The sequence below is a fragment of the Crocosphaera chwakensis CCY0110 genome, from assembly GCF_000169335.1.
Taxonomy (GTDB): Bacteria; Cyanobacteriota; Cyanobacteriia; order Cyanobacteriales; family Microcystaceae; genus Crocosphaera; species Crocosphaera chwakensis.
In genome coordinates, this window is sequence record NZ_AAXW01000005.1 from 57,672 (window position 1) to 115,342 (window position 57,671).

General features: G+C 37.3%; 48 protein-coding genes (2 of these 48 cut by a window edge). 23 read left to right on the forward strand and 25 right to left on the reverse strand.

Going from position 1 to position 57,671, the window contains the following annotated elements:
• Both purL and purF read left to right on the forward strand, forming a co-directional pair.
• Positions 1-598, forward strand: the 3' end of a protein-coding gene (purL, locus tag CY0110_RS04775; protein WP_008274179.1) for a phosphoribosylformylglycinamidine synthase subunit PurL. It extends 1,709 nt beyond the left edge of the window; 598 of the gene's 2,307 nt are visible here — the last part of the coding sequence; its start codon lies off the left edge, out of view; it ends in the stop codon at positions 596-598.
• Between the two features lie 381 nt (positions 599-979).
• Positions 980-2,473 (forward strand): amidophosphoribosyltransferase, encoded by a 1,494-nt coding sequence (purF, locus tag CY0110_RS04780; RefSeq protein WP_008274180.1) that lies wholly within the window; start codon positions 980-982, stop codon positions 2,471-2,473.
• A 60-nt stretch (positions 2,474-2,533) separates the two neighbouring features.
• Here the strand turns inward: purF and CY0110_RS04785 are convergent, their stop codons facing one another.
• The 5 genes from CY0110_RS04785 to CY0110_RS04805 form a co-directional block, all read right to left on the reverse strand.
• Positions 2,534-3,556: a D-alanine--D-alanine ligase family protein gene (locus CY0110_RS04785; RefSeq protein WP_008274182.1), complete on the reverse strand. Its 1,023-nt coding sequence runs from the start codon at positions 3,554-3,556 to the stop codon at positions 2,534-2,536.
• 37 nt (positions 3,557-3,593) lie between these two features.
• Positions 3,594-5,012, reverse strand: a complete 1,419-nt coding sequence (locus CY0110_RS04790) for a sodium/proline symporter (protein ID WP_008274183.1) — start codon at positions 5,010-5,012, stop codon at positions 3,594-3,596.
• 90 nt (positions 5,013-5,102) lie between these two features.
• Positions 5,103-6,428: an ATP-grasp domain-containing protein gene (locus tag CY0110_RS04795; protein ID WP_008274184.1), complete on the reverse strand. Its 1,326-nt coding sequence runs from the start codon at positions 6,426-6,428 to the stop codon at positions 5,103-5,105.
• A 136-nt stretch (positions 6,429-6,564) separates the two neighbouring features.
• On the reverse strand, positions 6,565-7,398 hold the full coding sequence (locus CY0110_RS04800) for an O-methyltransferase (RefSeq protein ID WP_008274185.1): 834 nt from the start codon (positions 7,396-7,398) through the stop codon (positions 6,565-6,567).
• Between the two features lie 12 nt (positions 7,399-7,410).
• Positions 7,411-8,733 carry a sedoheptulose 7-phosphate cyclase gene (locus tag CY0110_RS04805; RefSeq protein WP_008274186.1) on the reverse strand — a complete coding sequence of 441 codons (1,323 nt, stop codon included), beginning with the start codon at positions 8,731-8,733 and terminating at the stop codon, positions 7,411-7,413.
• A gap of 446 nt (positions 8,734-9,179) precedes the next feature.
• Between CY0110_RS04805 and gntT the strand changes: the two genes are divergently transcribed.
• Entirely contained in the window at positions 9,180-10,547 is a 1,368-nt protein-coding gene (gene gntT, locus CY0110_RS04810) for a guanitoxin biosynthesis MATE family efflux transporter GntT (protein ID WP_008274187.1), read from the forward strand.
• Positions 10,548-10,720: 173 nt separating this feature from the next.
• On the opposite strand, the gene mddA is transcribed toward gntT, so the two are convergent.
• From mddA to CY0110_RS30760, 6 genes are all read right to left on the reverse strand, one after another.
• Entirely contained in the window at positions 10,721-11,488 is a 768-nt protein-coding gene (mddA, locus tag CY0110_RS04815; RefSeq protein ID WP_008274188.1) for a methanethiol S-methyltransferase, read from the reverse strand.
• Positions 11,489-11,556: 68 nt separating this feature from the next.
• Positions 11,557-12,417 carry a NifU family protein gene (locus tag CY0110_RS04820; RefSeq protein WP_008274189.1) on the reverse strand — a complete coding sequence of 287 codons (861 nt, stop codon included), beginning with the start codon at positions 12,415-12,417 and terminating at the stop codon, positions 11,557-11,559.
• A gap of 173 nt (positions 12,418-12,590) precedes the next feature.
• Complete coding sequence (locus CY0110_RS04825; protein ID WP_008274190.1) at positions 12,591-12,815, reverse strand: hypothetical protein; 225 nt, start codon at positions 12,813-12,815, stop codon at positions 12,591-12,593.
• A 12-nt stretch (positions 12,816-12,827) separates the two neighbouring features.
• Positions 12,828-13,097: a hypothetical protein gene (locus tag CY0110_RS04830; protein ID WP_008274191.1), complete on the reverse strand. Its 270-nt coding sequence runs from the start codon at positions 13,095-13,097 to the stop codon at positions 12,828-12,830.
• A 61-nt stretch (positions 13,098-13,158) separates the two neighbouring features.
• Positions 13,159-14,136: a hypothetical protein gene (locus tag CY0110_RS04835; RefSeq protein ID WP_008274192.1), complete on the reverse strand. Its 978-nt coding sequence runs from the start codon at positions 14,134-14,136 to the stop codon at positions 13,159-13,161.
• A gap of 308 nt (positions 14,137-14,444) precedes the next feature.
• A complete protein-coding gene (locus CY0110_RS30760) occupies positions 14,445-14,582 on the reverse strand; it encodes a hypothetical protein (protein ID WP_008274193.1) in 138 nt (45 codons plus the stop codon).
• A gap of 425 nt (positions 14,583-15,007) precedes the next feature.
• On the opposite strand from CY0110_RS30760, the gene CY0110_RS04850 reads away from it, so the two are divergent.
• Positions 15,008-15,778 (forward strand): DUF3887 domain-containing protein, encoded by a 771-nt coding sequence (locus CY0110_RS04850; protein ID WP_008274194.1) that lies wholly within the window; start codon positions 15,008-15,010, stop codon positions 15,776-15,778.
• 33 nt (positions 15,779-15,811) lie between these two features.
• Positions 15,812-17,101, forward strand: a complete 1,290-nt coding sequence (gene eno / locus CY0110_RS04855) for a phosphopyruvate hydratase (RefSeq protein WP_008274195.1) — start codon at positions 15,812-15,814, stop codon at positions 17,099-17,101.
• A gap of 36 nt (positions 17,102-17,137) precedes the next feature.
• On the opposite strand, the gene CY0110_RS04860 is transcribed toward eno, so the two are convergent.
• From CY0110_RS04860 to CY0110_RS04870, 3 genes are read right to left on the reverse strand one after another with little or no spacing between them, the layout of a single operon-like run.
• The gene (locus tag CY0110_RS04860) at positions 17,138-17,887 is read right to left on the reverse strand and encodes a HEPN domain-containing protein (protein ID WP_008274196.1); all 750 of its coding nucleotides are present in this window, start codon (positions 17,885-17,887) and stop codon (positions 17,138-17,140) included.
• On the reverse strand, positions 17,871-18,932 hold the full coding sequence (locus tag CY0110_RS04865) for a ParA family protein (protein WP_008274197.1): 1,062 nt from the start codon (positions 18,930-18,932) through the stop codon (positions 17,871-17,873). The genes CY0110_RS04860 and CY0110_RS04865 overlap by 17 nt, the downstream gene beginning before the upstream one ends.
• A gap of 26 nt (positions 18,933-18,958) precedes the next feature.
• Positions 18,959-19,177, reverse strand: coding sequence for a toxin-antitoxin system HicB family antitoxin (locus CY0110_RS04870; protein ID WP_035798556.1), 219 nt, complete (start codon positions 19,175-19,177; stop codon positions 18,959-18,961).
• 217 nt (positions 19,178-19,394) lie between these two features.
• Between CY0110_RS04870 and mutS the strand changes: the two genes are divergently transcribed.
• The 8 genes from mutS to gyrA all read left to right on the forward strand — a co-directional run bounded on the left by mutS (position 19,395) and on the right by gyrA (position 30,283).
• On the forward strand, positions 19,395-22,049 hold the full coding sequence (gene mutS / locus CY0110_RS04875) for a DNA mismatch repair protein MutS (RefSeq protein ID WP_008274199.1): 2,655 nt from the start codon (positions 19,395-19,397) through the stop codon (positions 22,047-22,049).
• A 6-nt stretch (positions 22,050-22,055) separates the two neighbouring features.
• On the forward strand, positions 22,056-22,688 hold the full coding sequence (locus CY0110_RS04880; RefSeq protein WP_008274200.1) for a class I SAM-dependent methyltransferase: 633 nt from the start codon (positions 22,056-22,058) through the stop codon (positions 22,686-22,688).
• Positions 22,689-22,869: 181 nt separating this feature from the next.
• Positions 22,870-24,108, forward strand: a complete 1,239-nt coding sequence (locus CY0110_RS04885) for a permease (RefSeq protein WP_008274201.1) — start codon at positions 22,870-22,872, stop codon at positions 24,106-24,108.
• A gap of 382 nt (positions 24,109-24,490) precedes the next feature.
• Positions 24,491-25,687 carry a hybrid sensor histidine kinase/response regulator gene (locus CY0110_RS04890; protein ID WP_008274202.1) on the forward strand — a complete coding sequence of 399 codons (1,197 nt, stop codon included), beginning with the start codon at positions 24,491-24,493 and terminating at the stop codon, positions 25,685-25,687.
• 17 nt (positions 25,688-25,704) lie between these two features.
• Positions 25,705-26,064 (forward strand): phosphomannose isomerase type II C-terminal cupin domain, encoded by a 360-nt coding sequence (locus CY0110_RS04895; protein WP_035798558.1) that lies wholly within the window; start codon positions 25,705-25,707, stop codon positions 26,062-26,064.
• Between the two features lie 208 nt (positions 26,065-26,272).
• Entirely contained in the window at positions 26,273-27,094 is an 822-nt protein-coding gene (locus CY0110_RS04900) for a pentapeptide repeat-containing protein (RefSeq protein ID WP_035798528.1), read from the forward strand.
• Entirely contained in the window at positions 27,036-27,509 is a 474-nt protein-coding gene (locus CY0110_RS04905) for a TspO/MBR family protein (protein ID WP_008274205.1), read from the forward strand. Before CY0110_RS04900 ends, CY0110_RS04905 begins: the two co-directional genes overlap by 59 nt.
• Positions 27,510-27,694: 185 nt before the next feature.
• Entirely contained in the window at positions 27,695-30,283 is a 2,589-nt protein-coding gene (gene gyrA, locus CY0110_RS04910; RefSeq protein ID WP_008274206.1) for a DNA topoisomerase (ATP-hydrolyzing) subunit A, read from the forward strand.
• 311 nt (positions 30,284-30,594) lie between these two features.
• Here the strand turns inward: gyrA and CY0110_RS04915 are convergent, their stop codons facing one another.
• From CY0110_RS04915 to CY0110_RS30765, 4 genes are all read right to left on the reverse strand, one after another.
• Complete coding sequence (locus CY0110_RS04915; protein ID WP_157464532.1) at positions 30,595-31,203, reverse strand: WD40 repeat domain-containing protein; 609 nt, start codon at positions 31,201-31,203, stop codon at positions 30,595-30,597.
• Between the two features lie 157 nt (positions 31,204-31,360).
• A complete protein-coding gene (locus tag CY0110_RS04920; protein ID WP_008272619.1) occupies positions 31,361-32,812 on the reverse strand; it encodes an IS66-like element ISCysp3 family transposase in 1,452 nt (483 codons plus the stop codon).
• The gene (locus CY0110_RS27875) at positions 32,809-36,027 is read right to left on the reverse strand and encodes an NACHT and WD repeat domain-containing protein (RefSeq protein ID WP_008274208.1); all 3,219 of its coding nucleotides are present in this window, start codon (positions 36,025-36,027) and stop codon (positions 32,809-32,811) included. Before CY0110_RS27875 ends, CY0110_RS04920 begins: the two co-directional genes overlap by 4 nt.
• A 19-nt stretch (positions 36,028-36,046) precedes the next feature.
• The gene (locus tag CY0110_RS30765; protein WP_008274209.1) at positions 36,047-36,475 is read right to left on the reverse strand and encodes a hypothetical protein; all 429 of its coding nucleotides are present in this window, start codon (positions 36,473-36,475) and stop codon (positions 36,047-36,049) included.
• Positions 36,476-36,650: 175 nt separating this feature from the next.
• Between CY0110_RS30765 and CY0110_RS04935 the strand changes: the two genes are divergently transcribed.
• The 4 genes from CY0110_RS04935 to CY0110_RS04950 all read left to right on the forward strand — a co-directional run bounded on the left by CY0110_RS04935 (position 36,651) and on the right by CY0110_RS04950 (position 39,200).
• A complete protein-coding gene (locus tag CY0110_RS04935; RefSeq protein WP_157464533.1) occupies positions 36,651-37,103 on the forward strand; it encodes a COP23 domain-containing protein in 453 nt (150 codons plus the stop codon).
• Positions 37,104-37,132: 29 nt separating this feature from the next.
• Entirely contained in the window at positions 37,133-37,573 is a 441-nt protein-coding gene (locus tag CY0110_RS04940; RefSeq protein WP_008274211.1) for an S-layer homology domain-containing protein, read from the forward strand.
• A 5-nt stretch (positions 37,574-37,578) separates the two neighbouring features.
• The gene (locus CY0110_RS04945; protein WP_008274212.1) at positions 37,579-37,962 is read left to right on the forward strand and encodes a hypothetical protein; all 384 of its coding nucleotides are present in this window, start codon (positions 37,579-37,581) and stop codon (positions 37,960-37,962) included.
• Between the two features lie 110 nt (positions 37,963-38,072).
• A complete protein-coding gene (locus tag CY0110_RS04950; RefSeq protein ID WP_198139102.1) occupies positions 38,073-39,200 on the forward strand; it encodes a S1 family peptidase in 1,128 nt (375 codons plus the stop codon).
• 77 nt (positions 39,201-39,277) lie between these two features.
• Here CY0110_RS04950 and CY0110_RS04955 read toward each other — a convergent pair whose 3' ends face one another.
• Together CY0110_RS04955 and CY0110_RS04960 are read right to left on the reverse strand one after the other, a co-directional pair.
• Entirely contained in the window at positions 39,278-40,270 is a 993-nt protein-coding gene (locus CY0110_RS04955) for a pentapeptide repeat-containing protein (RefSeq protein ID WP_008274214.1), read from the reverse strand.
• A 21-nt stretch (positions 40,271-40,291) separates the two neighbouring features.
• Positions 40,292-41,440 carry a hypothetical protein gene (locus tag CY0110_RS04960; protein WP_008274215.1) on the reverse strand — a complete coding sequence of 383 codons (1,149 nt, stop codon included), beginning with the start codon at positions 41,438-41,440 and terminating at the stop codon, positions 40,292-40,294.
• Positions 41,441-41,913: 473 nt separating this feature from the next.
• On the opposite strand from CY0110_RS04960, the gene CY0110_RS04965 reads away from it, so the two are divergent.
• Positions 41,914-43,104 carry a hypothetical protein gene (locus CY0110_RS04965; RefSeq protein WP_008274216.1) on the forward strand — a complete coding sequence of 397 codons (1,191 nt, stop codon included), beginning with the start codon at positions 41,914-41,916 and terminating at the stop codon, positions 43,102-43,104.
• 53 nt (positions 43,105-43,157) lie between these two features.
• Here CY0110_RS04965 and CY0110_RS04970 read toward each other — a convergent pair whose 3' ends face one another.
• The gene (locus CY0110_RS04970) at positions 43,158-44,309 is read right to left on the reverse strand and encodes a pyridoxal-phosphate-dependent aminotransferase family protein (protein ID WP_008274218.1); all 1,152 of its coding nucleotides are present in this window, start codon (positions 44,307-44,309) and stop codon (positions 43,158-43,160) included.
• A gap of 293 nt (positions 44,310-44,602) precedes the next feature.
• Between CY0110_RS04970 and thyX the strand changes: the two genes are divergently transcribed.
• Positions 44,603-45,253: an FAD-dependent thymidylate synthase gene (gene thyX / locus CY0110_RS04975; protein ID WP_008274219.1), complete on the forward strand. Its 651-nt coding sequence runs from the start codon at positions 44,603-44,605 to the stop codon at positions 45,251-45,253.
• A gap of 33 nt (positions 45,254-45,286) precedes the next feature.
• Complete coding sequence (gene dut / locus CY0110_RS04980) at positions 45,287-45,715, forward strand: dUTP diphosphatase (protein ID WP_008274220.1); 429 nt, start codon at positions 45,287-45,289, stop codon at positions 45,713-45,715.
• Between the two features lie 200 nt (positions 45,716-45,915).
• Here dut and CY0110_RS04985 read toward each other — a convergent pair whose 3' ends face one another.
• The 4 genes from CY0110_RS04985 to CY0110_RS05000 form a co-directional block, all read right to left on the reverse strand.
• Entirely contained in the window at positions 45,916-49,824 is a 3,909-nt protein-coding gene (locus tag CY0110_RS04985) for a PAS domain S-box protein (RefSeq protein ID WP_008274221.1), read from the reverse strand.
• A 291-nt stretch (positions 49,825-50,115) separates the two neighbouring features.
• Entirely contained in the window at positions 50,116-51,324 is a 1,209-nt protein-coding gene (locus tag CY0110_RS04990) for a class I SAM-dependent methyltransferase (protein ID WP_008274222.1), read from the reverse strand.
• 42 nt (positions 51,325-51,366) lie between these two features.
• On the reverse strand, positions 51,367-52,368 hold the full coding sequence (locus CY0110_RS04995) for a glycosyltransferase family 2 protein (RefSeq protein ID WP_008274223.1): 1,002 nt from the start codon (positions 52,366-52,368) through the stop codon (positions 51,367-51,369).
• An 82-nt stretch (positions 52,369-52,450) separates the two neighbouring features.
• Positions 52,451-53,326 carry an FkbM family methyltransferase gene (locus CY0110_RS05000; RefSeq protein WP_008274224.1) on the reverse strand — a complete coding sequence of 292 codons (876 nt, stop codon included), beginning with the start codon at positions 53,324-53,326 and terminating at the stop codon, positions 52,451-52,453.
• 241 nt (positions 53,327-53,567) lie between these two features.
• Here CY0110_RS05000 and CY0110_RS05005 point away from each other — a divergent pair, with 241 nt between their 5' ends.
• The 3 genes from CY0110_RS05005 to CY0110_RS05015 all read left to right on the forward strand — a co-directional run.
• Positions 53,568-55,337 carry a hypothetical protein gene (locus tag CY0110_RS05005; RefSeq protein ID WP_008274225.1) on the forward strand — a complete coding sequence of 590 codons (1,770 nt, stop codon included), beginning with the start codon at positions 53,568-53,570 and terminating at the stop codon, positions 55,335-55,337.
• Between the two features lie 13 nt (positions 55,338-55,350).
• The gene (locus tag CY0110_RS05010; RefSeq protein ID WP_035798532.1) at positions 55,351-57,498 is read left to right on the forward strand and encodes a 6-pyruvoyl-tetrahydropterin synthase-related protein; all 2,148 of its coding nucleotides are present in this window, start codon (positions 55,351-55,353) and stop codon (positions 57,496-57,498) included.
• 76 nt (positions 57,499-57,574) lie between these two features.
• On the forward strand, positions 57,575-57,671 hold the start of the coding sequence (locus tag CY0110_RS05015) for a WecB/TagA/CpsF family glycosyltransferase (protein ID WP_008274227.1). 632 nt of this gene lie beyond the right edge of the window; the window shows 97 of its 729 coding nt (coding positions 1-97); it begins with the start codon at positions 57,575-57,577; its stop codon lies beyond the right edge, outside the window.

Here is a 57,671-nt window from a genome sequence, read left to right on the forward strand (position 1 = left end):
TCCGACACCAGTTATAGGAATGGTGGGATTAATAGAAGATATTACAAAAGTTTGTGGACAAGGTTGGCAAAAAGAAGGGGATATTATTTACTTATTAGGGGTTGAGCAAAAACCCACTTTAGGTGGATCTGAGTATTTAGCAAGTCTTCATGATATGGTATCAGGAAAGCCTCCCAAAGTTGATTTTGAAAGAGAACGTTTAGTACAGAAAACTTGTCGAGATGGGATTGGTCAAGGTTGGATAAAATCAGCCCATGATTGTGCAGAAGGTGGCTTAATTATTGCTTTAGCTGAATGTTGTATTAGTGGAAATTTAGGAGCAGAAATAAGCCTTAATTCTGCTCATGAAATTCGCTTAGATACTTTACTATTTGGGGAAGTTTGTGGACAAATTATCGTATCTGTTAGTCCCGAAAATCAACAAGAATGGGAAAGTTATCTACAGCAAAATTTAGGAAATAATTGGCAAAAATTGGGTAAAGTAACATCTAATAAACTCGATGTTATGTTATCGGATAAAGCTTCAATTATTAGTGTAGAAGTTAAGACGATGATTAATGATTGGTCAAATGCTATTGAAAGAAGATTAAAAAGTTAACCTATTTAAACATACTAAATATAGTAGAAAAAAACTCAATTGAAGCTGGAAATTCCAGAGAAACTGTTTTTTCCAAAGTTTAAGATGCCTTTCTGGCTAAAGACTAACTATTAATCGTATCCCCGTTAAAAACCCTAATGCTAGGTATTTTTGTACTAAAATTTAAAGCCAAGATATTTGTTAGGATCACAGTGGTTGAAAGTGGGTTAATTCTTTAAAATAGAAGGCGATCGCTGAACCTGATTAAATGTTTTATTATGGTCTATTTTTAGCAATACCCTGCTAAGATAAAGTTAAACATTTGTTAAGAATTCTTTATTATTTTTACAGAAGTTGCCCTACAATTCTCCCTAACACTGTTTTCAGGAGTTCACCCCTAACATGAGTGCCAAAAAAAAACCTTCCCCCACCTATCAGTTATTAGATTCATCTTTTGATGGTGATGAGTGTCCCTTAGATAAACCGGAAGAAGCTTGTGGCGTTCTTGGGGTATTAGCCCCGGAAAGAGAAGTAGCGAAACTTGCTTATTTTGGTTTATACGCTTTGCAACACCGTGGTCAAGAATCAGCCGGCATTGCCACTTTAGAAGATGATGTGATTCACGTCCATAAAGATATGGGGTTAGTGTCTCAAGTTTTTAAAGAAGAAACCTTAAAGAAACTAATCGGAACGTTAGCAGTGGGTCATACTCGATACTCTACCACTGGCTCAAGCCATAAAGCTAACGCTCAACCTGCCGTTCTCACTACCCGTCTCGGTAATTTGGCCTTAGCACATAATGGTAATCTTGTCAATACCTTAGAATTACGTCGAACCTTAGAACAACGGGGTTGTAATTTTAATACCACCACAGACTCAGAAATGATTGCTGTAGCCATTGCCCAGGCAGTAGACCAAGGAAAAGACTGGTTAGACGCTGCTGCTAGTGCTTTTCAACTGTGTTCTGGTGCTTATAGTTTAGTGATTGGAACCCCTAAAGGATTAATGGGAGTTAGAGATCCTAATGGTGTTCGTCCCTTGGTTATTGGTCTTTTAGAAGGGGAAACTAACCGTTATGTTCTTGCTTCTGAAACTTGCGCGTTAGATATTATTGGGGCCGACTATTTAAGAGATGTCGAACCGGGTGAACTGGTGTGGATCACAGAAGAAGGTTTATCTTCGTTTCATTGGGCAAAACAACCCCAACGAAAATTATGTATTTTTGAGATGATCTATTTTGCTCGTCCTGATAGCTTGATGCACGATGAAACCTTGTATAGTTATCGGGTACGGTTAGGGCAGCAACTAGCCAGAGAATCCTGTGTTAAAGCAGATTTAGTTATGGGGGTTCCTGACTCTGGTATTCCAGCAGCCATTGGCTTTTCTCAAGTGTCTGGTATTCCATACGGGGAAGGATTAATTAAAAATCGTTATGTAGGACGTACTTTTATCCAACCCACCCAACACATGAGAGAGTCGGGAATCAAAATGAAGTTAAACCCCCTCAAAGACGTTTTAAATGGTAAACGGGTGATTATGGTGGATGATTCGATTGTCAGAGGAACTACCAGCCGAAAAATTGTCAAAGCGTTGCGAGATGCGGGGGCTAAAGAGGTTCATATGAGGATTTCGTCTCCTCCAGTTACCCATCCTTGTTTTTATGGTATTGATACGGATAACCAAAGTCAATTAATTGCAGCCACCAACTCCGTTGCTGATATTTGCGAGCAAATAGGGGTCGACTCTTTGGCCTATTTGAGTTGGAAAGGAATGTTAGAGGTGACGGGAGAAGATCCCAATAGTTTTTGTTCGGCTTGTTTTACTGGGGATTATCCCATTAATATTCCTGATGATATCAAGCGATCTAAATTGATTTTAGAACAGGTTAACGCTTAATCAATGAATAATGAATAATTAATGATTATTGAACTCTAGTCATCCTAATATACTAGGGTTTTATTTGATGGCTTCTTTTATGACTATTTCTAATAATTCATTCAGAGAAATACCCTTTGCTTGTGCCATCATAGGAATAACACTTTTAGGGGAAAAAGAACAGTATAAACCAGCTTCTAAAAACCAGGGTTGTCCTTGGGGATCAATACGAAAATCAAACAAACTATAATGACGACAACCTAAAGCTTGATGACACTGTTTAGCTATTTCTTGAACTCGTCGAGTTACAGGATTATTACTATCAACGATCCAGGCTTTTTTCTTATCTTTAGCTGCATAAGTTAACTCTCCTGAGTCATCTTTTTTTAGTTTGTCCTCATGGTTACGAATGGGATTATTTTCGGTATTAACAGCGTATTCTTCTAAGGGTAAACTAATTAATTCACCTTCTTTAACAATGGTTCCACATCTCACTTCTCGTCCCAGTTCGATATATTCTTCTACTAATACTTGATCTGCATATTCAAAGGCTTTTTCTAATGCTGTGTCACATTCGTCCATTGTTTTAACCAATGTTACCCCTAAAGAGTTATCGGAGTTATCAGGTTTAATAACTACCGGTGGCCGCAAGTTTGGAGTGTCACCCTTATGCAATAGTTCCCCATAAGGGACTTTAACCCCCATTGAACGTACGATCGCTTTAGCTTTGGCTTTATTTGCGGTTAAGGCCATTAACTCGGCGGTATTGCCCAAATAAGGGATATTGAGAAGGTCAAATAAACTGCGATACTGAGTCATTCCAGGGATACAAAACATTTGGGGCAATACTAAGTCAATATTTTGTTCTGTGATCCACTGGATAGCTTGAGAGGGGGATAAAGGTTTAGCTACACTAATGTCTTGGCGACTTAACGATGCAGGAAAACGCCACAAGCGATCGGGGGTAATATACGCAATAAAAAATCTATAGCGCGAGGGTTTTGCAGTGGCTGCCATGCAGTCTTTAGCATAAAGACGAGATAAGTCGCAATAAAACTGATTTTCTGCTGAACCGACTAAATGAAGAATATTAAGAACTGACATAGTTAAATCTCCTGATTAATAGTTAAAAATGAAATAATTAAGTTACTTTTTTCTGTTCCCTCACAAACCAATACACGGCATAAACAGCCATTCCTGCAACCATACCGGGTAATACTTCGTAAACGATATCGGAGAGATTAAAGACTAAATTCCAGATCAAGGCGGTGGCGATACCGATAACCATCATGGCGATCGCAGTTACCGTACTAATAGGTTGTTGCCATACTTTCACCAGTAACAAAGGACCTAACCCAGAGGCTAAGGCTGACCAAGCAAAGGTGACTAAAGCAAAGACATTATTATCTCCTACTAAGGCCATAACCAAAATCACCGCAGTAACAGTTAATGTGCCGATTTTGGCGAAATTGTAAGATTGAGACATCCCAGGAAAAACGTCTTGAGTTAAGGCTGCTGAACAAGATAAAATTTGTGAGTCTGCAGTGGACATGGTTGCAGAAAATAGTCCGGCTAGGATCAAACCGACTAAAACAACCGGTAACAACTCCAAAGAAAGATAGGGTAAGGCCAACTCTGGATCGCCAGAAGTCAATAACTCAGGTAATAACACCCTCGCAGTTAAACCAATACCCAACGCAGAGAAAGAGTTAGTTAACCCTAAACTCAATTTTAAGTTTCTGGCAAACGCAATATTTTTAGATGAGTTAATAGCCATGGCCCGAACCATAATATGAGGTTGACCAACGACGCCAAAACCGGCTACGATCCAACCAATAAGGAAAGGTATGAAGCCTAACGGCAGAGACTGGGGACTAAAATTGGTTAAATTAGGATCAATTTGGTTCAATGATGCCCAAAGGGTAGAAAAACCACCACATTTTATAATTGCGATCGCCAATAATATCAATAGGGACCCGAACATTAATATCCCTTGTAAAGCATCGGTCCAGATAGACGCGCGAATGCCCCCAGAAAAGCAGTAAATGACCACAATAATCGCACCGACGATAATGCCTAAGTTATAGTTCCAACCAAACACCGCATTAAGGGCTTTGCTACCGGCTACCAGTTGGGCTGCTGCGTAGGAACCGAGAAAAATAATGGTGATAATGGCAGAAAATAGCGCAATTAGGCGATATCCTTTGATATTTTTGCTTAAAAAGCTCGAAACCGTATCCGATGCTGTGGCTTCAGACTGTTCTCGTAAAGGTTGAAAAACAAACAACCAAGCGAGATAATCGCCGATCGCCCAACCAATAATTAGCCACATGGCGGAAATGCCGATATTATAGGCAAAACCCACCTGTCCGATAAATAATAGGCCACTTTGCCCGGTTGCCATAGCTGAAAGGGCTGTTAACCAAGGGTTAACCTGACGACTGGCTAATAAATAATCAGTTGTGGTAGCTTTTTTCTGAGTAGCTGAATAGGTTCCTACCCCTGTAAACAACAGCAGAAAAAAGATAAAAGTTATGATGATGCCAATTTGATCAACCATTATTTTTTAGAGTTAGGATAATACCTTAACTTCTGACTTCTGACTTCTGTGCGATAGCGCCGAAACGTAGTGAGGAACTTCTGACTTAATTTAATCTCCACCAATTTCAACTAATTTACCAATATTAAAGTCAATTTTTACCCAATTTTTGAACTGGACTAAATTTTGCAGTAATAATAAGGTAATTTGCCAGTGAGGATTCATTAAAAATGGCAGAGGATCATTTAATTGAAAAATTGCATCGGTTCCTGTTGTAATATTCTTGATCCAAGCTTGAAAATCCGATAAAGAACGGATCCCCGTTAACCGCCAAATCTCATGATAAAGCCAATAAGTGGGCTTACTATCAGCTAAAGGAGTAATAGATTTTTCATTATTTTTAGCATCATTCAGATAAGCATTCGCTACTCCTGGATGATTATAAAACATGGTAATAGCAGAGTGAGTTCGAGGGTTACATTCGATGGGATATATCGTACCATCTTCTGACTGAATAAAGTCAAAAGAAATTTGTCCAGTTAAGTTTAATTCCTTAACAAATGTTTCTACCCATGTATAAATTTCTGGTTTATCGATATGTTCATAATTTACCTGAAAATGAGAGGATTCTGAACAGCAATGAAGTCTAATTTTCCCTTTTCTAACTGTGCTGTGAGTGCAGTATTCTTTCCCTGTAATAAATTCTTGCATTGTCCAGGGATTATCTTTAGTAATAGGCAAACTTTTAACATAGTCTTCCATTCCTTCAAAAGGAAGTTTTGTCATATCCAAGCGAGAAACAGAGTCATATTTAATGCTTTTTAAAAGATACTTTTTGCCTTGATTCTTTTCAAAGTCAAAATTTAGAATTTCTTGAGTATCAGTTATGAGAAAAGCTTGGGGTGCAGATAACCCTAATACCTGTGCTTGTTTACATAATTCAAACTTATCGTCTAACATTCTAGTCATGTTAGGTTCAAAGTGCATGATTTCACAATAAGGAGTTAATAAAGTACCAGCTACTGAATCATAATAACTAGCAACGGGACTCGACACGGGAATAAAAATATCGATGTTTTCTTTTTGAACAATATTTAATAGTCCCTGATAATAGCTGGCTGGATCTTTTTCAGGTGCATCAACCGTATAAAACCCTTTAACAGCATTAGAAAAACGATGTCCTGATAACCAATATTTATGGGTTTCAACTAAATAAACCTCATGACCAGCTTCATGAAAGCAACGGGCAAGTTGCAACGCTTTGGTCATTTTGCCCCCAGTTAAAAGGACTTTTTTAGGAGTTTCATTAACCTGTCTTTGAGAAAAAGGAGAGGTGATCCAACTAATAATAAGAGACAGAAAAACAATAGTTAGATTAATGGGAAAAGCAACTAAAAGTAATCCCAATGTACCGATAGTTTTTAAGAAAGCAGTCATTGTTTTTTTCTAAAATTCTATTATGAAGAGTATTGTAGATGCAATTTATCAATTACATCTACAGGGACGATGGATAATAATATTTCAACGAAAGAATAATGAATAAAGCAACAATTATTCATTATTCATTATTTAACTATTTCCGTCGAATCAGGGTTAAACCATCGCGCAATGGTAATAATACCTGTTCAACACGGTCATCATCCGCTACAAAACGGTTAAATTGAGCGATCGCTTCTCCGTTAGCTGTCCGTTGTTGCGAAGGTAAATAAGGCTGGCCTTGCAACAAGGTATTATCCACACAGATAACCGCTCCAGAAGCCACTAAGTTGCGCTCTAACAGCAGTTTAAAGTAGTCAATGTACTCGGTCTTATCGGCATCAATGAACACTAAATCAAAGCATTCTTTAGCATCTGCTAAGGCTTTCATCGTTTCTAATGCAGGAGCCACTTTGATGTCAATTTTGTTGCCATGAGGCGACTCATTGAAACAAGCGCGAGCAAAGTCAGCCACATATTGATCCACTTCGCAAGCGATAACGCAACCATCTTCTGGTAACGCTTCGGCCATGGCTAAAGCAGAATAACCAGTGAACATTCCCACTTCGAGGATACGCTTTGCACCCATCATAGAAACAAACAATTTTAAGGTTTGTCCCTCAATGTGACCTGATAACATTTCCTGTTCTAACTGACGAACCGTTGCACCGTCAGAAAACTGCTTACTCCAGTCTTCTTGTGCCGTTTTTTGGGCTAAATTAGCTAAAGCTGCTGATTCCGCTGTAGTACAGTCATCTAGATAGGGATCTATCCCTCCTGCTAAGGCTTCTACTTCTTGTAAGGCAGTTAATAGAGAAGCAGATACTTGCTCATTTTCGGCTAATTTACGGACATTTTCTAATTTTTCGACTAGAATGCCTAAAGGCGTGACAGGTCTAGCCGTCGGTGGAGTGGTTAATAATTGACTCATGTTTAATCCCTCCTATGCTAAACCAAGATCGCTAAGATACATTTCCTTGCCTTCTCCCCCAGATGGCAAGGAAACACACAAAGTTTTATGCTTATCGACTGCTTGTTGTAATAAACCGGATGAAACTTCTTGAGCAAAATCACATTCTCCGATACCAGTCGGTAATGGGGCCCAAAGTCCGCCTTCTCCACGCTTACGGCGCATATTTTTCTGACCTTCTAGCATGATATCCATATCTTCCAGAATAGGATGGAATACAGATAAGCCAATGGAACTACATAAAGCAATAATGCGATCGCGATCTTCTGTTGATAACCAACCCATTTCTGTGGCTAAACTTGCACCGAAAGCCATTCCAATAGAAACCGCATGACCGTGCATTAACTTGGCTGCTGGTTCAAAGCGAGGACTCCAGGTGTGTCCGTAAGCGTGGGGACGATCTTGATAGGTTTCAAACATATTTGTCCCTTCATGCTTCATATAGGAGAATAAAGCTCGATAAATCACTTCATCAGCAATCTCTGCTAGTTCCTCATCTCCTTCTAAAGTAGCAAAATGAGTCTCTAATAAACGACTCCCGTATTCTTCCATCAATTCAAATAAAACAGGGTCATCTGTTACCGCCATTTTAATAATTTCAGCCATTCCGTTACGAATATGACCAGTGTCTAAGGTACGGAAGAAGGTACGATCCACTAAAGTTAGAACAGGAGGATGATAAACTCCCATACTATTCTTAAATTGACTACCATTGGTACAAGTACGAGGAGAAGGACCTGCATCAATTGCAGCAACTACGGTGGTTCCGATCATAATATAAGGGGTACGACGGTGTTGCAATGCACAAGCTAAGCCGGCGACATCACTTAATACGCCACCACCAATAACTAAGACGGGTTCATTACGGGAAACATCGCAGCCATCTTTACCGAGGAAAGCGAGTAAATTATTAACGGTTTGGGGGGTTTTATCAGATTCCCAAGCGCGACAAGGCATTATCTCTAGGTTAATTTCATGATGCTCAAAATAATAGCGTATTGCTTCCCCATACAATTCGTCAACGGTGAGATCAACAATAGCAACACAACGACCACGACGACTATAAATCTCGGCTAAGGTTGGGTTATCTGGGTTTAAGATTTCGTTAACTAACTTAACAGTAGCTTTTAAGTTATAACTAGCAGATACTTCAAAAGAACGATTATCTCCACTAGCAACAATTTCACCATGTCCTGTGTACCATTCCGAAGTACGGTATTTTACAGGGTGATTGAACTGAATAATCTGATTAGACTTAGAAATAGTCTTCTCAGTCAAGGTTTTTGCTTGAACCATGTTTATCCTTGCGTATTTGCCTATTATGTATGTGAAATTTATGAAAAATTGCGTTTCCTGAGATCAGGAATTACAAGCTTGTTTTAAGCATTGTCACACAGGCATTGTAACAAGATGTTAAGCAAAAGTAAACTTTTCTAAAGAAATAGGTTTTTTTTCTCATAAAACAGTACAAGTAAATTTAAGTATATATCACCAAAATTTAGCGATAACTATAATCTACTGTCTTAAGAAATCTAAATAAGCTATGACCCCTTAAGGTGCGCTCTCCCTGCTCCGGTCTCCCGACTCCCCTGCTCACTTTACCGTAACGTTGATTGTTGTTTGGGTACTTAGTGCTATAGTTGAATAATTAAGCAAAAATTAATTATCATTATTATCAACCCATAGAATAAATATAACTATGGATTTTTTAATTTACATAAAAGTTTACTAATAAGGAATATATGGAATCTTCTTTTAAGATACTTCATCTAGAAGCCTATAAGAATCGTTTTTTAGAATTTTTAAATTTACCTTCTTTTTCCTGGCGTTTTCTCCGTTTAGCCTCTATTAATATCCTATCTAATTTAATGGTTCCTATTGCTGGTTTACTCAGTATTACCTTTTTAGGACATTTACAGGATATTCATCATTTAGCAGGGGTAACTTTAGCCACTATTATTTTCAATTATCTTTATCGTGCTTTGGGGTTTTTACGCACCAGTACAACAGGAATAACCGCACAAGGAATGGGACGAAAAGACTCCCAGGAAGTCTTATTAGTGTTGCTAAAAAATGGACTATTAGCCTTAAGTTTAGGATTAATTATTTTAGTCTTACAGTATCCTTTACGATGGATAGGGTTTAATTTAGTGAGTGCTGCACCTTTGGTAAAAGCATCTGCTCAAGCTTATTATGATACTCGTATTCTTGGCGCGCCGGCTGTTCTACTCAATTTTGTTCTCATTGGTTGGTTTCTGGGAAAAGAACAAAGTAGTAAGGTGTTATGGCTTTCTATTATTGGTAATGGTGCTAATGTTATCCTCGATTATTTATTAATTATTCGTTGGGGTTTAGACAGTGGAGGTGCTGGTTTAGCCACATCTTTAAGTCAGATTATCATGTGTTTATGTGGGGTTCTTTTAGTTAGCCTTGATATCAACTGGAAAGAGGTTAAGCAAGTGATTAAAAAGCTTTCCTTTGAACAGTGGAAAGGAAATTTAATGTTAAACCGAGATTTATTTATTCGTACATTAATTTTATTATCTGCTTTTTCTTTATTTACTAATGTTAGTTCGGCGATGGGAACTTTAGTATTAGCAGAAAACTCTGTTTTATTACAAGTCTTTTCTTTAGTGGTTTATTTCATTGATGGTTTAGCTTTTGCTACTGAATCTTTAGCTGGTAATTTTAAAGGACAAGGGATTAAAAAACAGTTAATTCCTTTACTTAAGTTTTCGGCGAGTCTTAGTTTTATCTTAGCGTTAATGTCAGTTTCCCTTTTAGTTTTATTCCCTAAAACTTTATTTAGTTTATTAACGAACCACACCGAAATTTATCCTTATCTAACCTCCCATGTTATTTGGTTATTACCGGTGCTAGGTTTTGGTTCTATTGCTTTTATTTTAGATGGTTATTTTATTGGTTTAGCTGAAGGTGTTATGTTAAGAAACACAGCATTAGGGTCAACATTTCTCGGTTTTGTTCCTGTAGCTATCATCGCTTGGCATTACAATAGTAGTAACTTATTGTGGTTAGCTTTATCTTTGTTTATGGCGACAAGGGTTCTCTTATTAGGTTTAAAAGTGCCTAAAACATTAGAAAATGTATAAAATAAGTCCTGACAATTTATAAGTGCTAGTGCAAAATTAATTACCTAATTTTGTAAGGCAGGAGTTAATTTAAAATGTACAGATAATTATGCTTAAGTCCTTATTACCAATGTAAACTTTCTTTGGTTAGATTTAGGTTGAAATCTCTATCTGTATCCACCTCCTGCCTTTTTTTAAGACTTTTTTCCAATAAAAGGAATTAACATAGGAACTTCACGACGATAATTTTTATACTTTTCCCCATGAATATCAACTAAATCTTTTTCCTCTAATTGAATAGCGACTAAAATATAAATAGTAGTCACTAAAGCAAAGACAAGATGAGCGACTGTCATCAGAGGAGTCATCCAAATTGCCAGTAACCAACCTACATATAAAGGATGACGAACATATTGATAAAATGCAGGGGTTTCAAACTTTAATGGAGTGTATTCTTTTTCCTCGAAATAAAGATAAACCTGTCGCAGTCCAAATAAATCAAAATGATTGATTAAAAAAGTAGAAACCAATACAATTATCCAGCCTAAAGTAAAAAGAGAATAGAAGATAATTTGTGCTACTAAATTATCAAACTGCCAAATCGTAATACCAATCGGTCGCCATTGCCAAAATACAAGTATTAAAGCTAAGCTAGAGAATAAAACATAGGTGCTTCTTTCTATCGGTTTAGGAATCAACTGTGTCCACCAATCTTTAAATTGTTGACGGGCCATCAGACTATGTTGTAAGGCAAAAATTCCTAACAAACCAACATCAATTAATAAAGCGGTGACTAATGATTCTTGACCATTAGAATCAAGAGATTTCGGTAAGAAAATATTACCAATAAAACCCACAGCATAAGCGCAAGTCAAAAGGAAAGCAAAATAACAAAATACACCATAAAGCAGAACAAAAACTCTACCTAAGAAACTATTGTCAAAAGTTTGTTGTTGTTGCATGATTCATTCCAACTCATCAATTTTTAATATTCAATAAAAACTGCTCACTGTTCACTGATAACTGACAATTAAGCAATTTTAACTAACACCTTTTCTCCCCTTCTTTTAACGGGATAAGTTTCTAGGAATATACCTGGAGAGGTGAGACATTCACCCGTTTCTAAGTGATACTGAAACCCATGATGTAAACAGGTTAAAATACCATTTTCTATCTCTCCTGTATCTAATGACATAGCTAAGTGCATACAACTGTTACGATAACCTTTAACTATCTCATCCTTCCTAACTAAAATTAACTTTAACCCTTCAATTTCTAAGGGTAAGATTCCCCCGTTAGGAATTTCATCAACCCTCGCTAAAGCTACCCAACCAGCGTCTTGAGATGTTGCAAAAGGACTCTCTATTTTATCCCCTGTATAAGTAACCGTATTATTGACAGAAATTACATTTTTAATTTCAGGACAGTAGGTTTTTATGGCTTGTTCAACTCCTTGTTTCATGGTTAAGGTAGAAGCTGGACAATTGCTACAAGTTCCTACTAATTGAACTTCTACCGTATCCGGTAATTTGATAGCTACTAATTCTACATCACCGTGATGACTTTTTAACCCTGGCCGAACTGTTTCCAAGGCTTGTTGGATACGTTTTTCTAGGGGGGGAGTTGGGGGTTTAAGTAAGTCGTGGTATCGCAGAAGTCCATAAACTAATTCATCTTGTATCGCCTCTCTTAATGCAGGTAATGCTTCTTTTTTCAGGGTTTTAATGAGACGGGTTAAGGCTTCTTTGTGTAAGTTTTCAATCGCTTCTTTTAACCGTTCGACTGCAACTTGTTGATTTTTATCCCATTGATTAACGATTTGTTCATAACGACTAATTTCTTCAATTAATTTTTCTAATGTTTGTTGTTTTTCTGTTGTTAATTGTGTCATATCTATACTTTAATTACTGAATACTTTAGTTTTTATAGAATTAACTATGATGATTAGGAAATTGATGAGATTCCTCGTTCCTCGGAATGACAATTAAATAGAATGGGCAAAGTTTAACAAGTTTATAATTAAGTAAATATCTTTATTTTGCCCACCTAAAAATTAGTAATTATTTACTTCATTTTCACATCTTTCAGTAAAAACGGCATCATCATTCCCGTTACTAAACTAGAAATAGTAATTACAAAAGCGAGATTTAATCCTGTCTCACCTAATCCTACTAATAACAAAGAACCAATTAAAACCCCTAAAGTTACTTGACGATAAAAATAACCAGGATTGCGGAATAATTTACCTTTAAAAAATAACTTTGCTGAGTACCAAGCTAAATCTAACATAATTAAAAACTCCTAAACTAATTTGAGAACAACTAAACCAATAGCAGCCACAGGAATAACTCCAGCAGGACCAAATAAACTCCCTAAAATAGCTGCTAATTCATAGCCTAAATCTTTTCCTGCTAAAATAATGCCACCAATAGCACCGGCAATCATGGAAACAATAGCAGCAAAGAACAACCAGAAAATTCCTGTAATTAAGGTAATTTCTCCACTCATTAAATTAGCAAAAAATTCTTGAATCCCTGGGTTACTACTCACATATCCGATTAAGTCAGTCATAGAGAAAAGTCTCCTAAAATGAACGAAAGTACAAACTTTTGTGTCTCAATTATTTGTAGGTTTATTGAGATAATGCTGATAATTCTTTTTCGATATCTTCTAACATTTCTGTGACTAAATTAGCTCGTTCCCATTGTCCATAGTCACTAAATATTTGTTTCGCTTCTTGATAGTAAGCTTGAGATTGTTTTAAATTATTAGGGTTGCCGACTTCTGGCTGTTCAATATTATCGGGTAAATTAAACAAAACATTGGCTTTATTGGCAATAGTATTGGCATATTCTATGGGGGTATCTTGCAGGGTTCTTACTTTTAACGCCTCATCATAAGCTGCTAATGCCTTCAAATTGTTCTCAATGGGATGGGATGTATTAAGATACTGTAGGGCGTTAGCTAAATTGTTTTGTAGCATTGCGTATTCACTCGGATGATCGATCAATGTCACCCATTTCAATGCTGCTTCAAAAGACTGTACCGCCATCCCTTGACGCATTTTTTCCTTATCCGGACTCAGGGGTAAAGATAAATAAGCGATCGCAATATTATTCTGTAAAATAGCAAATTCTTGGGGATAATTTTCCCCGGTGAACACTTTAGCTGCTTTTTGATAAGCTTGTATTGCGTCTTGCATAGTGGCTTCGTGGAAGTTAACCAACCCCTGCAACACTACTCCTAAATTCATCTGAGTTTCAGCTACTTCTTCGGGAGAAGCGTGTTCTTGTAAAATGGGTAAAGCCTTCTCGTAGGAGGTTTTCGCTTCTAATAATAAATTTGCTCCTTCACTGGGAATGGTTCGTAAAGCAGTTCCCATCCCCGATAAACATCTCGCCTGTAACATAGGCATTTCAGGGGTACACAGTTCTAACCCTCTACGGTAAAGTAAAACAGCATCTTCGAGTTGTTGGCTGGTTTTGGGTTTATTTTGTAATCCTGCGGCCATTTCTATCAACATTTCCACTTTTTCGGCTAAAGTGGCGGTTTCCGATTCAATGGCAGTTAAAGCAGCCTTTACATTGGCATCGCTGATGGTGGGTGTCACGGCATTCAATAGATAAATAAGTGTTCACAAAAACAGGTAACAAACTCTTCTATATCGGTTTATTCATTAGAAAATATTAAGGTTGCTACCGCTATTTGACTGTTGTTAAAATTAAACCTGTTGAAAGATAATCAGATGACAGACAAAATTATTAGTGTTTTTTGGTATTTAGCCAAAATCATCAACCTATTTCTAGGCTGATAAGATAAGGATACTCACTCTATTTAATCAACGACTTTTTAAATTGTTTCTATTTCTTGCTATTTTTTTAAGATTAGTGTAAAAAATCTCTAAGAAAACTCTGAAGTTCATCCAACCATCGCCACAGAGCAAGCAAAGCAAAAAACAGCTTCAAACGCTCGTGCTTTACCTCCAAACATCCCAGTGCCAATAATACAGCCGATATTATTAGCCACTGAAATAACGATAACGTAAACTGGTATCATCAGCAGATAAGCGACAAAACTAAGTTTTGCTCCTACTAAAGCTGAATCATAGCTGCAATCGAACCAACAATACTTGACCAAAATCCGATTAAAGTGTGCCTCTTGACGGCTGCCTTCATACTAAAAATAATATAACAATTCTATTTAAAGGATAGTTTAGATTTGGCAAAGACAAATATATTGTTTGCTAAATCTTTATGTAATTATTAATACCATTGATAGCTCATTTCTAAAAATATCAAAACCTTGCAGTTTAAACTGAAACCAAGGAAAGATTAAGATTTTGGGATCAAATTGATGTTTGTTAAGGAACCTAGATAAAGTAGTTTTCGTTCTAGAACTTAAGGACAATTCCCCGTAAAATAGACAGGGGGTTTCCACACCAGCAAATATCAAACTGAATGGTTGAGGAGTAAACACATTACATGAACTGGTCTTTAACATCCCTAAAACAGAATAGACTGCCTTTATTAGTCGTCACCCTAGTCACAAGTGTGAGTCAATTACCAGCGATCGCACAAGTCAAGTTAACCCCTCCTCCCCCTGTTAAGTTGGTTCAATCTGCTGATCAAGTGGATGAAGAAGGGTTAAAAGAGAAAGCTGAACAGATGATTCAGCTATTAATCCAAGAAGACTACAATCAGGTGAGAACCCTATTAAACCGTGATCTAGCTGTTCAATTAACCAGCGATCAAATTGGGGAAATTTGGAGTAATTTAATTGAATTAACAGGACCAGTTAAAGACATTGCAGGCTATCGGGTTATTCCTAGTGTTAACGCTAATATTGTTGTGGTAGAAGCCACTTTTGAAGATAAAACCGATGAGTTTGTTGTTACCTTTAACAAACAAGAGGAAATAGTCGGCGTTGACTTTCCTAATGTAGCCTCCATTGAAGAAATTGCTGAAATAATGGTTAATTCTGTTGCGATCAATGATTTTGCACGGGCTAGAGGCTATTTACATCCTTCCCTAAAAAGTGAAATTTTACCCAATCGCCTACAAAGTTCTTGGCAGAATATTCAACGGGAAAATGGACTTTATGAACGCATAGAGACGATTACCGTTAGGCCAGGGTCGGGTGTTGATTCCGTTGATTTAGTGGTAGTGGAAGCCAAATTCGAGAAAGGAATTAGAAAGTTTTTTTTCATATTTGATGATAACCGTCGTATTGTCGGCATCAATCTCGCAGAATAGACAAATTTCTCTCACTTGGAGTTAATTGAATCCATGCTAAATAAACCCGTCGTTTCCATTGAAGAAATTACCGCTAGAGAAATTTTAGACTCTCGTGGCCGTCCTACCATTGAAGCAGAAGTCTTACTGGAAACAGGGGCTTTCGGTATTGCCCAGGTTCCCAGTGGCGCGTCAACTGGTAGCTTCGAGGCCCACGAATTACGGGATGATGACCCCAACCGCTACGGTGGTAAAGGCGTTCTCAAAGCGGTTAGTAACGTTATAGACGAAATTGCCCCTAAAATTATCGGAATGGATGGGTTAGATCAAACTGCGATCGATCACACCATGATTGAGTTAGACGGTTCTACTAATAAAAAAGAATTAGGGGCCAATGCTATCCTTGCCGTTTCCTTAGCCACTGCAAAAGCTGCCGCCGATGAATTAGCCCTTCCCCTGTACCGTTATTTAGGGGGTCCCTTGGCCAATGTCTTACCCGTCCCCATGATGAACGTGATTAACGGGGGTTCTCACGCGGATAATAACGTAGACTTCCAGGAGTTTATGATTATGCCAGTGGGTGCGGACTCTTTTAAAGAAGCTTTGAGGTGGGGGGCCGAAGTGTTTGCTTCCCTCAGTAAAGTTCTAAAAGAGCGTAAATTGCTCTCTGGGGTAGGAGACGAGGGGGGATACGCCCCGAACCTGGGATCGAACCAGGAAGCCTTAGATTTGCTCATAGAAGCCATTGAAAAGGCGGGGTATAAGCCAGGGGAACAGGTGGCTTTAGCGATGGATGTGGCTTCAAGTGAGTTTTATAAGGATGGCGAATATATTTATGATGGTTCTCCCCATTCCCCTCAAGAATTTATCGATTATTTAGGTAAATTAGTGGATCAATATCCTATTATTTCCATTGAAGATGGCTTACAAGAAGATGACTGGGATAGCTGGAAAAGTTTGACCGATACGTTAGGATCTCGCATTCAGTTAGTTGGGGACGATCTTTTTGTCACGAACCCCACTCGTCTGCAAAAAGGCATTGATATGGGTGTGGGTAATAGTATTCTCATTAAACTCAATCAAATTGGTAGTTTAACGGAAACGTTAGATACGATTGCTTTAGCGACTCGTCATCAATATAGTTCCGTTATTTCCCATCGTTCCGGAGAAACCGAAGACACTACCATTGCAGACTTAGCCGTAGCTACACGCGCTGGACAAATCAAAACCGGTTCTCTGTGTCGTAGTGAACGGGTAGCCAAATATAACCGACTATTACGTATTGAAGAAGAATTAGGCGATCGCGCAGTTTATGCTGCAAAAGTGGGTTTAGGCCCTCAATAATGTTAATGTAGGGGTCAACGGTTGTTGACCCTTTATTTATAGAATTTGATGAATATTTTCAACCACATCCTCGATAAAATCAATGGTTTCACTCACTAAAATTTCATCAATGGGCCAACGATTTCCTATATTATAAGTTGGATCGATATCTGCTTCGTGAGCAATTTTATTTCTACGATCAACAATTAAAGTGAGTTGTTGTTTAATATCTTTTGCTGGTTTATTCATATTATTTCCTACTTCGTCCCATAACTTTTTATCAGAAATTAATCGAATCGCATCAGCAATTTTATCAGGTTGCTGATAACTTTGATATCCTAACGCTTCTCTAATTTCAGCCTCTAACCAACTGGTATTATTAAGTTGATTAATCATACTATTAGATATCATAGGTAATAACTGAGAAAGATTATAAGATTGTTGGAGAAATTCAGAGCCATAGTTTTGTTGAATTTCTATTTCTAACCAATTTGCGATATCTAAGGCTATTTGTCTTTCTTTACTTGCTCCACCTAAAGACACTTTGAAGCGAGAAAAGGCTGATTTAAAAGTATTACGAGAGGGGTTAGGTTCACTCCGTTGTCCTTGATAAATTTCTAACATTCCTAATACAACCACTTCATGAATATAGTAATCTAATGCACTTACTATTAATACTAAAGCTGATCTTAGTATATCTGATAAATCTAGTGCAGAGGTTGATTGAACTTTAATCGAATTATGCAATGCAATGAGATCCCGAACTCTCTTGATACTAACTCTAAATTGCTCAATTGCTGACTGCATAAGCTGAGGTTAAATTAATTACTTTATCTGCTAAGTCTGAGAAAGTTTTTTTATTTTCTTCTCTTGAATTTTTAATTAAATCTACTTGTAATTTCTCTATATCTAAGTCTTTATCACTTAAATCATAAAGCGGTTTTTGATATTCTCTAAAACAAATGCTTAACATTTCAAAATTGGTAATTTTTTGTAAAAAATAACTTTCGCTTATTCCTAATTTGGTATAATCGTTTAACGGTAACATCATATTGTTTTTAACTAAGTTAGGAATTAATTGATTAGAAACATCTTCTTCAATTTTTCTAAAATGTTTATCAGAAAAATCTGCTTTTTTGCCTATCAAAGCAGCATCATCGTAAATAACAATCCCTAAAAATTTGAGTTCAATATTAGGGAAAGGGTAGGTTGCAGTTTTGAAAATTGGTAATGAACTAGCTTGCTTTGCCCAATGATACCATTTCGGTAAAACCCTAGATAACGAATCAATTGACATTGCAGAAAATAAGTCTGGTTGTGCAGGAATAATAAAAAAATCACTCGTCATTAATAAATTTTGATTGATGGCTCCTAATGTATCGCCCATATTAATTAAAATATAATCAGCATTAAATTTACTAGCTGTTTTATTTAATAAATCAGTAATAGAACCTGGTAAATCTTTGAGGCTTTGAACTGGATTTCTTAAATCTTGAGCAATATTTAATGTAGCTTCATATTCAAAAAGACCTCTATGACCAGGTAACAAAAATAACCCTTTAGGCTCACCAATGGGAATACAATCTATTGCTTTGATAACTCTGGGTTGGGATTCAAATGCAGGAGCTAACCCTATTTTTATATCTGACTTTTTGTTATAGATTTTTTCAATTCTATCTCGTTCTTGTTGGGTTTTATCTCCTAAAGCACTTGCTGTTAAACTACAAGTAGGATTAGCATCTACTAAAATAACTTTGTATCCTTTAGTTGCCAGTATCCAACCTAAATAAAATGTTGTAATTTCTTGGCTAAACCCAAATTCATAATTGAATATAGCAATTTTTTTAACCATTTCACTCTCCTTTTTTTATAATTATATCAAATGTTAATTTCATCAAGTTTATCTAATATTTTTAATTTTTCTTCTACATTTCCCTTAGCAGCGATCGCTTTAAACCTATTTTCAGCATCAAACTCAGCTAAAGCAATAGTTGCCAGTTCTTCAATCAACTTATTAACACTAATACCTCTAGCTTTTGCCAGTTCTTTTAATCGATAGTGTTTGTCATCAGGTAAACGAATCGTTAAAGTCTCCATTTTTCTCATTGTATCTCATCCTCTAAGATAGTTTATAATGTATTGACTTTAAACATCAAGAAAATGAACTATCTTAAGAAATGTAAATAAATTATATAGATATTTTCACAGGAATAAACTACTTATTTAAAAGTTGATCCCTGCCTTTTGCCTCTTGCCTTTTGACTCTTGCCTTATCTAACCTGTAACATTATTGTTTTCCAACCACTGATTATCAATGTCCAGTTATTCAGAATCAAACTCTACTCCTAGCATTGCTACCAGTAAATCTCCTCATACTGATTATCGTCCCCTGGAGGTTAAGAAATTAACCCCAATGTATCAACATTATGTCAAAGTTAAACAACAGTATCCTAACGCTTTATTACTGTATAGGGTTGGAGATTTCTTTGAATGTTTTTTTCAAGATGCTGTTACCATCTCTCAAGAATTAGAGTTAATGTTAACCAGCAAAGAAGGGGGAAAAGAAATCGGTAGAGTTGCCATGACTGGGGTTCCTCATCATGCTTTAGATCGCTATAGTCGTTTATTAGTAGAAAAAGGCTATGCTGTGGCTATTTGTGACCAAGTAGAAGACTCCGCCCAAGCAGCAGCCCAAGGGCGAATGGTAGAGCGACAAATCACTAAACTTTTGACTCCAGGAACCCTAACCGATGAGGGAATGTTATCAGCGAAACACAACAATTATTTAGCTGCGGTTATCATTGCAGGGGAACATTGGGGACTCGCTTACGCTGACATCTCTACGGGGGAATTTTTTACGACTCAATCGAAAGAATTAACTAATCTGAATTTAGAGTTATTAAGGCTACAACCAGCAGAGATTTTAATCCCAACCAATGCCCCTGATATTAACAGTTTATTGCGCCCTGGAGAAAAGTCTCAATATTTAGCGGATGTGTTGCCTGATTGTTTTTGTTATTCCCTGCGATCGCAAACCCCTTTTACTTTAAATGAAGCAAAAAGTAAGCTATTAATTAACTTTCGAGTCCGGTCTTTAGAAGGGTTTGGCTGTGAACATTTACCCCTGGCGATTCGAGCAGCAGGAGGACTATTAGAATACATAGAAGATACTCAAAAAGCTCATCAAGTTCCCCTACAATTATTACGCACTTATAACCAAGTTGACTTTCTTATTTTAGATTATCAAACCCGACGTAATTTAGAAATAACTCAAACTGTGAGAGATGGCAGTTTTCATGGTTCTTTATTATGGGCATTAGACCGCACCTGTACAGCAATGGGGGGTCGTGCTTTACGCCGTTGGTTATTAGAACCTTTAATAAGCATTAAAGGCATTATTGCCAGACAAAACAGCATACAAGAGTTGATTGATAATCCTACGTTACGGCAAGATATTAGACAATTGTTACGCAGTATCTATGACTTAGAAAGAATTAGCGGAAGAGTAGGTGCAGGAACAGCTAACGCACGGGATTTATTATCCTTAGCGGAGTCATTAGTTAAGTTAAAAGAGTTAGCAGAATTAGTATTACAAGGTCAATCTTTATATTTAAAAGCCTTACAAAATATTCCCCCAGATTTAGAAAAACTAGGTCATTACGTTATCGATCATTTAGTCGAATCACCTCCGTTACATCTTAAAGATGGCGGTGTGATTCGGGACGGGATTAATGCTGATTTAGACACCATGCGAAAACGCTTAGAAGATGACCGTCAATGGTTAGCTAATTTAGAAATTACAGAACGAGAAAGAACAGGCGTTTCTAACTTAAAAGTTGGCTATAACAAGACCTTCGGCTACTATTTAAGTATGCCTCGCAGTAAAGCAGAACAAGCCCCTAATAATTACGTTAGAAAACAAACATTAACCAACGAAGAACGCTATATTACCCCAGAATTAAAAGAACGAGAAACCCGTATCTTAACTGCACAGGATGATCTCAATAAATTAGAATACGAGATTTTTGTAGAATTACGTTTAAAAGTAGCAGAAAAAGCCCAAGAAATTCGTAAAATTGCTAAAGCAGTGGCTGCTATTGATGTGTTATCAGGATTCGCAGAAATTGCTGTATTTCAAGGCTATTGTCGCCCTGAAATTTTGGATAGTCGCTTAATAGAAATTAGGGACGGTAGACATCCTGTCGTAGAACAATCTTTAGGGTTTGGTTTATTTGTTCCTAACTCGACTAATATGGGAAATAATGAAAAAGAAACGAACCCTGATTTAATCATTTTAACGGGTCCTAATGCCAGTGGAAAAAGCTGTTATTTAAGACAAGTTGGCCTGATTCAATTAATGGCCCAGACAGGGAGTTTTGTCCCTGCTACAACCGCAAAATTAGGCATTAGCGATCGCATTTTTACCCGTGTGGGTGCAGTGGATGATTTAGCTACTGGACAATCAACCTTTATGGTAGAAATGAATGAAACGGCTAATATTTTGAATCATGCTACCGAAAAATCTTTAATTTTATTAGATGAAATTGGTCGAGGAACGGCTACCTTTGACGGACTTTCTATTGCTTGGTCTGTGGCGGAATATTTAGCAACAGAAGTACAAGGAAGGACTATTTTTGCTACTCATTACCATGAATTAAATGAACTAGCTTCTATTCTTTCTAATGTCGCTAATTATCAAGTAACTGTACAAGAATTACCCCATGAAATTGTCTTTTTACACCAAGTTAGACCTGGTGGGGCTGATAAATCTTATGGCATTGAAGCTGGAAGATTAGCTGGTTTACCTGCTTCAGTTATTAGTCGGGCAAAACAAGTTATGAATCAGATAGAAACCCATAGTAAAATTGCGTTAGGATTGAGAGAAGGAATTAGTCAAGTTAATCCTAAAAACAATAAAAATAATAAAGCAGAATTGATTGAACAATTAGATATTTTTGACGATTTTTAACTTCCTATGAATGAAAATGGTATCCGTTCTCAATATAATAAACTTGCTAATATCTATGATCAACGATGGCATCATTATCATAGTAATAGTTTATCCTTTCTAAAAAACTGGGTTAATATTTCTGCTCAATCTACTGTTTTAGATGTTGCTTGCGGCACAGGAATTTTTGTAGAAATGTTACTTAAAGATTATCCTACTTTACAGATTATTGGTGTTGACATTTCCTCAGAAATGCTAAAAATAGCTAAACAGAAATGTCAGAATTATTCTACTGTTGAATTCTATCAAAATTCCGTTACTTCTTTACCCTTTGAAAATAATAATTTTGACTATGTGATTTGTGCCAATGCCTTTCATTATTTTGATCATCCTATCACTGTTTTAACAGAAATGAAACGATTAGTTAAACCTGATGGTCAAATTATAATATTAGATTGGTGTCGAGATTATTTAACCATGAAAATATGTGATTTTGTTTTAAAATTATTTGATCCCAGTCATCAAAAATGTTACAACCAAGCAGAATTAAGTCAATTTTTAGCCTCTACAGAATTACAAATTATTGACAATACTAAATTTAGTTTTAGTTGGGTTTGGGGTTTAATGGTATTTACAACAACTCCTAAGTTTTCTTATTAGTAGGGTGGACAGTACATCGACTTACAATACTTAATAAACTTTAATTAGTAGGATGGAAACTGGATCAGATTACTAAAAAACAAGCCATATTTTTATAAAAATCACCCTTTAGTTAGATGAGAGCTTACCTTATACTTGTTACGGTTGAGGTTGTATAAACTTAGAAAATCTTATCTAAATCATGAATTATGAACAATTCTTAAACTTGTATAGTGAGGCAGTTTTAACATCTTTAAGTTTTTTCTGGAAAGCATTATGGGCATTTGTTTTAGGTTATGTTGTTAGTAGTGCCATCCAAGTTTTTGTCACCCGTGAACGAATGCAGAAAACCATGGGACAAGCAGGAAAAAAGAGTATTGCGTTAGGTACTTTTTTCGGCTTTATTTCAAGTTCTTGCAGTTTTGCTGCGTTAGCAACCACTAAATCTTTATTTAAAAAAGGTGCAGGGTTTATTCCTTCTTTAGCTTTTTTATTAGCCTCAACTAATTTAGTGATTGAATTAGGATTCATTATTGCGATCTTTTTAGGATGGCAGTTTGTTGTCGGGGAATATTTAGGCGGTATTTTATTAATTCTTTTTACTTGGGAAATTGTCAGATTAACTCGTCCCAAAAAGTTAATTAGAAACGTACGAAGAAAATTAAACTCAACAGAAGGAAAAGAAAAAAGCGATACGGATACACCCAACTGGAAAGAAAAAATACAAAGTAAGCAAGCATGGAAAAAAGTTGCTAAAAAGTATTTTATGGAATGGGGTATGGTATGGAAAGATGTTACCTTTGGTTTTACAATAGCAGGGATAATTTCTGCTTTTGTTCCTCAATCTTTTTTCCAGACGCTATTTATTAATGCTGGTAATAATCCAGGCTTTTTCTCTATTTTAGAACATACTGTTGTTGGTCCAGTAGCTGCCTTTTTTACTTTTATTGGTTCGATGGGAAATATTCCCTTAGCATCTATTTTGTATAGTAACGGTGTCAGTTTTGCTGGTGTAATGGCTTTTATTTTCAGTGATTTAGTGGTTTTTCCTGTGATTCGGGTTAATGCTAAATATTACGGTTGGAAATTATCTTTATATATCGTTGCTGTCTTTTTGGGAGCATTAGTCGCAACTTCAATGGTCATGCACTATGGTTTTGCTCTTTTCAATTTACTGCCTGATAGTAGTAATAGTCAAAGTGTAGCCCAAACCGAAAAATTTGCCATTGATTATACCTTTTGGTTAAATCTCGTCTTTATCGCCATAACAGGATTGTTAGCTTGGTTAAACTTTGGCGGTGAAAGTAAGAAGAAACACGGAGATGATAATCATACACATCATAATCATAGTAATAAAAAAGGAATTATAGAAAAACTAATTTTTTGGTTAGCTATTTTTTCTTATATTTGGTTAATAGGTGGTTTAATTGCGATGGTTTAGTTAAGAAATATGACAAACTATTAAGCCAAGAGTGGTCCATTAGAATAGGGTTCATTACAATGGCATAAAATACCATCACCCGCGGTCTTCTGTAGCAAACATAAAGCGATTTTATAGCAATTCCCATACTTGTTAGGTACAGAGGTGATTGCTTTGAGGCAGGAGGCAGGTGTTAAATGTACCTCATGAGTCCAAGAAACGCTATATATTAAGTCTCTACTCTTAGATAGATGAGATGTCTTGTTTCTTTGAATAACTCTCAATCTTTAATTAATTGTGGATTTATTATGAAAAATTTGCATGAAGACTCCTAAAGGATGATCTTTATTAGGACAAAATCGCGCTACTCTATAAGTAGAAAGCACAGCAGGACAAGATTATTATGGGTCTAACCAATGTTATCAAAGTCTTGTTAATTGAAGACACTATAGCAGAAGCGAGACTGTTGCATGAAGTGCTAAAAGGGGCAACACGGCAAGAATTTCAGTTAGTCCATGAAAAAAGGCTAAAAGACGCTCTGAATCAGCTAGAAACCCAAAATTTTCACATCATACTACTCGATTTGACCTTACCTGATAGTCAAGGCTTAGATTCTTTGTCCCCTATTATTAAGAATAATTCTCATATTCCTATTGTGGTTTTAACTAATATGAATGATGAAGAATTAGCTTTAGAAGCAGTGAGAAGAGGGGCGCAAGATTATCTGGTAAAACGCCATATTACTTTAGATATTTTAGTGCGTTCTATTTGCTATGCTATTGAACGTAAACAGATGGAAAAACAATTAAAAGAAGCAAATCAGGCACTAGAGAAAAGAGTTGAAGAAAGAACCATTCAATTATTAAAGGCGCAAGAATTAAATCAATTAAAATCTGAATTTGTTTCTATACTTTCCCATGATTTTCGTAATCCTCTCAATACAATATTATTATCAACAGGATTATTAGAAGATAGTCATGATCAACTGACCAGAGAACAGCAATTATCCTATTTTCAGATGATTCGTCAGGCTGTTCAAGATATGAATCAATTACTGAGCGAAGTTTTATTATTAGGAAAAGCTGACTCTGGAAAATTAAAACCAAACTTTGAAAAACTTAATCTTCAACAATTTTGTCAACAAATCATTCATTCTTTACACCTTTCTTTTGAAGATGAAAATCAAATTATTGCTAAATTTAAAGGAGAGTTTCAAGAAGAATTTTGGGATAGTAAATTACTCTGGCATATTCTGCATAATTTATTAAGTAATGCTCTGAAATATTCTCCTAAAGGGGGTAACATTTTGTTTGATATTATTGTTGATGAAAAACTCGTGACCTTTCGTATTGAAGATCAAGGAATTGGTATTTCTCAAACAGCCCAAAAACATCTTTTTGAACCCTTTTATCGTGCTGATAATGTAGAAAATATTTCAGGAACTGGGTTAGGTTTATCAATTGTTCGTAAATGTGTAGAAGTTTACCAAGGAGACATCTTTGTAGACAGTCAGTTAAACAAAGGGACAACCTTTACAGTTATTTTACCTCGACAGCAACCACTTATGAGTAAAATAGAAAAAAGTATCGAACAAATATAGTCATGAGTTGGGTATTTATGAGTACACAAAAAGATTCTCATCCTAGCGAATTTACTCGGACTCCTCCTTGGGGAAGGGTTACTATGTTAGAAGAAGGGCCCCGTTATCGGATTAATCGAATTGAAGTTAATCCAGGACAACATATTAGTACCCAAATGCACTATCATCGTAGTGAACATTGGATAGTCGTTTCAGGAACCGCCAAAGTTATTTTTGATGGACAAGAACATCTTTTAAAGCAAAAAGAATCTACCTATGTTCCCATGAATACCCGTCATCGAGTTGAAAACCCTGGGGTTATTCCTTTAGTGATGATCGAAGTACAAAATGGGGAATATTTAGGGGATGACGATATTATTCGTTTCACCGACGAATAAATCAATAAGTAAGGTGCGTTTATCAATTAAAGATGATTTACAATTGTTGGACAAAGAACTCATCTTCTTGTCTCAAAGGTCTTAAAATAATATATATTTTTATAATTATATTATCGAATATTAGATAAAATAAAATAAGAAAGTTTGGGTTAAGAAGAGAGCTATAGCTGCCAGCTAACTCAAAATTAAGGAAACAGGAGGAATCAAGATGAAAGTCTTAATCACTATACTTCTGTTAACCCTTGTTTTGTTGTTCATGAATGGCTCTAAACCTGACTTAAAAAATAGATTATTAATAGCACGAGAATGTATTGGGTGTGATTTAGAGAATGTAGATTTACAACAGTTAGATTTAGAAGGCGTTAATCTAGAAAAAGCGAACTTACAACACGCTAATCTCCACGAAACTAACTTAAACAAAGCAAATCTCAAAAATGCAAATTTACAACAAACAAGGTTAACAGAAGCTCAATTAAAACAAGCTAATCTCACAAAAGCTAATTTATTTGAAGCCAATTTATCCCAAAGTAATTTAGAAGAAGCTATCTTACAAGAAGCCAATCTCATTAATACTAACCTCAATAAAAGCATTATAAAAAATGCTAACTTATACAAAGCTTTACTAACAGGAAGTAAGTTATCTAATGCCAACTTGGAAGGGGCTAACTTAGAGCAAGCAGATTTATCAACCTACGAAGAATTGCCCACTTTATTAAATCGTACAAATCTGAATAAAGCCAATCTCAAACAAAGTGACTTAGAAGGAGCTTGGTTAGTTAAAGCTCAATTAATAGAAGCTAATTTACAACAAAGTAATTTAAAATACGCTAACCTAAAAGAGGCTAATTTAGCAGGATCAAATTTAAAAGAATCAAAGTTAAATTATGCCATTTTAGATAAAGTAAATTTTTGTGGTACAATGATGGAAAACGGAGCAATTTCTTTAAAAGGATGTTCAGTTCAGGGAATATATGATTTCTCCCCTATTAATCATCGCAAGCATCACTCTAGTCGTCGCCATTTCAATTAACACAATTTTTAAGAGCGATTATGGTTGGTTTAATCGTCTCCGTCGTCCGCAATGGTTAACCTTTGAATGGGCAATACCTTTTATTTGGATATTCGTTTTTATTGGTGGGGTTTATTCAGCTTACCAACTGTGGATTAAACAACCAGGAACCACTAGAACCTGGTTATTAATGGCAGGGTATTTCTTATTAGAAATATTGGTTATGGCCTATACTCCTGTCATGTGTAAACTGCGGAGTTTACAAGTAGGAACTATCATCGGTGCAACCGGTTTCTTTTGGGGTTTAATTCTAGCAGTTTTAGTATGGCCACTATCACAAGAATCTGTCTTTTTATTACTACCTTACTTATTGTGGAGTCCTATAGGAACTTATGTTACTTGGGCAATGATTTCTTTAAATCCCTTAGATAAATAATTGAGAATTAAGAATTAAAAATCGAGAATTTGACGTTTCTTATATAGTCTCATTGGCTGTTCTTTTTGTGTTAAAATAAGAAAGAATAACTTATTTAAAACCATTGACATTAATATTAAGCTTTTTTGTCAATTTTTAAGGCAATTGTCCTTTAAACTGTCCCAGTTAACGGAGTTAAGACACTTATGACCATCCCTCAAGATAGAATTATCCCCACAGACTTGAGTAATGAAATGTCCCGTTCTTATCTAGAATACGCCATGAGCGTCATTGTGGGGCGAGCATTACCCGATGCTAGGGATGGTTTAAAGCCCGTTCATCGTCGTATTCTCTACGCCATGTATGAACTGGGTTTAACTCCCGATCGCCCCTTTAGAAAATGCGCCCGTGTCGTCGGGGAAGTTTTAGGTAAATATCACCCTCACGGTGATACGGCGGTCTATGATGCGTTAGTTCGTATGGCCCAGGACTTTTCCATGCGGAGTCCTTTGATCGAAGGTCATGGAAACTTTGGTTCGGTGGATAACGACCCCCCGGCAGCCATGCGTTACACCGAATGTCGTCTGCAAGCTTTATCAACCAACGCCTTACTCAGAGACATTGAAGCTGATACCGTTGACTTTGCCGATAACTTTGACGGATCGCAACAAGAACCCATCGTCTTACCAGCCAGAGTACCGCAGTTATTGCTCAATGGTTCATCCGGTATCGCTGTCGGTATGGCCACCAATATTCCTCCCCATAACCTCGGAGAATTAATTGACGGAACCATCGCTCTAATTCATAACCCAGAATTAAGCGAAAAAGAACTCATCAAAATCATCCCCGGCCCAGACTTTCCTACTGGGGGACAAATCTTAGGCCGATCCGGCATCCACGACGCATACATGACCGGACGGGGTTCCATTACCATGCGAGGAGTCGCCCAGATCGAAACCATCGAACAACGGGGCCGGCCTGATCGCGAAGCCATTATTATCACTCAGTTACCTTATCAAACTAATAAAGCAGCCTTAATTGAACGTATCGCCGACTTAGTCAACGAAAAACGCATCGATGGTATTTCCGACATTCGTGATGAAAGCGATCGCGACGGAATGCGAGTGGTCATAGAACTCAAGCGAGATGCTTACCCCAGAGTCGTCCTCAACAACATCTATAAACAAACCCCCGTACAAGGCAATTTCGGGGCCAATATGTTAGCCCTAGTCAACGGAGAACCCCAACTCCTAACCATCAAAGAGTTTCTCAGTGTTTTCCTTGACTTTAGAATTGAAACCATCACTCGTCGCACTCAATACGAACTCCGCAAAGCAGAAGAAAGGGATCACCTCTTACAAGGGTTACTCATCGCCCTCGATAACCTCGATGCCGTCATTCAACTCATTCGTAGGGCAGCCGACACCAGCAGCGCAAAAGACGAATTAGTACAAGAGTTTGGCCTCTCCCCCGTACAAGCAGACGCTATTTTGCAAATGCAACTCCGTCGCTTAACCGCCCTAGAAGCCGAGAAAATACACGCCGAACACGAAGAATTACAGCTAAAAATTGCCGATTTACAAGACATTTTAGCCCGACGAGAACGCATTGAAGCCATTATCGAAGAAGAATTAACCCAGATCAAAACCATTCATGCGACTCCTCGACGCACCGAAATCGTCCATGATGATGGAGAAATCGTCGATACCGACCTCATTGCCAACGAACAAGCCATTATCCTCCTCACAGAACAAGGTTACATCAAACGGATGCCCGTCAGTACCTTTGAGGCACAACAGAGGGCTACCAGAGGAAAAGCAGCCGCCAAAATTAAAGACGACGACGTAGTTGAACACTTTTTAACCTGTTGCGATCACGATCAAGTTCTCTTTTTCAGCGATCGCGGGGTGGTTTATGCCGTCAATGCTTATCAAATACCCTCCTCCTCAAGAACCGCCAGAGGCATTCCCATTGTTCAAATGTTACCCATCCCCAAAGATGAGAAAATAACCTCTATCGTTGCCGTGAGTGAGTTCACAGAAGACGTTTTCCTCGTGATGTTAACCCACAAAGGTTACATCAAAAAAACAGCCCTTTCCGCCTTTAGTAATATTCGGACCAATGGTTTAATCGCCATTTCCCTCGGTGAAGGAGATCAACTGCGATGGGTAAGACTTACTAGAGAAGAAGATAGTATTATCCTCGGAACCCGTAAAGGTATGGCTATCCATTTTCACGCTGATAACCAACAACTGCGACCCCTGGGACGGGCAACTAGAGGGGTGAAAGCCATGAAATTGAAGAAAGGGGACGAATTAATTAGTATGGATGTGTTGCCGGCACAAGTCACCGCAGGGATAGCTGATGCAGCCGAAGACGAAGACGTTTTGGACAACGAAACCGAAGAGTTAAGCGAAGAAGAAACCACTGCAGGTCCTTGGATCTTAGCCATTACCAACGGGGGTTATGGTAAACGGGTTCCAATTTCCCAGTTTCGTTTGCAACGACGGGCTGGAATGGGTGTTCGGGCGATCAAGTTTAAATCAAAAACCGATTGTTTAGCCTCCCTTCATGTGGTTAATGCAGAGGATGAATTAATGATTGTTTCTAACCGAGGGATTATTATTCGTCAAGCTGTCGATGCTATTTCTATGCAGTCTCGCGCTGCTACCGGGGTTCGAGTCCAACGGTTAGATAGTGATGATGCGATCGCCGCCGTAGCATTAGTTCCTCCTGCGCCTGAAACCGAAGAAGAAGAAGGGGAAGAAGAAGCAGTAGAAGTGGCGAGCGAGTAAATAATAATCTGCTTTGAGACTCCCTGCGATAAATCGACAGGGATTCTAGAGGTTATCTAAACAGGGGATAAATCTACCTGTTTAGACCTTATTCCAGGCGCGGGAGACTCCCATTGACCCCATCTTTTAAACCATCTGCATCTATCACAAATATAAATTTCTGAAGGTCTACTCAAAGTATGCTCACATTCCTATCATCTCATTTTAGCTGTGCCAATCCAGTAGGCTGGGTTAAGTGTTAGATTAATTGTCATGAACAACTAATTAGTTTTGCTCAACACCACAGTCCACCACTTCAATTTTGTAACAAATTAATAATGAGGACAAAGCATTTTAGTATCATTACTTAAATCTTGATTATGCTCTAAGTAATTTCCTAACCATTGGCAACTTCGATTAATTAGCTCATCTAAATTACCATTCCAGTTCCATAAAATTATTGAACCATCATTACTAGCTGAAGCAATAACAGATTGCTCTTTGTTGATAAATTCAACATCATTTATTTGTTCGTAATGGCCTTTGAGAGAGGCTAACAATTGTTTATTGGGAATATTCCAAAGTTTAATCGTTCCGTCTCCACTCGCAGAAGCCAAAATTTCGCCATTAGTATTAAATTTTAGGGTCGTAATATCACTAATATGACCATTTAAGCGAGTAATAGGTTTCCTAGTCAAAGGATTCCAGAGGCGAATTGTATCACCTCCTGATGCTAGAATTATGCCATCAGGACTATATTTTAGAGCGTAAATGTTACCCACTTGTGCCTTTAAGAGTTTCAATGATTGTTGGGTACTTATATCCCAAAAGTTAATCATTCCTTGACTGCCAGAAAAAGCTAAGATGTTAGATTGTTTTGGATGAAATTCAATTGCATAAATTCCCCCTAAATGATTAGGAAAGTTATCGGTTAAAGACACAGGTTTATTAGTTGATAAATTCCAAAATCTCAAAGCTCCCTCTACTTCCTTGCCATCTTTTAATTCTAAAGATTCTCCTGATATTAAAAGGGCATCATTGTTATTAAATTGTAATGAACTAACAGGTTTTTCAGTCTCTAAAAGTAAGGATTCAGGTCTAGAAGTTAGGAATTAGGGAAGGAAACAAACAATTCGGATGACCGACTTTGGCTATTAATGACTTCTCGAAAAAATCAATCACCGAACGTTCTTGACGACGACAAGTTTGAATAACCGTCAATAAGTTAGCTGTTTGTTTAAATCGTTCCATGCTTCTTGAACCCCCACTAACTTTCCGTTTCGTGATGGCTAATCTTAAGGATCTTTCAGCAAGATTATTATCAGGGGGGATCTCTGGATGCTCCAGAAAATACCACCATTGCTCTGCCTTTTGCCGAAGGTTTCGCAAAAGTTTTCCGGCTTCATAACCGGCTTTAGGCTTCCATTCTTCTGTGGCTATCTTTATCTTATCTTTGAATTGTCTTGCCCAAACTTGATAACCATGCCTATTCTTATCGTTTTGCCAAATACGATAATGACGGAAAGCTTCATCAATTAATTTGAGAAAAGTTTGACCGATGGTTTTGTTATATTGACCTGGAGTTTTTATTAATCGCTGAAAGTGACGGCGTAAATGTGCCAAACATTTCTGTTGAGCAACAACAGTATAACCATTGTAAACTCCCAAATCATCACTACTTAAAACACCACCATATTCATGGCCTAACTGATCTTCTAATTCCTTACGCCCCCTAGTATCAGCAGCCCGAAACAGGCAGAAAAGTTGATTGGTAAATACCCACAACCATTCTTTGACTCCCTTCACTGGCCAGGGTGTTTCATCAACATGAATTGGGGGTTGTTCTACTTTGACCCACTTGGATAATTGTTCAACCGACGGATTAATGGCTGTTTCTACTCGTTGATTGGTGGCTACGATGGTCCCCATACCTATCTCAATTTGCCCTAACTCCCACAACATCTCTTGTTGCTTTTCATAAGGTAGATGTCCATAATTCCCTAACCATCCCAGAAAAGCTTGTAACTTCACTCCTAAATCTTGTCCTGGGACGGTCTTGGGCGACCAATTCGCTTTGGTCACTTCACCACAATGCCCACAGCGACAATGATGACGATGATATTCTACTACCTCAATGGGTTTATCTACCAGTTGTGCTACCTGCTGAGAATCAACTTTCACTGGTTCTATTAATAATTCTGTTTGACCACAGTGACTACATATTGATGGTTGCAAGATTTGAATTCTGTCAATTCTCCCAAAGCCTTTCCTTGTTTTTCCCTTATGTCCAGGTTGTCCCCCTGGTTTTCTTTTCTTATCCTTATCGTCTTCAGTTGTTTTAGCCTTCTCAGACTTTTTCAATAAGTCTGTTGATGGGGGTTTTGATGAGGTTTGGCTATCTAAATTACGACTGAGCTTTAATTTTTCTATTTCTTTTTGTAGCTGCTCGATAAGTTTCTGTTGAGCCAAGATAATTTGTACCAACCCAGATTTTGACAGTTGGTTTAATTCGTCTGGATTTAACTGTACTCCTGGTTCAGTTTGACTCATACCGTTACTTTAGCGCAGTCAGCCTGTTTGTCAATATTTGCCACCTGAATCCTTACCTCTAAAATTTTATTGATTTGAAAATTATCTGTGTTAATTACCTGGATTATTCCCAAATTTTGAACTAATTTGCTCTTAGATTGTTCAAGAACTCCACCGACAGCAATTTTTGTTTTGTCATGATTTAAGGCAACCGATAAGATATTAAAGTTTTGATGATTATTAGATAATGATATCGAATCTATTTGTTGTTTTTTGTCTAAATCCCAGAAGCGAATTGTGCTATCTGCTCCTACTGATGTAATTGTATTTGTATTAGAATTAAAACTTACATCCCAAACTATTCCATTGTGACCGTGTAAAACAGGTATAAATGGCTTTTGAGTTGTCCATAATCTAACAGTCCGATCATCACTACCAGATACTAACATTGTCCCATCAGGATGAAATTGGAGTGAGCCAATAGCATTCGTATGACCTAATAAAATCGCAAAAGGTTGTTTTTGACTTTTTTGCCAATCCCAAAGACGTATTTTGCCATCTTTTCCAGCCGCTGCTAAAATTTGACCATCCGGACTAAATTCAAGATTTTCAATTGTATTATTTGAGTTATCTTCTTCAAGACAACTAATTTCTTTTTGAGTTTCTAAATCCCACAGCTTAATAACTTTGACAATTTTACCTTCATGTACAATTTCATCTGTATTTGCTAAAATCTTTCCATTGGAACTTAACTGTAAAATTTTAGTCCTATCTTCTTCTAAGTCACAATTATTATTTTTGTAAGGTGTCCAAGGTTGAATTGACTTTAAATTAAAATCCCAAATTTGAATAGTACCATTTATTTGTGCTACTGCAAGAATATTACCCTTAACTTGAATGTCTCCAAAAGGACATTGATCAGTCGAAGGAATAGAATTTATGATTTTTTTGTTCATATCCCAAATATGAATATTGTTATTATTTTCTACAATAATTAATTTAGTCTCATCTGAAGTAAATTGAACAAATTCAATAGAATTCTGAGAACTTTTTAAAGCTAAAAGAGTAGGAAAGTCTTTTTGTGCTAAACTCCATAACTTGACTTTACCCTCTTTTTGACCTGTAGCTACAATAGATAACTGAGAAGATAAAGCAAACGTATTAATTCCTTTTTCGTTATTAAGAGGATGTTCGATAAGCTCCCCTTTTTCTAGATTCCATAATTTTATGATTCCATCATCACTCCGCGAAATTAACAAATTACTTTCTTGACTGAAGACAATTTCTCTAATAGAATCATCATGACCTGTTAGGGTAAATTTATGTTTTCCTGACAGAGCATCCCAAATATAAATTTCTCCATCTCTTCCTGCTGAAGCTAATAGCTTTCCATTAGGACTATATTTTACCTGCCAAACTTCATTTGTATGACCTTCTAAATGATTGATTTGCCAGAGATTTTGATTTAAAAGAGCTTTTGTTTGATAACTAATGGGTAAATTGAAAAATCTTAAATTTGTTTTTGAAAGAGACTTTCCCGCTTGAGTAGCAGTAATTAAAGCCTCAAAAGGTTGATTGGATGATAAATAGGTTTCTGCTGTTTGATTGAGTGCTTTAATCGTTTTGAATTCTGCTACAAGTTTGTTGAAATAGGCAACTACTCCTAAAAAGACCACTGTAGTAGTCAGTCCACAAATTAGTAGGGTACGAATGAAAGAAGATAAACGACAAGCTTTAAAAAAATCTATTTGTAAAGGTGTCATATTTTCTTCAGCTTGCTGATAGAAACGTTCCAATAAATCCAGGTCAGGAGAACGCCATAAACTACCATTTGGTCGCCCCATTTGTTGCCATCTTTCTGCTTCTTCTTGGACTCGCCTCTGAAAGAGTAAATTACTTTGATCTTCTTCTACCCATTCTTTAATTTTTTGCCAATTTTGAAACAAAGCTTCGTGAGTTACTTCAACGGTTGTTTCTTGCCCTTCTCCACTTAAAGTAATTAATCTTACTCCTCTAAAGGCGAAACTATTTAATACGCTTCTAAAATCGTTTTCATCATCTTTATAAGAACGTAATTGTTTTATTCTTACCCGTCGTCGGGTCATTTGATCCCCTACACCAAATTGAATTAATCCTAAGAAAATTCTCCGAGCAATTTTTTGTTGCTTTTCTGTTAAATTATCAAAAACTCTTTGAGCTTCTCCGGTTAATGCACCGCCTACCCCTTTAAGATATTCTAATGTTTCTGCTGGGGTTTTTCCTTGTTCTAATCCTTCCCAAATTTTGGTTAAAGTAAATTGTAAAAGAGGTAAACTTCCTGCTCGATCTTTAGTTTGTTCTAATAATAAACTAACAGTCGCTTCATCAAAAGAATAACCCGATTTTAAAGCAGGTTGACAAATAGCTTCTCGTAATTCTTCTTCAGTCATTGCTGGAACAAGAAAACCTTGACGAGAAAAAATTTGATTGAGTTGAGGCTGTTTTTGAATATTTCCCAAAAAATCACTTCTTAAAGTAATAATAACTATTACTTGCTTCGAGTGATCGCTAGCCGCATTGAGTAAATTACTAATAAAAATATTCCTATCCTCAGCACTTACCTCAGGAGAATAAATCTCTTCAAATTGATCAACTAAAATTAATAATGGTGCTTGATCAATATTAGGTAAAACTGAGGCAATACGACGTAATCCATCATATTCTCCTTTAGTATTAATTTGCTGTAATTCTTGTTTAAATTCACGACTTTTAGCAACAGGCGCAATGTCTTGGGTGACGGCTTTTGCTAAAACTAAACCTAAAGCATCGAGAGGATAATAACTAGCAACAAAAACAGCAACTTGAAGTTTATCAAAGCCTAAGAGGGGATTTTGCGCTAAACGGGGTAATAACCCTGCTCTAGTTAGGGAAGATTTTCCTGAACCAGAAGGTCCGTAGATCGGCAAAAAATCAGGAATTTGACTATTTTGAGCAATATTTTGTAAGCTCTCCCAGAGTTTTGTAATCTGTTGTTCTCTACCAAAGTATTGATCCGCATTGGTTTCTTGAAAGGGAAGCAAACTTTGGTAAGGATTTGCGCCAAGATTCTGGATTAAGCTAGAAGTATCTTCAGAACTAATTGTTTGCTGTTCTGTCTGATTTTGATAAATGACAACTTGATTTCCATCTCCTGAGATAATGGTACAGCCAATGGCATTTTTATCAATGCTAATACTACGATTGTCTGATGAAGTCATAAAAATAATTAAACAAGAGTTAGAATATAGCTGTTAAACCTACTTTGGTAAGGATAGATGCCCAATTTTTTCCTAACCATCCCACCGCACTGGTTAAATGAGGTTTCAGCTTGGTTATTGCCTCGGCAAACCCATTAGCTTTCTCTGCGTATTTGACGGCTCTTTCTAACGCTTGTCCGACTTCATCTTTATCGGGTTGAGGTTTTTGTAATTCTTCTTCTGCGTCAGCAATAGCATTTTCAATTTTTCTGCGATCGCTTGTATCAAGTTGTGCCAATATATCTCTAATAGTCATTAAAGTGGACTGAATATCGACACTCTGGGGTTCAGGCACAGGAACTGATTGATAGTCTAAAGAAACTTTATTACTATCTCCTGTTATAATATTTGCGCCTGTAACATTGCCTCCAATCGAGACAGAGCGATTTTGGGGGGATAGTTCACTCATGATGTTAGCTCCTTGTTAGGAAAAATTCTACACTCTTAATAATATTTAATATCTAGAAAACTTAGCTTCTTTTATACTGAATATTATAGCTAGTTTTGGCAAAAAATTCTTTATTTTTACAATGCTAAGATTGAGTTTTTATTCATTCTATTTGTTAAGTTTAGTTACTGTGGGAATGAGCTTACTTCCTCTTAAAGCTCTTACAGCAGAAGAGATACAGTTAAAAAGCATTGAACAACAAGATAATTGTATGGTTATCAAAGAAGATACTAACCAGACTCCTTTATTAAATATCCCTAATATGGGACAAATTTCTCAAAGTTGTTCTCAAATTGCCAATCGGTTACAAGCTGAAATAAACAAAAATAATCTCGAAGACTTGATTTTAATTGCGGATACAATTGGTCGTCGTTGGAAAATTTGTATGGTACGAAATGCCAATAGTCGATGCAAAAATAGTAATGTTTTATTGGATTTTCCGCCAGAGGCTGAAAGCAATCCACAACAATTTTTATCGAGTATTTTAGATATTGAGACAGTGATTGAACTTAATGGATTTGAAGGACAACAAACACCCCGTAAACCCTATAGTAAATTTGGAAAAGCCATTAAAAGACCTAATCGTTAATATTTTTTATTAATTAAGCCATAACTGCCATGTCTAAGCAATTTTGGAAGAAAACAGCCTTTTCTCTAGCCACTATTTTAGTTATTTATTTTTCTCTCATTGGGGTGAGTATGGGGGCAAATTTTAACCCTTCAACTGATCGATTTAAAAACGATCGTCAAGTCCCTGATAACTACCTAGCGCAAGTTACAAGTATCAGTCAATTAAGTGATATTTCACCCACTGACCACTATTATGAAGCAGTACGTTCTCTAGTCGAAAGGTACGGTTGTTCTATAGGTTATGGAGATAATACCTATCGTCCTACTCTAACCATTGTTCGTGCAGAAGTCGGTAGCATAACAAATGCTTGTACGAATGCTATTGAGCAATTAGAGGGTCAAAATTTTTTTGATATTAGTGAAGAAATTGAAGCCTTAACAAATCAATTAGCAGATATTTCTAATAAATATCCACATAAAAGGAGATAGACCCAATGTCTAAAACAGCATGGAAAGTTTTATCATGGTTTCTCAGTGCATTATTAACAATCTCAATCGCTTTATTTGGAATTCCTTTTACTCATCAAGGGTTACTTGCACAAAACGATCAAACATTTACTTGTGGAAATCCTACAGATTGGTCTTTTGAAGCAATTAGAGGTATGGTCGAACGTTATGAACTTGATACTAAATTTGTCTGTGGTAAGGGAACTTTTCAAGTCAATAATCCTGATGTTCGTGCTGATATTGCTGAATGGATAACAGGAGGATTAAAAGCCAATGAAAAAATATTGGAAGAGCAAATGCAAGTTATTTCTCAAGAGATAGAAACGTTACAAAAATCTTATATTGAAATTTCAAAATCCTACGGTTTATAGCGCAGTTGATAGCAATAATTAATGTCAATTTTCCTCTAAAGGTAAAATTTATGAAATTTTTAATCAGTATCGTAATTGTTTGTATCATTTTAATATTTGTCACTCCTGTAATGTCAAAATCTGATTTAAGTTTTCAGGAAATTCAAACAATAGCTCGTGGCACAACTGTCTTAATTGGGGCTAATTTAGAACCGAATCAAGTTGAACAAGCTCAAGAAGATTTATCAGCAGGATCAGGTGTTATTGTTCACCGTAATTGTAATACGAATCCAGCAATGTCAGGAATGCCTATCCCGAATGCAACAATGACGATTTGTGAGTATTATGTGTTAACAAATGCTCATGTCATTGCCGATCCAGAAACCGATTATGGAATTCGGACTGCTGACGGAAGAGTTTATGGAGAAGAAATTCAACCAACAATGAGCGATCAAAATTCTCCCTATCAGTATCATCGCCAAATTTATCGTTATGAAAAACAAGGATATGATCTAGCTCTTTTATCTTTTGTGAGTGATATTCAGTACCCCGTTGCTGCTTTCGGAAATCCTAATCAACTTCAGCCGAAAGATATAGTATATGTATCAGGATGGGCGGTTCCGCCAAAAGATAAACCTAAGCGAATTAGACAAACCATAACAGGTGAAATCAGACAAAAATATGCCCTTGGAGAAATTCCGATGAACTACACATTAGGTTATACATTAGGCACAAAAGTGGGAATTAGTGGCGGTCCTGTTTTTAATAATCAAGGCGAATTAATTGGGATTCATGGTAAAGGTGCAGGGGAAAATCTAGAAGATATCGGCAAAGATTTAACCTACGCTATTGATATTCAAAAATTTATTAATCTAGTGGCTTCTAGTGATATTGGAAAGCAAGACAATTTTTCTCTTCATTTACCTCAACCCCTCGATCCATTAGCCATGACATTTGGTAGAAAATATTTAGAATCAGGGGATAACATGACAGCAGAAGAACGGAAAAAATTTGTTATTGCTGATATGCTTAGAGATGATCCCAGACGAGATAGTGTAGAATATTTAGCAGAAACATTAGGCTGTCTGGAGTATTATGAAGGGGGGGCAATTGGGGCAGGATTAAGTAGTGTGCGATCGCAATTTACAGTGGATTTGAATACTTGTATGAATGCTTTCGAGCAATTGATACAAGAAAATGTGGCAGTACAACGAGAAAAGTTAGATTCTCTGAAACAACAAATTGAAAATTTAGAGTAAAAATTATCAGAGCAAGCTACTATTAATGCTTTATAACTGTAGATAAAATTTTTCTATTTTCTAGATAGATTATATTCTTAACGATGAACTTTCCCATCTGGCATAGTTGCACCCCGTAAAATAACACCTGCTAAGTTAGCACTCATCAACTCAGCCCTGGTTAAATTAGCGTTACTCAGATTAGCACCCATGAGATTAGCCCGCGCAAAAAACGCCTCAACTAAATCAGCATCTGTTAGATTCGCCCCTGACAAGTTAGCCCGACTTAAATCTGCGTGGTTCATCCGTGTTAACGTTAAATCAGCCTGATTAAGAGTAGCACGGTTGAACACAGCATGAGTCATTACTGCCCCTCTTGCTGTAATATCGTTCAACTCAGCTTGGGATAATTGCGCCCTAACCAGATTTGCGCCGATAAGATTAGCCCCGTTTAACTTTGCCCCTGTTAGGTTGGTATCCGTCAGGAAGGCTCCTTTGAGGTTAGCATTGGTTAAATCCGCTTTGCGTAAGTCAGCATCTCTTAAATTCACTTCTTTGAGATTAGCTCCTACTAAATTAGCCCGACTCAAATCAACTCCTTTCATATTTGCTCCTTGTAAGTCTGCTCTCGCTAAATTGGCAGCTTGAAGATTAGTATAATAGCTCTTCTTTTCTTGACGCATATTTGCCCCTCTCAGACAAACACCTGTGAGGGTTGCCCCACTTAAATCTGCTCCTCGTAAGTCAGCAGCCATTAAGTTAGCATCGAGAAAAGTAGCTAATGTAATATCTGTATCCCTTAAATTAGAGTTTTGTAGTAAAGTTCCATGAAGGGTGGCGTTGCGTAAATCTGCCCCACTGAGGTCTGCTTGAGACAAATTAGCCCCGCTTAAGTTCGCTCCCACTAGATTAGCCTGGGTTAAATTAGCACGATTAAAAAAGGCGAATAGAAGGTTAGCCCCGCGTAAATCCGCTTCATTAAGGGTAATTCCGATTAAATCTGCCCCCACTAGGTTAATTCCTGACAGCTTTAAGCCATTAAATAACGTTTCTCCGGCGGAATATCTTTCAATTAATTCACTGGGTTTCATAGGAACTAAATTACAATAATTTTATAAAAAAGGTTTTATGGCTTCAACAACGGTACTGGCAGTTTGTAGATAGGAATCAGGGTCATTGAGAGATTTGGCCATGTTGTAGAGTTTTGCTTCAATCTCGGTAATAGAACGACCACTTTGAAGAATTTGCTCTATAAGATCATCAAGGGTATAACTTCTCAAGGTAGACCAATCTTGTCCACTGCGATCCCAGGGATGAAAGAGTAGGGAGAATAGCAATATTTTAGCGCGTAATGGATTAGTATATTGCATAATTTCCAGACGGATTTCAAAAATGTCATACGGTGGTTTAGAATGAGAAGGTGTTGGAGCGGTTTGTACCTGTTTTAACTCAGTTACCATCTGTTCTGAGGTGATATCAATCACAGACGTTTCAAAGGCTGAAGCCGAAGACGGTTGCATATTTTTTTGATAGTGATCGCTATGATTGAGGGAAATGATTTGGGTACTGTAGTTATTGGAATTATCTGAAGATAGGATATCTTCTTGTTCTAAATTATCGTATAATCCACCAATTTGATTCAAAATAACTTTAGCAATAGCAAGATATAAATTCTTTTTATTAATATTATTAACTAATTGAATAAAAGCTTGTTTGAGAGTATTATAATCGGGATAAATTTCCAGGGTTTCCATAATCAAGTTACTTAAGCCATAATTTTTAATTCGGTTTAAATCATTTTCCCAACTGTTTTTAGTAATAGCATAAATTAATTTATGGATTCTAGCGGTTTCAGGATGATTAGATAAATTTCTAACTGCTTGTTCTAGGAGAATACGACTGTCAGCAACATGAGTCTCTTTCGGATTAGTTAACACTTCTATTACTTCCGTTTCTCGATTAAGTTCACGGTAAATAGGTCCGAGTTGTTCAACGATCGCTTTAGCTACACCAGCATAAACTTTAGGGCGGTTCAAGGTTTTAACCAGTCTATATAAGGAAAGAGTTAGTTGTTCAAGGGTTTGTTGTTGTGTAATCAGTTCTTTAACTAAACTTTCCATTGACAACCCATTGAGAATATTGAGATCGTTTTGCCAAGTTTTTTGACAAATACAAAAAATTAATTTTTTGACTCTAATGGATTCTGGATGATGTTCAAGATATTGAACAGCTTGGTAAAATGAATCAGATGATAATTGCATAGTTACCCCTTAAATAGAAAAAAATACTGATGTTAAGTTGTAAGTCGATATGTTAAGGTTTATGTTTATCTTCAAGAAAAATAATTGACACTTCATTGTCTATAATACTGTCTATTCTTAAGTTAGAAAACAAACCATATTACCATCGCATAACAACCAAGAAATAAACAAGGATTGATCAACTAACAAACACAAAACCTAGACAGTATTATGGATAATCTTTTCCTAAACTTATCAAGATAAGAAAGTTCAAAATACTACTTCCTGAAAAACCATAAGCTTTGAGAGTGCGGTGTTGATACTCATTAATTTCAACAACTTTTGTGCAGTCGCGTTCTAGTATAGGGAGGGACTTCTGGGGGATAAGGGAAAACCCGAATGAGTAACTGGGTTAATTGCAGGGTGTCTTTCAAGAAACTAAATGTCTGTGAATCACATCTTTACTAATATAGCTAAACTTAAGTTATATTCCTATGGGTAACTATCATTCTGATCAACCGATTCAACCTGAGTCTAAGCCACACTTAGGGGATGTCGACTCTACTAAGACAGAAACCCTTAACGCTGATTCTATTATTGAGCAACCGTTAGAGCAAGCTCCATCGTTGTACAGTGAAGTCGTCTCGGATACAAGGGGAAATGAAAGCGAAGAAGCATCGGAAATTACAGAAATTTCTATTGTCGAGGAAGAGGAGAATATTCCTTTAACTCAAGATTGGTTTAACCTAGCTCGTAAACTACGGGGACAAAATCGAGAACTCCTTGATACTATTGTCACGTTAGAACAAGCCTTAGCTGACTCAAGACAACAACTGCAAGACTATCAAGAGCGATCGCGTCATCACAACGCTTTGCTATCCCAACAAACTGCCCAACTTCAAAGTACCCAAGCACAAAATAGTCATCTCCTCGAACAACTACAAAGCTCTCAAACGAATCTACAACAAGAGCAACATAACCTAGCAACCTTACAAAAACAATTACACGCCTCTCAAGAAGCCTTTGCTCAGTTAGAAAGAGAATGTGCTTTACTCAAAGAAGAAACTCTACAGAATAAAAACCAATTAATCCTTAAAAAACGACAAATTCACGAGTTGCAGCAACGCCTACAGCGACAACAACGCTACAGCCTACAATACAAAGCAGCCTTAGATGATTGTTTAAGTAATCATGGAAAAAAACTGCCTCCGACTGATGTTAAATCTAGGGTAGACAGTCCCATTGCTTCTAATGTGGTTTCTATTCAACCTTGGTCGAGTTCTATAGAAAATAAAATAACTCCTAGTATTGCCCCTTCTCCTATAAAATCAGAAGCCTCAGAGCCTATCTCCGATGCCATCGATGACACTTTAGAAGAGTTATTTTCTTTGACCCCCGAACCACATTCAGATATAACTGAGCCTGACAACGATAGCAGCGACTCTGAGCAACCTTCAACCCCAAATCAAAACCTATTGGTAAGGGACACTCAAAAAGTTACCCAAGAACAAACTCAAACCAATTGCGAAGAAAATACTAACCATAACGATCAGACAGTTACTTCTTCCAACGGTTTATTAATGAGTAGTTCGGTGCCTTTTAGTTTCAGTATTGATCGTCATCGCAAAGAAGATGCTGCCAGGGAAAAGGTTGATTTACCTTCTTTTCTTCGTCGTCAATCTTGATGAGAGAGCGGGAAACAGGCAATCTTTAAACCTGTAACCCTTCCCTGTTGCGGTTAATTTCCTAATACTTGAGCAGCAGCAGCCATACCACTCCCAGACTTAGCCGATTGATCCCCTAAAGTTTCTAAGGTGGCTTCTAAGGCAGCGATCGCAGTTAAAACGTCTCGCTCGCTGACAAACCCTAAATGACCAATCCGGAAGATTTTACCTTTGAGGTGATCTTGTCCACCGGCTAAGGCAATATCAAATTGTTTTCTCATGGTGGAACGAATAGCCTCGGCTTCAACGGTAGAAGGCATTACCGCCGTGACTGCATGACTGGCTGCTTCGTCAGGAGCAAATAAACTCAACCCTAACCCTCTCATCGCAGCACGGGTGGCTTGGGTTAACCGTTGATGACGGGTGAACATTCCTTCTAACCCTTCGGCTTTCATTATTTCTAAGGCGACTTTTAAGCCGTACATGAGATTAACGGGAGGGGTAAAGGGTGAACTATTTTTATCTGTTGCTTTTTTGTAAGTGCCTAAATCTAAATAAAACTTAGGTAGGGTTGCCGTTTCGTAGGCTTTCCAAGCTTTGGGGCTAACGGCTACAAATCCTAAGCCGGGAGGTATCATATAGCCTTTTTGGGAGCCAGAGGCTACCATATCCAGTCCCCATTCATCCACTGGTACACTAACCGCCCCTAAACTGGTAACGGCATCCACCATAATCAAGGCTTCTCCGTGGGCTTTAACGTGGGTGTTAATGGTTTGCAAATCGTTGAGAACCCCGGTAGAGGTTTCAGAATGGGTGATAATGACGGCTTTGATGGTTTTTTCAGTATCCGCTTCTAATTTGGCTTTAAAGGCTCCTGGGTCAAGGGGTTTACCCCATTCTGCAGTGATTTCTTCTACCTCTAATCCGAAGGCGCGAGCAATTTTTCCCCAACGTTCCCCAAACTTACCGTTATTACCTACTAAAACGCGATCGCCGGCACTTAAAAAGTTGATAATTCCGGCTTCCATGGCCCCGGTACCACTGACGGTTAACATCAGTACATCATTTTGGGTTTGATGCAGCCATTTGAGGTTTTCGGTAATTTCCCCAATAATTTGACTAAAATCCCCACTACGATGGCCGATAGGGTGTTTAGCCATCGCTAATAGGACACTTTCAGGGACAGGGGTTGGCCCTGGAATCATGAGCATATGTTTATCTTGCATTTATGTGTGTCTCCTGCTTAATTTTTCTAAATCAATCATCCCCTGTTGAATGGACATGAGGATAGTGGCTTCACAGGGAGTCCAACCTATTAGTTTACCCTGTCCCTTTCCAGACTAAAAAAATCCTTGTCTTTTGTGGATTTTTTTAAGCTTTAATTCAGATTGTTTTCTTGTTGTAGACTCAAGGATGAAACTCAGAGAATGCTACAAGTTAAACTTTTATCTATCATGTTATATTTAACCGTGGTATTTAGTGTCTTCTAGCACTTCTAAAGGAAAAAATTATTATCGTAATGGAAATCAAATTCAATTCAGGACAAGTCAGTTTAATAACTATCACTCCTAATGCTGAAAAATTAATCGCTTATTGTGCTAGAGTCAGTAGCAAAAATCAAGAGAATCCTAATATCGAGAAATTACTAACATATTGTCTTAAACATGGTCATTGGTCTATTTTTGAACAAGCATCTATGACGGTTGAAATTCAGTGTCCTTTGGCCATTGCTATTCAAATTTTAAGACACAGATCGTTTTGTTTTCAACAATTTAGCAAAAGATACCAAGAAGTAGAAAAAGAAAATTTTGCTTATTTACCAGAAATTAGATTACAAGATTATAAAAATAGACAAAACAGTATTATTCCTGAAAATAATGAATTACAAAACAAATACAACACTAAAATAGAAAAACTATATGATGATATTTTTAATCTTTATAAAGAAATGATTGAGGATGGTGTGGCGAAAGAATGCGCTCGGTTTGTATTACCCGAAGCAGTGATGACTAAACTGTATATGACGGGTAATATTCGCAGTTTTATTCATTATATTCAAGTTCGTGTCTCTAAAGACGCACAAAAAGAACATAGAGAGGTTGCTGATGCTATCAGTGAAATCTTAAAAAAAGAATGCCCTATTATTTGGGACGCAGCTTTTAATAACTAATTATACTAAAATTTCTAGGGAGAATTAATAAGCATGAAATTAAAAATAAAAAGATTAAACGAGAAAGCAATTTTACCAAACTATGCTCATTTTGATGATTCAGGAATGGACTTATTTTCTATTGAGAAAAAAGAATTAAAACCAAACACTCAAGCACTAATTAAAACGGGACTAGCTATAGAATTACCTGAAAATACAGAGGCACAAATTAGGCCAAGAAGTGGATTGGCATTAAAACACGGTATTACGGTGTTAAATACACCAGGAACCATTGATCAAGGGTATCGGGGAGAAATTGGTGTTATTTTAATTAATCATAGTCAAACAACATTTTTAATCGAATATGGTATGAAAATTGCTCAAATGATTATTATGCCTATTATTAGATGTGAAATTGAAGAAGTAATAGAATTATCAATAACCAAAAGAAATGAAAGAGGTTTTGGTTCAACAGGGGTCTAATACTAGATCCGTTTTAGATAGTATAGTATTAAGTCTTGGAGCAGGGAGCAGGGAGCAGGGAGAAAAAATGTTACTCTACTAAAATAAGCGGATTTGGTCTAATTTAACGTGAGTTCGGGATAAGTAAAGAGACAAGTAGTAAGCTGAAAATAACCAAATATCCAGCAAATTCTCTCTATTGTTTTGCCAGAGGAATTTGATTAATTACCCGTGAGGACGAGAATCGCTTTTATCAAAGGCTCTGACTCAAGGGGCTTAGAGACATGGCATTGATAACCGTTATCAATAGCTCGCTGATGATCAACTTCTCTCACATAGGCTGTTAGTGCGATCGCCGGCACTTGTCCCCCTTGGTGGGCTGGTAAGGCACGCACTTGTCGAATCAAGGAATAGCCATCGAGATCAGGCATTCCAATATCACTGACTAAAACATCGGGTTGAAAAGACTCCAGATTAGCCAGTACCTCTGGAGCAGAAGCAACAGTTAATACTTCTGCTCCATATTCACTGAGGAGTCCCGTGATCAACGCCCTTGCATCAGGGTCATCGTCAACAGCTAAGACTCGAACGCCTGTCAAATCCAGGGCGGCTAATTGAGGCAACTCACGGGACAGTTGGGGTTCCGACTCAGCATCTAACAAAGGTAGTTGTACCGTAAAAGTCGCTCCCAGTCCTTCACCGGGGCTTTCTGCCCTAATCGTGCCACCATGGGCTTCAACCAGCTGACTGACGATTGCTAGACCCAGTCCTAATCCTCCAAATTTTCGGGTAATTGAAGCATCTTCTTGGCGAAAAGACTCAAAAATATGGGGCAGAAAATCTGGGCTGATGCCTTTACCTGTGTCCTTCACTAAAATTTCAGCATAGGAGCCAACCCGCTTGAGATGGATTTTCACTTGCCCCCCACTCGGTGTGAACTTAATCCCATTGGACAACAAATTCCAAACAATCTGCTGAAGACGCGCTTCATCCCCCGAAACTTGACCAATGTTAGGCAATTGGCTCTCTAGGGCAATGGATTTGGATTTTGCCGTTTGTTTGACTGTTTCGATGGCAGCCTCAATGGTCTTGGCTAAATTAACAGAGGTCATTGTCAGACTGAGCTTGCCCTGCAAAATCTTAGCCACATCCAGTAAGTCGTCAATAAGTTGGGTTTGTAACTTAGCATTGCGTTCGATGGTATGGAGTGCTTCAGCCGTTTGCGCTTCGTCCAACTTTCGGACTTGAAGCAACTGAGACCAGCCCAGAATGGGGTTAAGAGGCGATCGCAACTCATGGGATAAGACGGCTAAAAACTCGTCTTTAATACGGTTAGCTCGCTCAGCCACTTCTCGCGCTGCTTGCTCTTGAGCCAGAAGGCGATCGCGCTCAAGCTCTAATTGTTTTTGAACGTCTATATCCGTTGCTGTGCCATACCATTTGATCATTTTGCCCGGCTCATTCCCTTGGGGAATTGCTTGGTGCAGGAACCAGCGATAAGTTCCATCCATTCGCCGCATCCGCCCTTCTGCCTGATAAGGAGTTCCCCGTTGGACGGCTTCAGTCCATTGCTCTCTCAGCACAGGCAAATCCTCTGGATGTACCACCGCTTCCCAGCCATCCGCCCGAGCCTGTTCGAGACTCAGACCAGTAAATTCGATCCAGCGTTGATTGACATCGAGCAACTCTCCTTCCCGGTTAGCTGTCCAGACCAATTGAGGAATTGACTCTGTTAAACACCGATAGCGTTCTTCGCTCTGGCGGAGGGCATTTTCAGCTTCTCGAAGCTCGGTAATGTCTGTGTTGGTACCAAACCAGCGCAACACTTTCCCTTGTTCGTCACGGATAGGAATTGCCCGAGAGAGAAACCACCGATATTCGCCGGTTTTACTTCGCAAGGGAAACATATCTTCCCAAATCTCACCCGTTGCAAAACATTGGTTGATTTTTTCGGTAACTCGCTTCACATGGTCTGGATGATGCACTTTTTGCCAACCCCAGCCCTGCATCTCTTCGAGGTTAGTCCCTGTATAGTCAAACCAGCGCTGGTTATACCAAAAAATCCAGCCTTGCTCATTAGCCATCCAGGCAAATTGAGAAATATTGTCTGCCAAAGTATGAAAACGTAACGCATTTTCTTGCAGTTTTCGTTCGGTTTGCTTACGCTCACTAATCTCCTCAAATAGAATCGCCACCTTTCCCTCTTCAGGTAAACCAATTCGGAAGGCAGAAACATCAAACCAGCGCGCCATCACATCCGAGCCATGTTCAAACCGAATTGATTCTCCCGTGAGAGCGACCTTGCCGTAGGTTTCAAACCAGTGGGGTTCAAGGTCGGGTAACAATTGCCTCGCCGTCTTGCCCACAGCTTGGCTCAGTCCTGTCTGCTGCTCAAAAGCGGGATTCGTTTCTAAAAAACAGTAATCAATGGGCTGATTATCGGGATCAAACAACATCTTAATGACGCAAAACCCTTCACTCATCGACTCAAATAAAGTGCGATAGCGTTCTTCAGAGTGGCGCAAAGCTTCTTCGGCTTGTTTGCGATCGCTAATATCAATGACGGCACCGATATAGCCCTTAAATTTTCCATTCTCCCCAAACCAGGGATGAGCAGCATCAATAGCCCAATGATACTGACCACTGTGGTGCCGCAATCGATATTCCAACCGAAACGATTCATGCTTTTCATTGGCCTTTAGAAAAATCCCTCTAGCTGCTTCGCTGTCTTCAGGATGAACCGCATCTAGCCAGCCAAACCCCAAAGCGGTCGCTTCCCTTTGCCCAGTAAAGTCATACCATCTTTGGTTGAGGTAAGTGCAAGACCCAGTGGAATCAGTTACCCAAATCATAACGGGGGCATTATCGGTCATGCCACGCAGCTTGGTTTCACTGGCTCTCAAGGCTGTTTCTATCTGTTTTCGGTGGGAAATATCCATATCCACACCTGTCATCATGATAGGGTTGCCCTCATCGTCGTAAAAAACGCGCCCCAGACCCAACGCCCAGCGCAGGCTACCATCAGGTTTGATAAAGCGAAACTCAATATTATATTCTTCACGGTTGTAGAGGGCGCGTTGAAGGGCTTGCTCAACTTTAGGTAAATCCTCAGGATGGATCATGGCTCGGACAGTTTCGTAGGTGCCATCAAAGCTGCCGGGAGACATGCCAAATAGGTTTTCTAGGTTGCTAGACCAGTTAACCTCCCCCGTTTGAATGTTCCAGTCCCAACTGCCCATACTGGCAGCTTTCATCGCTAGATTAAGTCGCTCTTGGCTTTGTTGTAGAGCCAGGGTAGTTTGCTGATGCTGATTAATATGGGTGATTGTTTGGTTTAGTTCTAGTTCTAGCTGTCGATGAGCGGTGACATCTCGCCAGGAGGCCACAAAACCGTCATTCAGTTTGCTGGCTCGAATATCAAAGGCTCGAATCAAGCGGCGATCGCCATAGGTGTCGTCGTAAATTAATGAGTCTTTAATTAAGGGCTTTCCCGTTTCCACCACCCGGCAATATTCGTCAAACAGTCCTGATTGACGATGGGCGGGCAAAATTTCGCACAGCCCTCGACCAATTTGCATTGCTTTGGGCATTTGGTTGTTTTGGCAGGCTGCTTCATTGAGATAGTCGATGCGAAAGTCTACAATCTTTCCTAAGTCATCCCGCATGGCTGAAAAAATACCGAAGCAGTCTAGCATATTTTCCACCGAGGTACGGAATGTTTCCTGGCTGCGTTGTAGTTCTTGTTTCAATTCTGCATTTTCAATGGCAGTCCGCATGGCTAGACACAAATCATCTGGGGTTGTTCGGTGTTTGATCAAATAGTCATCAGCCCCATTTTTAAAGGCTTGCACCGCGATTTCTGTGTCGCCACCGTCGATGACGATAATGGGGGCGTTGGTCTGTTTTTTTAATTGGCTTAAAAGCTGAAGGCTGGGGGTATGGGGAGATCCAAGCTCGAGTAAAATGCCATCAATTTTCAGGGTGGATTGAGATAAGGCTGATAAAGTAGTGTTACTGCGCCCTAAGAGAATTTTGTAGACTATGCTTCTGTCCTGTTGTAATTGTTGTTGATAGGTGATGTCATCTTCTTTTGAATTAGCAATGACTAGGACAGTGCGTTGAGTTGTCATAACTTTAATCCTTTTTGACAGCTTACAAGGAAGCATTCAAAGATAAAAAATTGGCTGGATTTTTAGATAATTACCATTGATTTTAACAAAATTTCCGTATAATGGACTAGATTCTAGCTCAATCTGCTTAACCCGAACTCAGGTTAATTTATATCTTACATTGATTAGTAAAGGTTGGGTGTAGGGTGTGAAATTTTCTTTTAACTCTAACTGTTTTAGAGCGAATTGTTTTGTGTAATTTTTTAAGGACAATTATTCAATTGCCCTAATATTCTTGATAATAAAATAAGTTTAAATATCTTCAGGATTAACAGGAAAATAGAACTCAATTCCTTTATCGATTAAATGTTGATTATTAGCTAAAATTTCTTTTTTGAAGTTCCAAGCTAATACATAATAAATGTCAGGAAGTTCGGTTAATTCTTTTTCAATGATAATAGGAATGTGCATTCCTGGTGAATAAAGTCCCCGTCTCAGTTCATTTTTTTCTACTAAATAATCAAGGTATTGTGTTCCTACACCGAAATAATTTAACATGGTATTACCCTTAACCGGCGCTCCAAAACCCCAAACGGTTTTACCCTCTTTTTTCGCTTTATCTAAGTAAGCTAAATTATCAGCTTTCATCTGTTCAATACGCTTCGCAAAGTCTAAATAAGTCGAGAATTCATTACTATTTTCATTTACTTCTGCTTGACGCATTTTTTGTAAGCGATCGCTTGGTTTTTTCTGTCCTTGATGGGTAACAAAACCGATAATTGATCCCCCATGAATGGGAGATAAATAAGCATCAAACATGGATAAACCATGACGATTCAATAATACTTCAATGGTGTTTAAATTATAATATAAAAGATGTTCATGATAGATTTGATCAAAGGCTAAATTATCGACAATTCGTTTCATATAAAGGAATTGAACCACAAAAACTCCGTTGTCTGTTAACGCTTCTCTGATCCCTTCAGTAACGGAATGTAACTCTTCTAAATGAAAAAACACCCCGGCTGCATTGATAGCGTTAAACTTGCGATCAAGGCGTTTTACAACCTCTAAATTAAAGAAATCATTAACTGTAGGAACCCCTGCATCTTCAGCTATTTTTGCGGTGGTTTTTGATGATTCTACCCCTAAAACATCATAACCTAATGCTTGAAAATGTTTCAGTTGTGTTCCATCATTAGACCCAATATCTAAAACAGATTTATTCGGAGTATCTTTAAAGAAACGATCATCTACTTCATGAGCAACATTTTTAAAGTGTTCACTTAAGGATTTTGTTACTCCAGAAAGGTAGGTATGATCCCCAAACATGATCTCTTTTTTCACAGTATAATCTAACTGAACCGTTCCACAATCATGACAGTATAAAACTCGCAAAGGATAAAAAGGTTCTTTACCTACTTCTTCAGGTTTCAAGAAGTTATTACACCAGGGTTGATGTCCTAAATCAATGGCTAATTCTAAATTAGTAGAATCACAAACACGACAAATATTATCCAAGGTTAATTTTCCCTCCTAGTTAATAATCAATAGCTTTAATTATTAAATCATTTCGTTGCCATTTTCTCCAGCATAGGTAACTTGTTTAACTCGATCAACACAACCATTTTGCTGATGTGATCCGAAACCTAACTTTTCCCTGACTAAATAAAGGGGACGACGTTTATCTTCACGGTAAATACGGCCAATATATTCACCAATGACTCCTAAAAAGATCAATTGAATGCCACCAATAAATAGAATAGCAATAAAAGAAATCGTCCAACCCGGAACCCAACTCATGGTAAAAAGTCGCACAAATAAAGCATAAATAATGCCAATGATAGATAAAGCAACGGTGAATAAACCAGCCCAAATAGCGACTCTTAAAGGAACCAAAGAAAAGGATAAAATACCATCAGCAGCAAAACGAATCATTTTAAAGAGAGGATACTTACTAACTCCAGCTAAACGCGGACTCCGTTGATAGGGAACAGCAACTTGACGAAACCCCACCCAACTTACCATTCCTCGTAAAAAGCGATCGCGTTCAGGCATCATTTTTAATGCTTCTACCACCCGACGATCCATTAAACGAAAGTCTCCCGTATCGAGGGGAATAGAGACATCAGATAAACGATTCATAATGCGATAAAATGCTTTAGCACTCCACAGTTTAAAAGGGGTTTCTCCCTGTCTGTCAGTCCGAACTCCATAAGCTACGTCATACCCCTCATACCAACGGTTGACCATCTCTTTAATCACTTCTGGAGGATCTTGTAAGTCTGCATCAATTAAAACAATAGCATCCCCACTGACATGATCGAGTCCGGCAGTTACGGCCATTTGATGGCCAAAGTTACGAGATAATAACACCACTTTAACCTGTTGCTCCTTTTGCTGTAATTGTCGTAGCTGGTTAGCGGTTTCATCTTGACTCCCATCATCAACATAAATAAGTTCATATTGGGGGGTTATTCCTTCTAAAACTGAGACTAAACGATTATGAGTTATCTGGATAACCTCTTGTTCGTTATAACAGGGTACAATAATTGAAATTAACACCGTTCATATCCTCTTGGGTTTTTTAAGAAACTGTACAGTCAACAACTTATCGTTTCAAAAATCATTAACCTATTCTATCTTGTTACATTTTTTCGGGGGGAATAGCATAGAGGGTATGTTCTTCCGTTGTTAACCGATAACCAAGAGATTGTAAAAAGGGTTCGATTTCAACTAGGGAAGATTTTCCCGTTTTAACATCAGCATGAATATCAATACACAGATAGGGTAAATATTTTTCTAGTGTTTGTTTAGACCCCTGTAAAGCATAAAATTCAAAGCCTTCTATATCCATTTTAATCGCTGATGGTTTTATAGAATTTTTGGTTACATATTCATCTAAAGTTATCACAGAGACTTGATAAGTTGTAAACTTTTTATATTCATCAATATTATTATCCGAGGCTAAGGTTGAGGTATCTGAAGCCCAGGTTGAGTCGTTATCTTGGCTATATTCAATAAATTCAGCAACGCCAGATTTATCAGAAATAGCCTGAGAGACTAAAGTAATATTGGAAATATGATTTAAACTGATAATTTTTTGTAAAGTGTCTTGGGTATTTTTTGCTGGTTCAAAGGCATAAATATGACCTTTTTTTCCCACTGCTTTAGCTAACGGAAAACTAATGACTCCAAAAGCTGCTCCGATATCTAGCACTGTATCTCCATAGTTTATATGAGAACATAGCCACTGGGCGCAATGATTTTCAATAGAAAAATTAAGCTTTTGTTCTGCATCAGGAAAAACACAATGTTGATAAACTTGCAAGGGTTCGATAGGGGCTAAAAGTTCAACCCCATTAACCCGACATTCGACAATACTTCCTGGTTTAATTTGATTGAGAAGTTCTTTAATTAACTCTCGTTTTTGATCTTTTAAAACTTGATCAAGGGCTGCTAAAATATCAATAATGCCTAAGACTCTACGTAGTTTATTAATTAAATAATCCTTAATTGCCATAGTTTAATTAGTTTGCCTATCTTAAAGAGATTAAGCTAAATGCTTTATTATACGACTATTTTACCTATCTTGTAAGTTCCTCAGATTAATAATAAATATACACGACTGTTCCCTGTTCGCTATTTCCTATTCCTATTGCCTTGAATCAAGTGTGAGGTCATTTTTTTGACAAAATAGCCAACTTATGGTAAACCTAATCACTAGCGTTTAAGGGAGAATAATCCTGGTTGATGGGAACTTTATGGGGCTTAAATATCTTCGTTTTGAACGATTTCCTAAGCAATTCTTGTTTATATTTTTGGTAATTATTTATTATATTATTGGGTTTTGTTTAATAAATAAAACGTCTATAACTTCAGATGAATCTGCTTATATTGGTGCTGCTTATGCTTATACTCAAGGATTAGGATTAAATCAAGAACATCCTCTCTTTTTTAAGTTAATTAATTCTCTAATTATTAGTGTATTTTTTCCTGATTATAATCTTGAAGTTCCTACCATTAATATTATTAGTGGAGAAGAGAGTATTGAGGCGCGTTTAGCAGCTTTTAATTTAGGTTACAATCTCTTGATGGAGAATGCTAAAAATTTTCATCAATTATTATTTAGTTTACGTTTACCCTATTTAATTTTTAATAGTTTTATTTTTGTTTGGTTCTATCTATATACTTTTATCTTTAAAAAAATCCCTTCTCAAATTTCTTTAGTATTTGCTATCTTATATACTTTTTCTCCTAGCTTTTATAGTCACAGTTTTTTAATTGCTTTTGATGTCAGTGTTAGTATTTATGCTTTATTATCTGTGCTAACTTTGATAATAATTTATGACACAGTTATTAACTCTAATAATTTGCTAGCATTTCACTTTCTAGTTTTTACTATTTGTCTATTTATAGCACTTAATGCAAAATTTAGTAACTTAATTCTACTTCCCATTACTCTAGGAACGTATATCTTTATTGCTATATTTTTATTCAAAAAAAAGAAAACACAAAGATTAATACAGTTTTCTTTATTCGGTGTTTTTAGTTTACTTATTCAAGCTTTATTAATTAGTTTAATGTATCGTTGGGCATTTGGAAATTTACCAAATCAGTCTCTAATTGACAATTTGTGGGCTTACATTGATGGTATAAAAATGAATTTGAGTACAGCAGGAGGAATTAGAGAACCCTTTTGGAATGGGCAATTTGTCTCAATGACTTCTTTAGGCTATTTAACTAAAATATTTTGGTTTAAAGAAAATCCTGGTCTATTTATAGTCGGATTATTTTTAGTGTCAATTTTAATTTATAAAATTAGTTTTCAGAAGATAGTAAGTAAAGATTACATTAATAAACAAACCTTACCTTTAATTATTTTAGGGAGTGCTTATCCTCTTATTTATTTTTGGTTAACGAAAGATAGTCGCTTCATTATTGGTTATCGATATTTTTATCCTATTATATTATTTATTTACTTATTAATTGCTAGTTTAACAGTCATTTTGAAACATAAATGGCAAAAATACGTCTTACTAGGAGTATTAAACCTGTATGTCTATCTAGGGATTTTAGGAATTAATCAATCTTTGAGTTATGTTAACCCACTTTGGACTCAAGAAAAATGGAAATTAGCCGATGATTCAACGATTAACTGGGGACAAGAAACCGAACATGGAGTAAAATACTTGCTAAGCCGTAACCTCTTACCAAAAGATAATAACAATGTCATTACTTATCAGCTTTTTGGCGTTAATATGGGGTTCGTGCAATATCTTGACTTATTGAGTAAAATACAAGACTATCCTATCAATATTGAATCCTATTATGCTCCCCCTAGATTTAATCCAGAAAGTGAAGTGATTTCCCAACTTCCTTATCAATATCTGCTTATTGATAGTACCGTAAAACAAAAAATTTATGCCCAAAAAGAAACTAATCCTATTGCTGCCAAAAATTGGAAACTTTTAATTAATAACCAACCCATTTATTCTCGAAACGATACTATTTTTATTTATAAACTTAGTTAATTTTTTTTGATTTATGAACTTAAAAAACATTATAAAATCTGTTCATCAATGGCTATACAAGCATCGTATTTCTCTAGGGATTTTGTTGTTATATAGCTTGATTGCCATTTCATTAATGGCACCCATGGCCTCATCAAAAATAATTAATGGAAACTTTAATGATACGGCTTCTCATGTTGGTTATATCGCCCAAGCAAGAACCGCTATTATTGAAGGACAATTTCCCTTAAGAGTTGCCCCAATTGAAGATAATAGCTGGCGTTATCCAGGGTTTCAATTTTATAGTCAACTGCCCTATTTTATCGGAGGATGGTTTTATAAATTAGTCACCCCAACTAATCCTTACGAAGCCTATAAATTAGTTATTATACTAGCTTTAACCCTTGGAGCATTTTATATTTATCGTTTAAGCTTTCAACTCACACAATCCCGTATTGCTGCGGTATTAGCTGGCATTGCTTATATGTCGGCTCCTTATTTTTTAAATAATATTCATGCTAGAGGAGCCTTTACCGAAGCCATTGCTCAAGGGATTTTACCAATTGTTTTATACTACGTCATTCAATGTTATTTAACAGGGAAAAGGCGTTATCTTATTATCAGTGCCATTAGCTGGTTTTGTTTAGCCGTTACTCATATTATTACCTTTGTTTATGGCACTTTATTTATTGCACTTTTAGCGTTAATTGTTGTTATTCAAACAAGGAAAACTGACTTTACTTTTTCTCGTTTACTTCCTCCTCTCCAAAGTTACGGTTTAGGATGGTTACTCGGATTTTATTTCCTAGCTCCCGTTGTCTTTATTTCTCCCTATCTTTCCATTCGTAAACAAATCGATGTTATCAATCCTTTTCATACGAATACCTATACTCCCCTTGCTAACTTACTGTCTCCGACTTCTTTACCCCCTGAACCCTCAGAAACTGGTTTAGCTGCTACCTATGGCTTACATCCAGCAGTAGGCTGGATTTTATTAGCTGCGTGGGGTGTGGTTATGTACTATAACTATGTATCCCCCCCTTGTGTTCCCCCCAAATTACAACAAACTCGCCCCTATATGTTGGGGTTATTGTGGGTGTTTGGGGTTGCCTTGTTTTTAACCTGGAGTCCCATTGATATTTGGAGTATTTTACCCCGTAAACTGTGGGTAACTCAGTTTACCTTCCGTTTTCTCACCCATGTTATGTGGGCCGGGGCTTTATTGACTGCCTATGCTACGGTGTTAATATTTCGCAGACGACTCGATCGCCGTCATTTAATTATTGGTATCCTAGTGATTGTTTTAGCCAGTCGTCCTTGGCTTCCGGCACCTAAAGGAACCCTAACCGTCGATAAATTACTCGAAGAACCTTTATTTCGGTATTCTGGAGCTTTAGACTATCTTTATCGTCCCCCCATCAGAACTCTATACGGTAAAGCAGAATTACCCTTATTGCATCCTGACTGGATTCCTGGATATAGTACCTGGAATACCTTCGTGAATCATCCTTTAATCTTAGACGCAGAATTACGTTATCCTGCTTGGGAAGAAGGAGAAAAACCGGTACTTTTGATTGAAGGAGAAGTTCCCTTAGACAATATTGTTGATACTGCCACCTTAGAAGTTCATTTTGATGAGCAAGTTATTGGTTCTTTTCCTTTAGTTTCCCGTGAATTAACCGAAATAGTGCCGTTTCCGCCCCTCCCTGAATCTAGTAATGATTTTGGTCTAAAATTCGTTGTCCAAGGAGGGACTCGTGATGGTCAACCCTTAAATATTCGAGTCAAAAAACTCTCTTTAGACGGAATGTTACCCAAACATACCTTAATTCCGGTCACAGAAACAGAAGATAACTGTCAGCAACAAGGAGTGACTACGGTGTGTAAGATTACTGTCACAGAAGAAGCTAATATAGTCCAGTTACCCGTATTGTATTATCCCGATATGTTGAAAGTTCGGGTTAATGGAAAAACCTCTAAAAGACCTTTTGCTGTTCATTATCGAGACTATAATCTAACTGGGTTAGACCTTGAACCAGGAACCTATGATATTCATGCTACTTTTCATGGGTTAGGATGGGCGAACTGGATTAGTGGTTTAGCCTGGTTAGGATTAATTAGTATGATGATTTTGCCTAACTTTGTCCGTTCTAAGGATAAAGGAGACAGAAGGCAATGGTAACAGTAAGAAAATATATATCATTTCTCTCACTATCCCTGCTTCTGCGCTCCCTGCTCCCTCTCTGAAAGATATCGCCATGCTCACCTCCCCTAAAACTTATTCTGTTCTTGGTTTACCCATTCACTTATCGGATAACTATACCGATTGGTTACTGCAATGTCTTGAGAAGGGTC

What these genes read in the sequence shown, in the direction of transcription:
- purF (WP_008274180.1), top strand. Translation starts at nt 980, where the DNA reads ATGAGTGCCAAAAAAAAACCTTCCCCCACCTATCAGTTATTAGATTCA.
- CY0110_RS04785 (WP_008274182.1), bottom strand. Translation starts at nt 3,556, where the DNA reads ATGTCAGTTCTTAATATTCTTCATTTAGTCGGTTCAGCAGAAAATCAG.
- CY0110_RS04790 (WP_008274183.1), bottom strand. Translation starts at nt 5,012, where the DNA reads ATGGTTGATCAAATTGGCATCATCATAACTTTTATCTTTTTTCTGCTG.
- CY0110_RS04795 (WP_008274184.1), bottom strand. Translation starts at nt 6,428, where the DNA reads ATGACTGCTTTCTTAAAAACTATCGGTACATTGGGATTACTTTTAGTT.
- CY0110_RS04800 (WP_008274185.1), bottom strand. Translation starts at nt 7,398, where the DNA reads ATGAGTCAATTATTAACCACTCCACCGACGGCTAGACCTGTCACGCCT.
- CY0110_RS04805 (WP_008274186.1), bottom strand. Translation starts at nt 8,733, where the DNA reads ATGGTTCAAGCAAAAACCTTGACTGAGAAGACTATTTCTAAGTCTAAT.
- gntT (WP_008274187.1), top strand. Translation starts at nt 9,180, where the DNA reads ATGGAATCTTCTTTTAAGATACTTCATCTAGAAGCCTATAAGAATCGT.
- mddA (WP_008274188.1), bottom strand. Translation starts at nt 11,488, where the DNA reads ATGCAACAACAACAAACTTTTGACAATAGTTTCTTAGGTAGAGTTTTT.
- CY0110_RS04820 (WP_008274189.1), bottom strand. Translation starts at nt 12,417, where the DNA reads ATGACACAATTAACAACAGAAAAACAACAAACATTAGAAAAATTAATT.
- CY0110_RS04825 (WP_008274190.1), bottom strand. Translation starts at nt 12,815, where the DNA reads ATGTTAGATTTAGCTTGGTACTCAGCAAAGTTATTTTTTAAAGGTAAA.
- CY0110_RS04830 (WP_008274191.1), bottom strand. Translation starts at nt 13,097, where the DNA reads ATGACTGACTTAATCGGATATGTGAGTAGTAACCCAGGGATTCAAGAA.
- CY0110_RS30760 (WP_008274193.1), bottom strand. Translation starts at nt 14,582, where the DNA reads ATGATACCAGTTTACGTTATCGTTATTTCAGTGGCTAATAATATCGGC.
- CY0110_RS04850 (WP_008274194.1), top strand. Translation starts at nt 15,008, where the DNA reads ATGAACTGGTCTTTAACATCCCTAAAACAGAATAGACTGCCTTTATTA.
- eno (WP_008274195.1), top strand. Translation starts at nt 15,812, where the DNA reads ATGCTAAATAAACCCGTCGTTTCCATTGAAGAAATTACCGCTAGAGAA.
- CY0110_RS04860 (WP_008274196.1), bottom strand. Translation starts at nt 17,887, where the DNA reads ATGCAGTCAGCAATTGAGCAATTTAGAGTTAGTATCAAGAGAGTTCGG.
- CY0110_RS04865 (WP_008274197.1), bottom strand. Translation starts at nt 18,932, where the DNA reads ATGGTTAAAAAAATTGCTATATTCAATTATGAATTTGGGTTTAGCCAA.
- CY0110_RS04870 (WP_035798556.1), bottom strand. Translation starts at nt 19,177, where the DNA reads ATGGAGACTTTAACGATTCGTTTACCTGATGACAAACACTATCGATTA.
- mutS (WP_008274199.1), top strand. Translation starts at nt 19,395, where the DNA reads ATGTCCAGTTATTCAGAATCAAACTCTACTCCTAGCATTGCTACCAGT.
- CY0110_RS04880 (WP_008274200.1), top strand. Translation starts at nt 22,056, where the DNA reads ATGAATGAAAATGGTATCCGTTCTCAATATAATAAACTTGCTAATATC.
- CY0110_RS04885 (WP_008274201.1), top strand. Translation starts at nt 22,870, where the DNA reads ATGAATTATGAACAATTCTTAAACTTGTATAGTGAGGCAGTTTTAACA.
- CY0110_RS04890 (WP_008274202.1), top strand. Translation starts at nt 24,491, where the DNA reads ATGGGTCTAACCAATGTTATCAAAGTCTTGTTAATTGAAGACACTATA.
- CY0110_RS04895 (WP_035798558.1), top strand. Translation starts at nt 25,705, where the DNA reads ATGAGTACACAAAAAGATTCTCATCCTAGCGAATTTACTCGGACTCCT.
- CY0110_RS04900 (WP_035798528.1), top strand. Translation starts at nt 26,273, where the DNA reads ATGAAAGTCTTAATCACTATACTTCTGTTAACCCTTGTTTTGTTGTTC.
- CY0110_RS04905 (WP_008274205.1), top strand. Translation starts at nt 27,036, where the DNA reads ATGATTTCTCCCCTATTAATCATCGCAAGCATCACTCTAGTCGTCGCC.
- gyrA (WP_008274206.1), top strand. Translation starts at nt 27,695, where the DNA reads ATGACCATCCCTCAAGATAGAATTATCCCCACAGACTTGAGTAATGAA.
- CY0110_RS04920 (WP_008272619.1), bottom strand. Translation starts at nt 32,812, where the DNA reads ATGAGTCAAACTGAACCAGGAGTACAGTTAAATCCAGACGAATTAAAC.
- CY0110_RS27875 (WP_008274208.1), bottom strand. Translation starts at nt 36,027, where the DNA reads ATGACTTCATCAGACAATCGTAGTATTAGCATTGATAAAAATGCCATT.
- CY0110_RS30765 (WP_008274209.1), bottom strand. Translation starts at nt 36,475, where the DNA reads ATGAGTGAACTATCCCCCCAAAATCGCTCTGTCTCGATTGGAGGCAAT.
- CY0110_RS04935 (WP_157464533.1), top strand. Translation starts at nt 36,651, where the DNA reads ATGAGCTTACTTCCTCTTAAAGCTCTTACAGCAGAAGAGATACAGTTA.
- CY0110_RS04940 (WP_008274211.1), top strand. Translation starts at nt 37,133, where the DNA reads ATGTCTAAGCAATTTTGGAAGAAAACAGCCTTTTCTCTAGCCACTATT.
- CY0110_RS04945 (WP_008274212.1), top strand. Translation starts at nt 37,579, where the DNA reads ATGTCTAAAACAGCATGGAAAGTTTTATCATGGTTTCTCAGTGCATTA.
- CY0110_RS04950 (WP_198139102.1), top strand. Translation starts at nt 38,073, where the DNA reads ATGTCAAAATCTGATTTAAGTTTTCAGGAAATTCAAACAATAGCTCGT.
- CY0110_RS04955 (WP_008274214.1), bottom strand. Translation starts at nt 40,270, where the DNA reads ATGAAACCCAGTGAATTAATTGAAAGATATTCCGCCGGAGAAACGTTA.
- CY0110_RS04960 (WP_008274215.1), bottom strand. Translation starts at nt 41,440, where the DNA reads ATGCAATTATCATCTGATTCATTTTACCAAGCTGTTCAATATCTTGAA.
- CY0110_RS04965 (WP_008274216.1), top strand. Translation starts at nt 41,914, where the DNA reads ATGGGTAACTATCATTCTGATCAACCGATTCAACCTGAGTCTAAGCCA.
- CY0110_RS04970 (WP_008274218.1), bottom strand. Translation starts at nt 44,309, where the DNA reads ATGCAAGATAAACATATGCTCATGATTCCAGGGCCAACCCCTGTCCCT.
- thyX (WP_008274219.1), top strand. Translation starts at nt 44,603, where the DNA reads ATGGAAATCAAATTCAATTCAGGACAAGTCAGTTTAATAACTATCACT.
- dut (WP_008274220.1), top strand. Translation starts at nt 45,287, where the DNA reads ATGAAATTAAAAATAAAAAGATTAAACGAGAAAGCAATTTTACCAAAC.
- CY0110_RS04985 (WP_008274221.1), bottom strand. Translation starts at nt 49,824, where the DNA reads ATGACAACTCAACGCACTGTCCTAGTCATTGCTAATTCAAAAGAAGAT.
- CY0110_RS05000 (WP_008274224.1), bottom strand. Translation starts at nt 53,326, where the DNA reads ATGGCAATTAAGGATTATTTAATTAATAAACTACGTAGAGTCTTAGGC.
- CY0110_RS05005 (WP_008274225.1), top strand. Translation starts at nt 53,568, where the DNA reads ATGGGGCTTAAATATCTTCGTTTTGAACGATTTCCTAAGCAATTCTTG.
- CY0110_RS05010 (WP_035798532.1), top strand. Translation starts at nt 55,351, where the DNA reads ATGAACTTAAAAAACATTATAAAATCTGTTCATCAATGGCTATACAAG.